53 protein-coding genes, 2 tRNA genes and 1 other annotated feature (1 of these 56 only partly in view) are annotated in these 56,381 nt (G+C 48.5%); of the genes, 21 read left to right on the top strand and 34 right to left on the bottom strand.

The genetic code is table 11. From position 1 onward, the window contains the following. Positions 1-106 precede the first annotated feature (106 nt). Entirely contained in the window at positions 107-1,546 is a 1,440-nt protein-coding gene (locus ACSEMK_RS20840; protein WP_183269053.1) for an EmmdR/YeeO family multidrug/toxin efflux MATE transporter, read from the bottom strand. Positions 1,547-1,641: 95 nt separating this feature from the next. Beyond that, complete coding sequence (locus ACSEMK_RS20835; protein ID WP_373431808.1) at positions 1,642-1,734, bottom strand: DUF5951 family protein; 93 nt, start codon at positions 1,732-1,734, stop codon at positions 1,642-1,644. A gap of 5 nt (positions 1,735-1,739) precedes the next feature. On the opposite strand from ACSEMK_RS20835, the gene ACSEMK_RS20830 reads away from it, so the two are divergent. From ACSEMK_RS20830 to ACSEMK_RS20820, 3 genes are all read left to right on the top strand, one after another. After that, positions 1,740-1,815: transfer RNA gene (locus ACSEMK_RS20830), tRNA-Asn, on the top strand. Positions 1,816-2,062: 247 nt separating this feature from the next. Then, positions 2,063-2,704 (top strand): hypothetical protein, encoded by a 642-nt coding sequence (locus ACSEMK_RS20825; RefSeq protein ID WP_213794509.1) that lies wholly within the window; start codon positions 2,063-2,065, stop codon positions 2,702-2,704. 274 nt (positions 2,705-2,978) lie between these two features. Next, positions 2,979-3,054: transfer RNA gene (locus ACSEMK_RS20820), tRNA-Asn, on the top strand. A 43-nt stretch (positions 3,055-3,097) separates the two neighbouring features. Here the strand turns inward: ACSEMK_RS20820 and ACSEMK_RS20815 are convergent. The 4 genes from ACSEMK_RS20815 to ACSEMK_RS20800 all read right to left on the bottom strand — a co-directional run bounded on the left by ACSEMK_RS20815 (position 3,098) and on the right by ACSEMK_RS20800 (position 7,943). Next, complete coding sequence (locus ACSEMK_RS20815; protein ID WP_430914560.1) at positions 3,098-4,453, bottom strand: right-handed parallel beta-helix repeat-containing protein; 1,356 nt, start codon at positions 4,451-4,453, stop codon at positions 3,098-3,100. 108 nt (positions 4,454-4,561) lie between these two features. Next, positions 4,562-5,995: a glycoside-pentoside-hexuronide (GPH):cation symporter gene (locus tag ACSEMK_RS20810; protein ID WP_271031471.1), complete on the bottom strand. Its 1,434-nt coding sequence runs from the start codon at positions 5,993-5,995 to the stop codon at positions 4,562-4,564. A 94-nt stretch (positions 5,996-6,089) separates the two neighbouring features. After that, positions 6,090-7,100, bottom strand: coding sequence for a LacI family DNA-binding transcriptional regulator (locus ACSEMK_RS20805; RefSeq protein WP_271031470.1), 1,011 nt, complete (start codon positions 7,098-7,100; stop codon positions 6,090-6,092). 270 nt (positions 7,101-7,370) lie between these two features. Beyond that, the gene (locus ACSEMK_RS20800; RefSeq protein ID WP_271031469.1) at positions 7,371-7,943 is read right to left on the bottom strand and encodes a hypothetical protein; all 573 of its coding nucleotides are present in this window, start codon (positions 7,941-7,943) and stop codon (positions 7,371-7,373) included. 131 nt (positions 7,944-8,074) lie between these two features. On the opposite strand from ACSEMK_RS20800, the gene ACSEMK_RS20795 reads away from it, so the two are divergent. After that, positions 8,075-8,965 (top strand): LysR substrate-binding domain-containing protein, encoded by an 891-nt coding sequence (locus ACSEMK_RS20795; RefSeq protein ID WP_271031468.1) that lies wholly within the window; start codon positions 8,075-8,077, stop codon positions 8,963-8,965. Positions 8,966-9,013: 48 nt separating this feature from the next. Here ACSEMK_RS20795 and ACSEMK_RS20790 read toward each other — a convergent pair whose 3' ends face one another. From ACSEMK_RS20790 to ACSEMK_RS20775, 4 genes are all read right to left on the bottom strand, one after another. Then, positions 9,014-9,352, bottom strand: a complete 339-nt coding sequence (locus ACSEMK_RS20790) for a DUF1869 domain-containing protein (protein WP_395226385.1) — start codon at positions 9,350-9,352, stop codon at positions 9,014-9,016. Positions 9,353-9,361: 9 nt separating this feature from the next. Beyond that, complete coding sequence (locus tag ACSEMK_RS20785) at positions 9,362-9,694, bottom strand: DUF1971 domain-containing protein (RefSeq protein ID WP_087860660.1); 333 nt, start codon at positions 9,692-9,694, stop codon at positions 9,362-9,364. 214 nt (positions 9,695-9,908) lie between these two features. Then, the gene (locus ACSEMK_RS20780; RefSeq protein WP_113373525.1) at positions 9,909-11,825 is read right to left on the bottom strand and encodes a putative bifunctional diguanylate cyclase/phosphodiesterase; all 1,917 of its coding nucleotides are present in this window, start codon (positions 11,823-11,825) and stop codon (positions 9,909-9,911) included. Positions 11,826-11,835: 10 nt separating this feature from the next. After that, positions 11,836-12,333 (bottom strand): molybdopterin-dependent oxidoreductase, encoded by a 498-nt coding sequence (locus ACSEMK_RS20775; protein ID WP_087860488.1) that lies wholly within the window; start codon positions 12,331-12,333, stop codon positions 11,836-11,838. A 287-nt stretch (positions 12,334-12,620) separates the two neighbouring features. Between ACSEMK_RS20775 and shiA the strand changes: the two genes are divergently transcribed. Continuing rightward, positions 12,621-13,940, top strand: a complete 1,320-nt coding sequence (gene shiA / locus ACSEMK_RS20770; RefSeq protein ID WP_430914563.1) for a shikimate transporter — start codon at positions 12,621-12,623, stop codon at positions 13,938-13,940. A 13-nt stretch (positions 13,941-13,953) separates the two neighbouring features. Then, positions 13,954-14,694, top strand: coding sequence for a lipoyl protein ligase domain-containing protein (locus ACSEMK_RS20765; RefSeq protein WP_316424187.1), 741 nt, complete (start codon positions 13,954-13,956; stop codon positions 14,692-14,694). A gap of 5 nt (positions 14,695-14,699) precedes the next feature. Here ACSEMK_RS20765 and ACSEMK_RS20760 read toward each other — a convergent pair whose 3' ends face one another. After that, positions 14,700-15,437 carry an HPP family protein gene (locus ACSEMK_RS20760; RefSeq protein ID WP_316424188.1) on the bottom strand — a complete coding sequence of 246 codons (738 nt, stop codon included), beginning with the start codon at positions 15,435-15,437 and terminating at the stop codon, positions 14,700-14,702. A 199-nt stretch (positions 15,438-15,636) separates the two neighbouring features. Here ACSEMK_RS20760 and ACSEMK_RS20755 point away from each other — a divergent pair, with 199 nt between their 5' ends. Further along, positions 15,637-16,746 carry an adenosylhomocysteinase gene (locus ACSEMK_RS20755; RefSeq protein WP_087860485.1) on the top strand — a complete coding sequence of 370 codons (1,110 nt, stop codon included), beginning with the start codon at positions 15,637-15,639 and terminating at the stop codon, positions 16,744-16,746. Between the two features lie 38 nt (positions 16,747-16,784). On the opposite strand, the gene cobT is transcribed toward ACSEMK_RS20755, so the two are convergent. The 7 genes from cobT to dacD all read right to left on the bottom strand — a co-directional run bounded on the left by cobT (position 16,785) and on the right by dacD (position 22,763). Beyond that, complete coding sequence (gene cobT / locus ACSEMK_RS20750; protein ID WP_316424189.1) at positions 16,785-17,843, bottom strand: nicotinate-nucleotide--dimethylbenzimidazole phosphoribosyltransferase; 1,059 nt, start codon at positions 17,841-17,843, stop codon at positions 16,785-16,787. A gap of 27 nt (positions 17,844-17,870) precedes the next feature. Further along, positions 17,871-18,611, bottom strand: a complete 741-nt coding sequence (cobS, locus tag ACSEMK_RS20745; protein ID WP_113373520.1) for an adenosylcobinamide-GDP ribazoletransferase — start codon at positions 18,609-18,611, stop codon at positions 17,871-17,873. Then, entirely contained in the window at positions 18,608-19,150 is a 543-nt protein-coding gene (cobU, locus tag ACSEMK_RS20740) for a bifunctional adenosylcobinamide kinase/adenosylcobinamide-phosphate guanylyltransferase (RefSeq protein WP_087860482.1), read from the bottom strand. Before cobU ends, cobS begins: the two co-directional genes overlap by 4 nt. Positions 19,151-19,322: 172 nt before the next feature. Continuing rightward, on the bottom strand, positions 19,323-19,646 hold the full coding sequence (locus ACSEMK_RS20735) for a DUF496 family protein (RefSeq protein ID WP_015365834.1): 324 nt from the start codon (positions 19,644-19,646) through the stop codon (positions 19,323-19,325). 168 nt (positions 19,647-19,814) lie between these two features. After that, positions 19,815-20,873, bottom strand: a complete 1,059-nt coding sequence (locus ACSEMK_RS20730) for an FUSC family protein (RefSeq protein ID WP_113373700.1) — start codon at positions 20,871-20,873, stop codon at positions 19,815-19,817. Positions 20,874-20,971: 98 nt separating this feature from the next. After that, positions 20,972-21,445 carry a DNA gyrase inhibitor SbmC gene (sbmC, locus tag ACSEMK_RS20725; RefSeq protein WP_113373519.1) on the bottom strand — a complete coding sequence of 158 codons (474 nt, stop codon included), beginning with the start codon at positions 21,443-21,445 and terminating at the stop codon, positions 20,972-20,974. Between the two features lie 151 nt (positions 21,446-21,596). Then, the gene (dacD, locus tag ACSEMK_RS20720) at positions 21,597-22,763 is read right to left on the bottom strand and encodes a serine-type D-Ala-D-Ala carboxypeptidase DacD (RefSeq protein WP_430914565.1); all 1,167 of its coding nucleotides are present in this window, start codon (positions 22,761-22,763) and stop codon (positions 21,597-21,599) included. Positions 22,764-23,169: 406 nt separating this feature from the next. On the opposite strand from dacD, the gene ACSEMK_RS20715 reads away from it, so the two are divergent. Both ACSEMK_RS20715 and sbcB read left to right on the top strand, forming a co-directional pair. Next, positions 23,170-24,318 carry an acyltransferase family protein gene (locus ACSEMK_RS20715; RefSeq protein ID WP_430914588.1) on the top strand — a complete coding sequence of 383 codons (1,149 nt, stop codon included), beginning with the start codon at positions 23,170-23,172 and terminating at the stop codon, positions 24,316-24,318. A gap of 155 nt (positions 24,319-24,473) precedes the next feature. Then, entirely contained in the window at positions 24,474-25,895 is a 1,422-nt protein-coding gene (gene sbcB, locus ACSEMK_RS20710) for an exodeoxyribonuclease I (protein WP_430914566.1), read from the top strand. A gap of 38 nt (positions 25,896-25,933) precedes the next feature. Here sbcB and fusA read toward each other — a convergent pair whose 3' ends face one another. Further along, a complete protein-coding gene (gene fusA / locus ACSEMK_RS20705; protein ID WP_430914567.1) occupies positions 25,934-28,036 on the bottom strand; it encodes an elongation factor G in 2,103 nt (700 codons plus the stop codon). Between the two features lie 238 nt (positions 28,037-28,274). On the opposite strand from fusA, the gene ACSEMK_RS20700 reads away from it, so the two are divergent. Next, entirely contained in the window at positions 28,275-28,586 is a 312-nt protein-coding gene (locus ACSEMK_RS20700) for an ArsR/SmtB family transcription factor (RefSeq protein WP_015365828.1), read from the top strand. Between the two features lie 113 nt (positions 28,587-28,699). On the opposite strand, the gene plaP is transcribed toward ACSEMK_RS20700, so the two are convergent. From plaP to ACSEMK_RS20680, 4 genes are all read right to left on the bottom strand, one after another. Beyond that, the gene (plaP, locus tag ACSEMK_RS20695; RefSeq protein WP_015365827.1) at positions 28,700-30,058 is read right to left on the bottom strand and encodes a putrescine/proton symporter PlaP; all 1,359 of its coding nucleotides are present in this window, start codon (positions 30,056-30,058) and stop codon (positions 28,700-28,702) included. Further along, on the bottom strand, positions 30,048-30,110 hold the full coding sequence (gene yoeI / locus ACSEMK_RS20690; protein WP_096335043.1) for a membrane protein YoeI: 63 nt from the start codon (positions 30,108-30,110) through the stop codon (positions 30,048-30,050). Before yoeI ends, plaP begins: the two co-directional genes overlap by 11 nt. A 236-nt stretch (positions 30,111-30,346) precedes the next feature. After that, entirely contained in the window at positions 30,347-31,228 is an 882-nt protein-coding gene (locus ACSEMK_RS20685; RefSeq protein ID WP_213794933.1) for a LysR family transcriptional regulator, read from the bottom strand. A 36-nt stretch (positions 31,229-31,264) separates the two neighbouring features. Continuing rightward, positions 31,265-32,089 (bottom strand): SDR family oxidoreductase, encoded by an 825-nt coding sequence (locus tag ACSEMK_RS20680; RefSeq protein WP_045379289.1) that lies wholly within the window; start codon positions 32,087-32,089, stop codon positions 31,265-31,267. A 176-nt stretch (positions 32,090-32,265) separates the two neighbouring features. Here ACSEMK_RS20680 and hisL point away from each other — a divergent pair, with 176 nt between their 5' ends. The 9 genes from hisL (at position 32,266) to hisIE (ending at position 39,502) form a co-directional block, all read left to right on the top strand. Further along, positions 32,266-32,316, top strand: coding sequence for a his operon leader peptide (hisL, locus tag ACSEMK_RS20675; RefSeq protein WP_009654477.1), 51 nt, complete (start codon positions 32,266-32,268; stop codon positions 32,314-32,316). Then, positions 32,292-32,414: a sequence feature (His leader region), on the top strand. Its footprint overlaps the gene before it by 25 nt. Positions 32,415-32,461: 47 nt before the next feature. Then, positions 32,462-33,361 (top strand): ATP phosphoribosyltransferase, encoded by a 900-nt coding sequence (hisG, locus tag ACSEMK_RS20670; protein ID WP_045379285.1) that lies wholly within the window; start codon positions 32,462-32,464, stop codon positions 33,359-33,361. Positions 33,362-33,400: 39 nt separating this feature from the next. Then, complete coding sequence (gene hisD, locus ACSEMK_RS20665) at positions 33,401-34,705, top strand: histidinol dehydrogenase (protein WP_430914568.1); 1,305 nt, start codon at positions 33,401-33,403, stop codon at positions 34,703-34,705. Continuing rightward, positions 34,702-35,763 (top strand): histidinol-phosphate transaminase, encoded by a 1,062-nt coding sequence (gene hisC, locus ACSEMK_RS20660; RefSeq protein WP_430914569.1) that lies wholly within the window; start codon positions 34,702-34,704, stop codon positions 35,761-35,763. Before hisD ends, hisC begins: the two co-directional genes overlap by 4 nt. Then, positions 35,760-36,827, top strand: coding sequence for a bifunctional histidinol-phosphatase/imidazoleglycerol-phosphate dehydratase HisB (gene hisB, locus ACSEMK_RS20655; protein WP_430914570.1), 1,068 nt, complete (start codon positions 35,760-35,762; stop codon positions 36,825-36,827). Before hisC ends, hisB begins: the two co-directional genes overlap by 4 nt. Beyond that, positions 36,827-37,417 carry an imidazole glycerol phosphate synthase subunit HisH gene (hisH, locus tag ACSEMK_RS20650; RefSeq protein WP_087860475.1) on the top strand — a complete coding sequence of 197 codons (591 nt, stop codon included), beginning with the start codon at positions 36,827-36,829 and terminating at the stop codon, positions 37,415-37,417. The genes hisB and hisH overlap by 1 nt, the downstream gene beginning before the upstream one ends. Beyond that, positions 37,417-38,154 carry a 1-(5-phosphoribosyl)-5-[(5-phosphoribosylamino)methylideneamino]imidazole-4-carboxamide isomerase gene (gene hisA, locus ACSEMK_RS20645; protein ID WP_213315679.1) on the top strand — a complete coding sequence of 246 codons (738 nt, stop codon included), beginning with the start codon at positions 37,417-37,419 and terminating at the stop codon, positions 38,152-38,154. The genes hisH and hisA overlap by 1 nt, the downstream gene beginning before the upstream one ends. Beyond that, complete coding sequence (gene hisF / locus ACSEMK_RS20640; protein ID WP_015365818.1) at positions 38,136-38,912, top strand: imidazole glycerol phosphate synthase subunit HisF; 777 nt, start codon at positions 38,136-38,138, stop codon at positions 38,910-38,912. The genes hisA and hisF overlap by 19 nt, the downstream gene beginning before the upstream one ends. Beyond that, positions 38,906-39,502 carry a bifunctional phosphoribosyl-AMP cyclohydrolase/phosphoribosyl-ATP diphosphatase HisIE gene (hisIE, locus tag ACSEMK_RS20635; RefSeq protein WP_316424196.1) on the top strand — a complete coding sequence of 199 codons (597 nt, stop codon included), beginning with the start codon at positions 38,906-38,908 and terminating at the stop codon, positions 39,500-39,502. Before hisF ends, hisIE begins: the two co-directional genes overlap by 7 nt. 78 nt (positions 39,503-39,580) lie before the next feature. On the opposite strand, the gene ACSEMK_RS20630 is transcribed toward hisIE, so the two are convergent. After that, on the bottom strand, positions 39,581-41,185 hold the full coding sequence (locus ACSEMK_RS20630) for a sulfatase-like hydrolase/transferase (RefSeq protein WP_435336638.1): 1,605 nt from the start codon (positions 41,183-41,185) through the stop codon (positions 39,581-39,583). A 295-nt stretch (positions 41,186-41,480) separates the two neighbouring features. Here ACSEMK_RS20630 and ACSEMK_RS20625 point away from each other — a divergent pair, with 295 nt between their 5' ends. Beyond that, positions 41,481-42,659: an acyltransferase family protein gene (locus ACSEMK_RS20625; protein ID WP_430914571.1), complete on the top strand. Its 1,179-nt coding sequence runs from the start codon at positions 41,481-41,483 to the stop codon at positions 42,657-42,659. A 49-nt stretch (positions 42,660-42,708) separates the two neighbouring features. Here ACSEMK_RS20625 and ACSEMK_RS20620 read toward each other — a convergent pair whose 3' ends face one another. The 8 genes from ACSEMK_RS20620 to ACSEMK_RS20585 all read right to left on the bottom strand — a co-directional run bounded on the left by ACSEMK_RS20620 (position 42,709) and on the right by ACSEMK_RS20585 (position 52,012). Continuing rightward, positions 42,709-44,193 carry a glycosyltransferase gene (locus tag ACSEMK_RS20620; RefSeq protein WP_271031461.1) on the bottom strand — a complete coding sequence of 495 codons (1,485 nt, stop codon included), beginning with the start codon at positions 44,191-44,193 and terminating at the stop codon, positions 42,709-42,711. A 4-nt stretch (positions 44,194-44,197) separates the two neighbouring features. Then, on the bottom strand, positions 44,198-45,367 hold the full coding sequence (locus tag ACSEMK_RS20615) for a glycosyltransferase family 2 protein (RefSeq protein WP_430914572.1): 1,170 nt from the start codon (positions 45,365-45,367) through the stop codon (positions 44,198-44,200). Positions 45,368-45,533: 166 nt separating this feature from the next. After that, positions 45,534-47,288, bottom strand: coding sequence for a glycosyltransferase family 2 protein (locus ACSEMK_RS20610; RefSeq protein ID WP_430914573.1), 1,755 nt, complete (start codon positions 47,286-47,288; stop codon positions 45,534-45,536). A gap of 23 nt (positions 47,289-47,311) precedes the next feature. Beyond that, positions 47,312-48,448 carry a glycosyltransferase family 4 protein gene (locus tag ACSEMK_RS20605; RefSeq protein ID WP_113373503.1) on the bottom strand — a complete coding sequence of 379 codons (1,137 nt, stop codon included), beginning with the start codon at positions 48,446-48,448 and terminating at the stop codon, positions 47,312-47,314. A 6-nt stretch (positions 48,449-48,454) separates the two neighbouring features. Then, a complete protein-coding gene (locus ACSEMK_RS20600; RefSeq protein WP_316424199.1) occupies positions 48,455-49,345 on the bottom strand; it encodes a glycosyltransferase in 891 nt (296 codons plus the stop codon). Further along, positions 49,342-50,493 (bottom strand): UDP-galactopyranose mutase, encoded by a 1,152-nt coding sequence (glf, locus tag ACSEMK_RS20595; RefSeq protein ID WP_113373501.1) that lies wholly within the window; start codon positions 50,491-50,493, stop codon positions 49,342-49,344. Before glf ends, ACSEMK_RS20600 begins: the two co-directional genes overlap by 4 nt. 11 nt (positions 50,494-50,504) lie before the next feature. After that, on the bottom strand, positions 50,505-51,245 hold the full coding sequence (locus tag ACSEMK_RS20590) for an ABC transporter ATP-binding protein (RefSeq protein WP_045391802.1): 741 nt from the start codon (positions 51,243-51,245) through the stop codon (positions 50,505-50,507). Continuing rightward, a complete protein-coding gene (locus ACSEMK_RS20585) occupies positions 51,245-52,012 on the bottom strand; it encodes an ABC transporter permease (protein ID WP_087860464.1) in 768 nt (255 codons plus the stop codon). Before ACSEMK_RS20585 ends, ACSEMK_RS20590 begins: the two co-directional genes overlap by 1 nt. 965 nt (positions 52,013-52,977) lie before the next feature. Between ACSEMK_RS20585 and ACSEMK_RS20580 the strand changes: the two genes are divergently transcribed. Then, positions 52,978-53,982: an NAD-dependent epimerase gene (locus tag ACSEMK_RS20580; protein ID WP_087860463.1), complete on the top strand. Its 1,005-nt coding sequence runs from the start codon at positions 52,978-52,980 to the stop codon at positions 53,980-53,982. A 258-nt stretch (positions 53,983-54,240) separates the two neighbouring features. On the opposite strand, the gene ugd is transcribed toward ACSEMK_RS20580, so the two are convergent. Both ugd and ACSEMK_RS20570 read right to left on the bottom strand, forming a co-directional pair. Further along, the gene (ugd, locus tag ACSEMK_RS20575) at positions 54,241-55,407 is read right to left on the bottom strand and encodes a UDP-glucose 6-dehydrogenase (RefSeq protein WP_113373500.1); all 1,167 of its coding nucleotides are present in this window, start codon (positions 55,405-55,407) and stop codon (positions 54,241-54,243) included. A gap of 223 nt (positions 55,408-55,630) precedes the next feature. Then, positions 55,631-56,381 carry the 3' portion of a TolC family outer membrane protein gene (locus ACSEMK_RS20570; RefSeq protein ID WP_228302325.1) on the bottom strand. The gene runs 602 nt beyond the window's last position, so only the last 751 of its 1,353 coding nucleotides appear in the window; the start codon falls outside the window, past its right edge; it ends in the stop codon at positions 55,631-55,633.

Genomic DNA, 56,381 nt, shown 5'->3' with positions numbered 1-56,381 from the left:
AATACTAACGGCCACGCTCAGCCATGTCAAAGATGTTTTTAATAATAACGACCGTTTGCCGATTTATTCCTCACTTCGACTAAAAAGTAACACTTTTTCAGGATATTCATGACTTTTCTTCCAGCCGCGCCTTTAATCGCGGGTACTTCCACAGCCAACGCCCGGTGATCATCCGGCGATAGAACAACAGGCCGCGCACCGCCCAGTCAAGCACCATACCCAGCCAGACGCCGATGACGCCCATGCCCAGCATGATCCCCAGCGTATAGCCAGCAACCACCCGGCAGCCCCACATACCCAGCATCGAAACCCACATGGTGTAACGCACGTCGCGTGCGCCTTTAAAGGCACAGGGCAAGGTCCAGGAAAGCGACCAAATTGGCATAAACAGGGCATTGAGCCACAATAGCTCTTTAACCACCACTTTTACGTCTTCTTCGCTGGTGTAGAACGAAGCGATCAGGCCTGCGAACGGTGCGGTGCCCCAGGCAATAAGCGTCAGGATAATAGTCGACAACCAGAACACGAACCAGGCCTGACGTTCCGCCTGGCCGACCTGCCCTTTCCCCAGTCGTTTTCCGGTAATAATAGTTGAGGCCGAACCCAACGCGTTACCCGGCAGGTTAATTAACGAAGCCACCGAGAAGGCAATAAAGTTCCCGGCGATGACGTTGGTCCCCATCCCGGCAACAAACATCTGCGTCAGCAGCTTGCCGCCATTAAACAGTACCGATTCGATGCTCGCCGGGATGCCAATGCCCATCACCTCCCAGATAATGGCAAAGTTAAACGGCTTAAAGTAGCTCTTCAGCGAAATGCGCAGCGCCGGGTTAAAGCCTGTCATCAGAACCCAGATGGTTGCCAATGCGCCAATATAGCGGGCAATAGTCAGCCCCAGCCCGGCGCCGACAAAGCCAAGCCCCGGCCAGGAGAAGAGGCCGTAAATCAGGATACTGCTGATAATAATATTGAGAATATTCATCCCACCGTTAATTAACAGCGGGATTTTGGTGGTCCCCGCGCCGCGAAGCGCGCCGCTACCAATTAAGGCAATCGCCGCCGCCGGATAGCTCAGCACTGTCAGCTCAAGATAGGTTAGGGCCAGTGCCTTAACCTGAACCGTGGCGTCGCCGGCAACGATATCGATAATCTGCTCACCAAAGGCGTGAATAATCGCCGCCAGCACGATCGAGAACAAGGTCATGATCGCCAGCGATTGACGCGCGGCCGCCCTCGCCCGCTTTCTATCGCGCTTACCGAGGCTGAAGGCCACCACCACGGTGGTGCCCAGGTCAATCGCGGCAAAAAACGACATAATGACCATATTAAAGCTATCGGCTAAGCCCACCCCGGCCATCGCTTCTTTACCGAGCCAGCTAACAAGGAAAGTACTCAGAACCCCCATCAACAACACGCAGGCATTTTCCAACAGGATCGGTACGGCAAGGGGACTAATTTCACGCCAGTAGAGCACCCGATAGCTCTTGCGTTTTTTAAACCAGGACGTGCGCGCTACGGCCTGGCGTACTGCTGAAGTGACGTTCAAGGGAGACCTTAGTGAGAAGAGTTGAAACAACATTTCAAATGATGATTGAGAACTGCTAATCCTGCAAAGTATTTTTCCTGGTAATTTGTTGGCAATTACGACAAATTGTCGATAGATGCAGCAAGCGGCTCGCCACAACTGAATTGATATTTGACAAAAATTTTTTCGCCGCTAAGATACCATTCCACACGATTCCTCTGTAGTTCAGTCGGTAGAACGGCGGACTGTTAATCCGTATGTCACTGGTTCGAGTCCAGTCAGAGGAGCCAATTTTAAGAAAAGCAGACGTTCAGCGACGTCTGCTTTTTTGCTTTCTACCCTCTTCTGTTCCACAGACATCAAACATAACGACAAAATCGGCTGAGCAAAGTCGAAATGAATATTGCCTGGTGCGTTTCCGCGCCAACAGGAATAGCAAGGTTTACTGTCTTCGTGGTAGCATAGAATCAAGTTAGTCTGAAATATTTAGATGCTTTGAGAAAACATTGTTAACACATACATACCAGGATTAAATACATGGATAGATCATTATTATTTTTTTATTGCCTGGCTGGATTTTTCCTGACTTATTTCTTATTCAAATTAGCAAAAGACAAATATAAATTACAAAGCTTAATGTTTATCGTTTCGCTCATAATAAGTTTAGTTATCGCATCTTCCTTTTCGGCTTTATCAACAGGACTATGGTTTTTAGTAGTAATAGCATCGACATTTACCATTTTATTTTTAACAGGACTCTTCACAGAACTACTAAAACAATTTGTAATGCATCGATACATTCTGCGTTGTGTTGATAACTTGAAACGTCTATCTCCTACCGAAATGGTTGAATCTTTAATTAAAGACCATAACAAAACACAGTGGTATGTTTTATATTACCCTGTAGACGGCGCCATGGAAATTGGCGTTAATTTATTCGACGAAAACCCTATTATTGGCAAAAGATTATACATTAGAACCATGACAAACCGCCAAATGTACTTTATTCCTGAAGATATCTCCAGCACTATAGATTTACAATCTAATATAGCTTGTACGTTATATGAATTTTATACCCTCACCCCGCAAACCAAGAGTTTAATTGAAGATTATTTGACCAGAATTAAAAATGGTCATTTGCAGCCCTGGCTGCTAAATGCAGAACCCGATGAAAAATAATCCATTCACTTCTAAAGTTACACCTGCGTTGTAAACAGGTGTAACCGGATGACGATTGTACATTCACCGTTCAAATGACTCTTTGCAGCAAGCACTGAAGGCAGAGTTTTTCGGATCTGCTAGTGCTCCCCTCACCTTTTTATTGCTTAAATTTTCGCTTCAGTGCTGAAAAAACCTCTACTACTGATGATTTTACCAGCGAACAATCGCAAATGGCGCAATCTCCTTTGACATCCCGTTACTCACTCGCTAACATGCGCCCCGTTCACACGATTCCTCTGTAGTTCAGTCGGTAGAACGGCGGACTGTTAATCCGTATGTCACTGGTTCGAGTCCAGTCAGAGGAGCCAGATTTAGAAAAGCCTGCTTACGAGCAGGCTTTTTGCTTTTCTATTATGACAAGCCGGGTACCGGCGTCGCTCTAAACGCATTGACCGCTTTATCAAGCACAACCTGAGCGTCGCTTCCGGAATCAAGTATGATATTACGTTGAGATGCTGCGTCGACCTGTACGGTCGTCACGTCGAGAACTTCCAACCCCTCTAATGCCAGCAGCGCTCTAACTTGTGCAGAGAAACAAGATTCTGCATGACCTTTTAACAATGATGTATCGGTGGTAGCAACAATATGATTGTCAGAAATATAGTTACTATCTCCTGATGCCAACCGTATTATGACAGGTGTCGCGCCAGCAGGAACGATATACTGTTTATCAATCGATTCAGAAATATGGTTAGCAATAATCGAATTATTCTCACCTTCTATATATAGCAACCCATACAAGTCATCTAAACCATTACTATACGACTGCATAGGTTCCCAAGGTTCATGTTCACGGAAAAAGTGGTTTGCCGTCACCAGGTTTTCTGAACAGCTATTCTCAAAAACCAGCATCCCTGGATAGAATGAATGAAATCTGTTGCTGCTAACTGCAGAACGGAGGACACCAGAAAAGTGAATACTGCTTTTACCGCGGGGAAAAATGTTGTTTGCTGTAACCAGAAGGCCACCAAAGTTCTCTGCATAAATGGAATATCCTCTATAACCGGCACCTATCAAATTATCGGTTATTTTTGAAGCCTGTCCCGACCCACGGAGTTCTATACAATTACCGCACTCAGCAATAAAGTTATTATGTATCGCCAATGCATCGGCATTATATATAGTGATGCCGTGTTCAAGATATACGAATCCCATTCCACTAATGCGGAATGAGTCCTGCGCACTGGCAATATAAATACCCGTTTTACCATTGAGATAGGTGTTTTCAGGATCGTTACTTCCCGAACCGTCATCCAAAAAATGTAACCCATCAATGCAAAAATCCGCGAACTCAACTGAGCTTATTCTTGGGTCACCGCTACGCTCAATATAAAAAGCCGCCCCTTCCGCTTCCGGAATCGTAGATGATGGTGTTATATCAACAAGTATACGACTACCGCCTGGCCACAATTCATGCAAGCTTGCCCAATCACTTTCCGGAGTATTAAAACGGATACTTGAAGAGGTAAACCCATGTCCGTCTCCTTTAACTTTCAAGTAACTGATGTCTATTACTACCTGAGTGAGCAAATGATAGTCTCCAGGCGGGATATAGATAACAGCCCCCGGTTTTCCACCATCATTGACATCTGTGTCTGTTTGCCGATTTTTAATATCGGCAATAATACTATTAATCACTAAACCGATATCTTCAAAAGGATTACCTTCACTCCACTCTGTTACATCATAATAATTTTCACTCGACATGCGTTATTTTCCTCTACATTATTAGGATAGGTAGATATTACGGTTCTATTGACCTCTGAATATTATAATAATTAATAATACCCCTAATTTCTTTCAGAGGAATTTTAACTAATGATTAACCACTGCGGTCCTATCTCGCTCGATGTCATGATGCGATGAAGAACCGTTATTGAGTTCACGCTTAGCGAGTTCCACTTTAATTTGTTCAAGAAAGTGGTTATTCAATTTAAAGTATCTAACTACGAATGCGCTAATAAAATAGGTAATCATTGGCAGTAAAGAAAACATAATAATGATACCTTCGATAGTCTCTGTGTTTTGTTGAGGTTTATTAGCGATGTAACCCGTCAATGATAATATCCACGCAACAATCGCACCAGCAACTGCCAAACCCATTTTTAACATAAACAAATTACCAGCAAATGAAATACCGGTAAGGCGTTTACCGTATTTCCAGTCTCCGTAGTCATCAACGTCGGACATCATGGCCCATAATATTGGCCCTGATTGAATCAAATGCAGGATGTTAATGATGATAAAAAGTGTAAGTAGTGGTAGCAAAGACCTGGGATCGACAAACCATAGAGCTAAAGAAAGGAAGCCAAGAACGATATTAATCGAACGGAACAGCTTAATTTTATCAAAACGATCGGTGAGTGGTTTCGCTATAACACTACCTAGCATGTTACATGCAACGCCAAGAGCCAAAAAAAACGTAGTAAATCCGACGGAGGCTTGCATAACATAGGTAGCATAATAAATAGTCACTGCACCACGAATAAATGCCGGAAAAACATTAAGGAAAGTAATAAAAATCATCAATAACCATTGATCGTTTTTGATGATATCTTTTAGATCATTTGTTAAAGAGTCATTAACTTTAATTGCAGTAACACGTTCTTTGATACTGGCAAAACAAAAGAAGAACATTAGTGTCGCAGCACCTCCCATGATTACCATAGTCAACTGAAAACCAGCCGCTCTGTTACCGTTACCTAACCAGTCTGTTAAGGGTAAAATTGAAGAAGAGACAATTAGCGTCGCCAATCCATTGAGGAAAAATCGCCATGACAAACAGCCTAAACGCTCTTTCTGATTTAGCGTGATCACACCGGCTACTGAGCAATATGGAATATTGATAGCAGTATAGATTAATGACATAACCAGATATGTCACCCAGGCATAAACAATTTTTCCATTCATGCTTAAATCGGGCGTTGTGAACATTAGTACTGCTCCCAAACCAAATGGCAATGCCATCCATAATAACCATGGTCGGAATTTACCCCATCGGCTACGAGTACGATCGCAAATCGCCCCCATAACCGGGTCGCTAAAGGCATCAAAAATACGAATGACCAGAAACAAGGTACCGACAACACCGGGAGCTAAACCATAAACATCCGTGTAGAACCATGTTAGATATAACGCCAGTACACTCCAAATCATACAAGAACCAGCATCTCCCATTCCATAACCAATTTTTTCTTTTAAACGCAGTTTGACGTAAACACCTTGCCTTTCGATTGAGTTTGCAGACATAGAAGACCTCTAGAGTATACAGTCATAAGTGTTCAACAGAGGTTAGTAAACCAATGTTAGTTTATATTTATAAGTTGATAACGGCGTATGTAGATTAAAGCAAAGTAATATTAATACTCACGCTACTCTCCCGTATAATTAACCGAGAGACAATTTCGTGCATTTCAATACTTTCTTGTTTTGTTTCGTTGTTAATCATTTGAAATGCCAGATGGGCGATTTCACTTATCGGTTGCGCCACACTAGTGATTTTTTTAGTTTGTGCCAGTAAAGTATTATCAAAACTAGCGATGGCAATATCTTTAGGCACAGATATTCCTTTTTCTTTCAAGCCATCAATAATATAACTAGCAGCCACATCGTTATAGACCCAGAGAGATGAACAATGATTTATTCTCTCGGCTAGCCTGACAATAATATCATCGAGTATACTAATATGCCCTGATGTTTTCTCACCCTCGCCTTTCGCTATCCAAAACTGATTCTCTTTATCTATAGTCAATCCCTGAGCGGTAATTCGTTTTGCCCATGAAAAAACCTTTCGGTTATCCGCGCCTTCCTGCGCTACAAATCCAAACGTGGTATGACCGGTCTGAATAAAATGCTCGGCTATAACTTCCGCCCCTTTACTTTGATCGATAGAAACAGAATTGAAAAATCGCGATACCAGCGTAACCACTGCAACGGGGATATTAGTCGCGATGAGCCATTCTGCAAGTTCGCTTTCGGTTTCTGTTGGCACCCATAGCAAACTGTCAATACCCATACTAATAAGCGTATATATTATTTGCTTATCTAGCTGCGGTTGATTCTGATGAGTTTTGACGATAACCGTTTTACCGATGTATCTTGCCTCTTCTTCAAATGTCGCCAGCAGTTCACAAAAATGTGGGTTGACAAGGTTTGGAAGAACAACTGCAATCAGCCCAGAACATTTCCCACTCAATTGAAACGCACTCTTGCTAGGCACATAGCATAAGAAATCCATTGCCTCACGAACTGCTTTGCGAGTTTCTGGCGCCACGCTGGGATGATTATTCAGCACGCGTGAGACCGTAGCGGTAGATACTCCAGCTTTTATTGCTACGTCTTTAATGGATGCCATAGTAAATAACTGCGACGACCAAGAATGACGTAACTATAAAGTGTGATGGAAGTCAAAAATGTAAGCCACTTCACATGTTGCCGCGTTACATAAAACCCCGCTTTTTCTCTCAATTCTGCTGTCACTAAAATAACTAAGCGTTCACGATAATATTTAATGGATTCACTGACAAACAGAGGATAACGGGCGCCACGCCAGAACCAAAGTCGTCGTGGTGTTACGCTTGCGTAGATGATAGGTAGGATTTGCTATGGTAAATAACGGGCCGATTTACGACATTTCCTGCTGTCTAATTTTCACCAGCACCGCTCCCAGCAATGCCAGATCTACCAGGACCGCCAGTGCGTAGACAAAACCTCCCTTTCCCGAATCCGCATAGTGATTGGTTAGCAGAGTCGCCAGGATAATAATAACGATACCTGCTGTCATCGGGATGTTCGCCATCATGCCCGACGAGTATCTTGCTGTAGCATTGTTTTTCCAGACAATACCCGCACCTAATCCACCAAAGGCGATCCCCGGAATTTGAGATAGCCAACCGTGTCCGCTATTCCACAGCACCAGTAACATTAACCAGCCCATAGCGGACAGCACAAAGGCGTAGCACGATACCCTAACGCTATAATGCGCTGGCCACGGCTGCCAACGCGCGATTGCATAGCCAACAGCAAAAGCTCCCGTCAGCGTCAGCAGCAACGCCAGAGTACCGATAGCGCCAATCATGGAGGAAACGCTCAATAGCAGCGCCCCCGCCGCGAATACGCCACTTAGCGCGATAGTTTGCGTGAGCGGGGCCTCGCAAGTGGTTGCCCCACCAGCTCGCTGATTACGGTAGATATTCATTATTCACTCCTGATAATCGCAAACACTGATGAATTTAATTCAGTGTCTATTTCACATATCAGTAGGCTATCCTCTGTATAATAAGTACGGCAAACGCATAAATTTCAGCAATAGATGAGAAAAACTCAGCCATGAGAAAAACCCGCCTCCCGCCGCTGGGCGCGCTACGCGCCTTTCATGCCGTTGCCCGCTGTCGCAGTTTTAAACGCGCCGCCGATATGCTTGGGGTGAGCGCTACCGCAGTAAGCCACCAGATAAAACTACTGGAATCTGTGCTGGAGTGCCGCGTCTGTGAACGCAATGCCCTGGGAGTCAGCCTTACCGACAGCGGTGAAATTCTCTATGCAGGGACTCAACGCGCCTTTAGCGCGCTGGAAGAAGCGACTACACAAATTGTTCGCTCACACCAGCCGCCGTCACTCACCGTCACCACCACCTCCAACTTTCTAACTCACTGGCTGGTACCACGGCTGGCAGCATTTAAAGCGGAATTCCCCGCTATTGACCTGCGGCTGCATACCAGCGTCGAGCGGGTGGATCTCAACCAGCGCAGCGTTGACGTCGCGATTCGCTATCGTGAAACACCGGAGCGCGAACTGCACTGTACCTTGCTACATGAAGACCGCTTTATCGTCGTCGCTAGCCCAACGCTGGGTATTACACGGCTGGAGGATTTGCATCACGCAACCCTGTTCCACGTTGAACATCGTCACGTTCCGGCTGATTCGCCGGGCTGGGAAAACTGGCAGCGTCGCTACGGGCCACCGCAGCTGAATATCGATGCTGGGTTAACCTTCAGCGATGAGACGCATGCGCTACAGGCGGCGGTAGCAGGACAAGGCGTAGTGATTGCCAGCGAACTGCTGGCGCGCGATCTGTTGCAACGCGGAGTATTAGCGGCGCCATTTGAAATGTTCTTACCGGGAGCAAACTATTATCTGGTGGCGACACAAGAGTTAGCCCAGCGCGCCGATATCAGCGCCTTGCGGGACTGGTTACTGCAGCAGATAGCGATGAGTTGAAACCGGAGAAAGAGGCAGATATCGGACGATATCTGCCTGACTGAATTCTTACCAACCGCAGACGTTAGTCTCTTCGTCAGACTCATAACCGCGCACAATATTGATGAGCTCTTTCACCGCGTCAGCGGCATGCAGTGGATCCTGAAGCGCCTCGATTGAGGCGAAATCTTTATCTACCGATACACCATTATTATTGTTAGTCACCATCAGGCTGAACCCTTTGCCCTGTGCGTTATCGGCAGAAAGATCCTGAAGCAATTCCGCTACTGCCTGAACCGCAATATCAGGGACATAAAGCGCCATCGGTTTCAGATAAATTTTCTCTTTTTTTTCATTATTGTTGTTATTGGCTATCGCTAATGAGTAACCTTTATTTTCACTGTTCATAGACTCAGCTTATCCCTCAATCAGAATTTTAGGGTCGACGTAAAAATCGACATTAAATACGGTATCGTCAGTTAATGCCTCAATGCAGTGCCATTTTTCCGCAGGGAAGACACCAAACTGCCCCGCTTCAATAGTCATCGTTTCAACAGGGTCTGGGCTCGTTTCATCGGCATAACCATAATAGCGTATTGCACCCTGCATCACCGATAAACGCGGATAGACGCCCTGTCGCGTACCGGCATCAAGATGGCGCTTCCAGATGGACGCGGGCGCGGTCTCCTTGGTCCACATGGGGGTGGAGCGGGTCTGAACATAATGGGTAGGTATAATGATTCGCTGCATGATTTGCCTCTCTTTCCGCGCCGTGAAATAGCGCCGCGAATGAAACGATATATTGCATATCATATACCCCTTTTAATTGCTAAGGGTATTATTTTTTTGATCCTATTTTATCTACCACTATTTATACCCATTACGGATTAGCTTTATTTAAAATATAAAAAAGCGCCTGTGATAGTTCACAGGCGAGACTTTAAAGACCGAAGATTATCTTTTTTCAGTTGTTATTTAAAAGCCCCGGCTTCCCGATTAAATATCCCTGAACGAGATCGCAACCTAATTGTTGCAGCGAAGTTAACTGTTCCTCAGTTTCAACACCTTCGGCGACAATGCGCATATGTAAACTTTTCCCCATACTGATGATCAGGCGCACGATATCGAGGTCATCTTTTTGCATAGGTATATTGACCACAAACGAGCGGTCAATTTTGATCTTATCAAAAGGGAAATAACTCAGCCGTGACAATGACGAATAGCCGGTACCAAAATCGTCAATTGAGATCTGAATCCCCTGCTCGCGCAACTGGCTGAGGATCTCCAGCGAGCGCGTATTCTCGTTAAATACATCAGATTCCGTAATCTCAAGATCAAGGCGCCGCGGGTCGAGACCGGTCTTCTTTAGCACCGCCGCCACCGTGTCTGTGAGTGAGGTATTGATAAGTTGAATCGGTGAGACGTTTACCGAAACCTTCAGCGGTTGCTCCCAGCGGGCCGCCTCCTCGCAGGCAGTCTTCAGCACCCACTCGCCAAGTGGGTTAATCAGGCCGGTTTTCTCCGCCACTGGGATAAATTCTGTAGGCGGCACCATACCGCGCAGTGGATGAAACCAGCGCACCAACGCTTCGTAACCGTAGATTTCACGCGATACCGTGTCGGCGATCGGCTGGTAGTAAACCTTGAACTGGTCGTTTTCCAGTGCATGTAGCAGATCGTCCTCAAAGGATTTGTTTTCCTGTAAACGTTGTAACATGCCGGGACGAAAAATCTCCACGTTGCCCGCGCCCGACTTTTTCGCTTCATACAGCGCCAGATCGGCACATTTGTATAAGTAATCGGTACGACTTTCACCATCGGAGATAACGATGCCGATGCAAGCGCCGATGTTAATCAATGAATCGTAGATATAGTAGGGCTGGCTGATTTTCTCGCGGATCACATCCGCCCGTTCCAGCGCCATTTCTTCGCTCAGGTCCTGCGATACCAGGGCAAACTCGTCGCCGCCAAGCCGGTACAGCGTCTCTGATGTTTTACGAAAGAACGACAGACGGCTGGCGAGCTCCTGAAGCAACTTATCGCCGGCATCATGTCCTAAGGTATCATTAACATCTTTAAAATTATCGAGGTCAAACAACATAACCACTGCGCAACCATTATAAGGTTTCACGTGATTAACCACTTCCTGTAGCCTCTGCCAGAAAGAGAGGCGATTAGGCATACCTGTTAACGAATCGTGATAAGCGTCATACTGCAAACGGCGGTTCTGTACCTGAAGTTTCTCTTTCGACAGCTGTAAATCATTAGCTAACAGCTTCATGCGCACATGCGCGCGACGCAAGTTGTTATTTTGTCGAAGCATCAATAGGCCAAGAGTGATACACATCGTAATCAGCAAGATTGAAATCACCGAATAGATGTAATAGAGATGCTGAATCTTATCATGCGTAAGATTAACGACATCAAAGTCCTGCGCCAGGGTCATGGAGGCCAGTGAGGTCATTGGGCCATCCAACTTACTCATCGTGTATAGCAGAGTCATCATCTGCTCAGGCGTCATGGAATCCAGTTGCCTGTCGAGTTGATCGAGGATCTGAATCAGACTGGTGACCGTCGCCTGCCGCTGCTCGCTTTTTCTGATGAACTGACCAAGATCGCCCTGCTGCAGCAATTCAATCTGGCTCATCATTATTTCCAGGCGCAGGCGTACCTCATCACGGTCGGTCCCCTTCACGTTCAGCGCCAGGGCGCTTAAACGAGCCTCCAGACGCATGTATTCAGAGACCATCTGGGACACAGACCACGAGTCGGTATAACGTGTTAATTTTTGCAGCTCACTCTGCCGCTCATGCACCAGATAGGTAATGTATCCGGTGACGATAAAAAGCGACAAAATAATGGCAGTGAGTATTCGATTCAAGATCAGAGCCTTACTCAATTATAATCTTTGAAACCTGCCATGCCGAGCGGGAATAATAGATTTGGTTCTGTAACTCCGCGCTACTATCGTAGGGATAAACAATAAAAAGGGGCCCTTTGTCACGAATGCGCATATATTCACCATTCATCTTCAGCGCGAGGATCACCGGGAATTTATGAAAATCATCCACCGGCACCTCGGTCGTATAATCGTTAAGGGCCATCACCTTCGCCGTCTTACCTTGCGCACCCACTAAGTCCATAAGTTTGCTAAGTGAAATACCATCAAAGCGCACTTTTCCTGAATACCAGGGAGTGGTTGTGATCACTGTCTCATTGCCCAACTTTTCTAACGCGGCGACGTCAAATACGGCAGTATCGCCTTCGTTTGTATTGGTAATCTTTCCTGAAATGGTTAAAACGGGTTTGCCCGTTGGCGCAGGCAGTTTTTCTGCGAAAGCATTAGGTAAAACTAAAACATAAAATAAAACTGCAAAAATTAGACGCATATCACCCACCATATCCAGCGTTGGAGATAGTAATTGTAAACCATTTACGTGAATTCTTAAAAGCCGTCCCAATGGGGCAACAAAAATAAAATAGCAGTAATGGTCAACAGTTAACCCACGCCAGTGGTGAAAATTAAATGTTCGATTTAGACATTTTTTACTTTATTGTCTTTCCGGCAGGTAAAAAACTTTTCAGTTGCGCTTATGCACGGTAATCTCCCTAACGGCGCGTAGATAAGAAAGCGTCTCATTCAAATAATAACAAGTTAGCAACAAACAGGACAGGCATGGACTCAACGCTTATTTCTCCCGACTCCGGCAACGGGGTTGCCTCTCTTCATCGCGCTCGTCGTGCGGCATGGGGCAGCTTTGCCGGCGCCGTCGTCGACTGGTACGATTTTCTGCTGTACGGCATTACCGCCGCACTGGTGTTCAACCGCGAATTTTTCCCACAAATTGGCCCGGCAATGGGCACGCTGGCAGCCTTCGCGACCTTCGGCGTCGGCTTCCTCTTCCGCCCGCTCGGCGGCGTGATCTTCGGCCATTTCGGCGACCGCTTAGGTCGTAAGCGCATGCTGATGATGACCGTGTGGATGATGGGGATCGCCACCGCCTGTATCGGGCTCCTGCCTTCCTTTAACCAGATTGGCTGGTGGGCGCCGGTTTTGCTGGTGATTTTGCGCGCATTACAGGGCTTCGCCGTCGGCGGCGAATGGGGCGGCGCGGCGTTGCTGTCGGTTGAAAGCGCGCCGAAAAACAAAAAAGCGTTCTATAGCAGCGGCGTGCAGGTGGGTTACGGCGTCGGGCTGCTGCTCTCTACTGGGCTGGTATCGCTTATCAGCAGTTTCACCACCGATGAGCAGTTCCTTAGTTGGGGCTGGCGCCTGCCGTTCCTGTTTAGCGTAGTGCTGGTACTGGCGGCATTGTGGATCCGCAACGGCATGGCCGAGTCGGCAGAGTTTGAGCAGCAGGTGCAGAAAACGCCCGCCGCGGTGAAAAAACGCCTGCCGGTACTGGAAGCGTTGGTACGCCATCCGGGTGCCTTCTTATTAATCATCGCCCTGCGCCTGTGTGAACTGTTAACGATGTATATCGTGACCGCATTCGCCCTCAACTACTCGACACAAAACCTCGGCCTGCCGCGTGAACTGTTCCTCAATATTGGGTTGCTGGTGGGCGGCATTAGCTGTTTTACCATTCCCTGCTTTGCTTGGCTGGCAGATAGGTTTGGCCGCCGACGTATCTATATTACCGGGGCGCTGATCGGAACATTAAGCGGCTTCCCCTTCTTTATGGCGCTGGAGCAGCACTCGCTGTTCTGGATCCTATTTTTTGCCCTGATGCTGGCCAACATCGCCCATGATATGGTGGTTTGCGTGCAGCAACCGATGTTTACCGAAATGTTTGGCGCCAGCTATCGCTACAGCGGCGCAGGCGTCGGATACCAGGTGGCCAGCGTGGTCGGCGGCGGTTTTACGCCATTTATCGCCGCCGCGCTGGTCACCTTCTCTGGCGGCTCGTGGCACAGCGTGGCGATTTATCTGACGGTCGGCTGCCTGATCTCTGCCGTCACGGCGATGTTGATGAAAAACCGGCATCCGACATAACAAGGGAGGCTTCGTGATAACACAACAGAACACAGACTGCTGGCCTGCCGGGTTCAACGCCGACGAATTACCGATTGTCCGCTGCGATGATCCCACGCTTGCCGAACTGCCTCTGTTCGAGCGCGCGCGCCGAGGTGAAGCCGTCGCTCAGCTCTGGCAGGCGCCGCAAGGGTTCGTGGTGCCCGGCAGTTACCGGAAATTCGCCAATCTGGCCGCCGTCAGTGAATCCTTTGCCGCCCGCGGCTGGCCGGTGTGGATGCGTCGCTCCGGCGGTGGGCTGGTGCCGCAGGGGCCGGGGATCCTCAACCTGAGTCTTGCCTGGCCGGTAACCCAGCCGTTAGGCGAAGCCGCCGAACCTATCTATCTGTTGTTGTGTGGAATATTGCAACGCACGCTGGCGACCCTTGGCGTCGAAAGCCATTTTCAGGCCGTCAGCGGTTCTTTCTGCGACGGGCGCTATAACCTCGCCTGCGGCGAGGGGGAAGACGCCCGCAAGATTGCCGGTACCGCTCAATACTGGCGGCCCATAGCCGAAAGCCAGGTGCACATCGTCCTGGCTCACGCCGTGATATTACTGGATGCCGATCTGCAGGCCGCACATCAGGTGGCCAATGATATTGAGGCGCTGCTCAGCAGCGGTAAGGTCTACCGCGCGGACAAAACGATTACGCTCGCCGAATTATTGCCTGGTGAACCCGACCTCATCGAGCGATTCAGGCTGGCGCTAGCTAAGGCATTGCAACGGGTGCCTTAATAGCATCACTGGCGCGCTTTTTGACCGGCGGCGAGACGCAGCCGGGCCTGCTGTTCAATATTCTCCAGTAGTTCCTGCACATCGTCCTCGCCGATATCAAGGAACTGCCCTTCCATCAGCGCGGCGTGAATATCTTCGCGAGTGACTGCAATCCCCATCGGCACTACATTCGGCTTCACCTCTTCCGCCGCCAGCGGATGCGGATAGCGGCGCCCGACCAGATTGTTGAAGACGATCGCCAGCAGCGCCAACATCATGGAGTTCAATAATACCGGCGTCAGCACAAACTGGTAGCCTTCACTGTGTACGCTGGCGCCGCCAAGAATGGCCGTGAGCGCCACCGCGCCGCCTGGTGGATGCAGACAACGCAAAAAGTACATCCCGGCAATCGCCAGAGCCGCCGCCAGGCCGCAGGCGATTGCCGTATCCGGCACCAGTAGTCCGACAGTGACGCCGATCAGCGCCGAAAGCACGTTGCCGCCAACGATAGACCAGGGCTGAGCAAGCGGGCTGCTGGGCACGCCGAATAGCAATACCGCCGAGGCCCCCATCGGCGCAATAAACCACAGATTCACCTCGCCCAGCAGCCAGTGGCTGAACATACTGGTCACCGCAAGTCCCGTTCCGGCGCCGATTGAGCCCAATAAAATATGCTTTTTAGCAACGGGTAAGGCATGAGGTTTTAAACGGCCGAGAAAAATACGCGCGCGGGAAAATAGCGGGCGCTGTAAAACGCGTAACATCGAACGAATCGCTCACATCATAGGAATAAATGATGTTTCATTGTCTTTATTTAACCATTCATTAACAACCATGTATTTATGATGCCTATTATTTGCAACTTTACCGGGCAGTGTGGGTTATGTGATTTATACACCCTGCGTTAGAATCATCTTCCCCACTGGGGTTAAACCCACTCTACGGATTAAAGGTCACAATACGGTGAATAATAAGACAAATTTAACGAAAGAAGTGGCATGGGCTAGCCAGAATATGCCGCGCACCCTGCGTCAGGTGGCGGCCCTTCCCGACCTCAGCGAAGTGCGCCTGGCCTGCTGTATGCATCTCGATATGAAAATGATCCCGCTGGTGCAGGGGCTCCTTGAGAAAGGGGCGAAAGTCTTTTTGACCACCTGTAATCCAACCACCGTACAGGATGAGGTTGTTTCCTGGCTGGTGGAGCGCGGCGCGGAAGCCTGCGCCTGGCGCAATATGAGTGACGCCGACTGGCAACAATCATGGGAAAAAGCCATCGCCTGGCAACCAACCCACCTGTGCGAGATGGGCGCGGATATTACCACCCTGCTCCACCAGCGCGGCGAGTTCGGCAATGTCGTCGCCGGCCTTGAAGCCACCGGCTCCGGCGTCAATCGCCTCGGTGATATTCGCCCCGGCTACCCTATCTTTAACTGGGATGATCTGCCGGTCAAAGAAGGGCTACATAACCGCCATATGGTCGGCCTGACGGCCTGGCACACTTTCTTCCAGACCACTCACCTTACCCTACATGAGAAAAAAGTACTGGTGATCGGCTACGGTCTGGTCGGGCAAGGCGTTGCCGCGGCGGCAAAAGCCTTCGGCGGCCAGGTTATGGTGGCGGAAATCGATCCGGCGCGCCGTTTACAGGCCGCTTATGACGGCTGGCATGTCGTAGATTTACAGGATGCAATCGCATCAGCCGATGTCGTCGCCACCGCCACCGGCGGCAAGAAAGTGGTCAACAGCCTGGCGCTGGATAGCGCTAAAGATGGCGTGTTTATTCTCAACGTCGGACACGTGGCGGAAGAGATTGATTGCGAACACCTGCGCCAGTTCCCGCATGAAGAGGTTATGCCCTATATCAATGCTTATCGGATGCCGGGGAAAACAATCTATCTGATGGCCGATGGCTCAATGCTCAACCTTACCGCCGGTTTTGGCGATAGCCTGAATGCGTTTGATGTCACCCTTGCGGTGATGGCCAGCGGCATTCGTCATATCGTTACCGACGGTATGCAGGCTAAAGCGGATGTTTATCTGCTGCCGCAAAGCGTGTGGCAGCAGGCGCTGTAAGCACTATTTCGGGGGGCCGGTCGGCGCCCCGAAGCCGGTTAACGGTTTTCCGGCAGCACGATATTGCTCTCAGCCAGCGTCCCCATGTCGTTGAACATCGCTCCTGCCGCCTCCACCAGATGCATGGCTAACGCCGCGCCGCTGCCCTCGCCTAAGCGCATGCCCATCTCCAGATAAGGTTGCAACTGCAGGTGCTCCAGCGCAATACGTGCCCCCTTCTCCGCCGACAGATGCGACGGAATCAGGTACGGATGCAACTGTGGCGCGATCCGGCAGGCCGCCAGTGCCGACGCGTACGATAAAAAGCCATCGAGTATTACCGGCAATCCGCAGGAAGCGGCGCCCAGCATGACCCCGGCCATCCCGAGCAAGTCAAAACCGCCCACTTTTGCCAGCACGTCGAGGCCATCTTCGGGTGAAGGCTGGTTGACCGCTATCGCCCGGCGTACCACTTCCGCCTTGTGCGCCAGCTGCGATATTGGAAGGTTCGCGCCGATGCCCACAACATCGCCGGCATCATGATCGGTCAGCACGCTGACTACTGCCGCAGCGGGGGTCGTGTTAGCCATTCCTAATTCGCCCACGCCGAACAGACGCACGCCCTGCTCCGCAAGCTGACGGGTGTAGCGCATGCTCGCCAGCAGCAGCGTTTCAGCCTGCTCGCGACTCATCGCCGCGGTACAGGCAATATTACCGCTGCCGCGCGCCACTTTCATATTTACCAGCCCAGGGATCGGTTCGGCGTCAATACCGATGTCAACTACCTGAACATCAGCCCCGGCCTGAGCTGCCAGCACGCAAACGCCGGTATTCTTACGGGTCATATTGACCGCCTGAATCGCGGTCACCGCCTGTGGCGAGACGGTAACACCTTCATGCCAGACGCCGTGGTCGGCGCACATGACCACGATAGTTTTGCGTGGAAAACGTAATGCGCCCTGTAGCCCCGGCATACCGGCCAGCTGAATCGCCAGCGATTCCAGACGCCCCAGGCTGCCGGGCGGTTTCAACAAGCCGTCAATATGCTGACGAGCCCGCGACATCGCGCTTTCGTCCGGCCGCGGGATGGCCGCTAACCATTCACTTATTGTATCCATATGCTTCCTGTCAGCGCGGTGTGTGCTCTATAGCAACGCCAGTAAAAAGATAACTTCGCCCAGTTCAATGGCCGCTCCCAGCGTATCGCCGGTTTGCCCGCCCAGCGTGCGCTTCAGCGCCTGACCAAGCGCCGACACCACCAGCAGCGTTATAACCGCAGCCAGCAGGCCCTGCACGCCCAGCAGCAGCGTTGCCAGCGCCAAGGATAGCGCCAGGGTAATGACGGTCTGCCGGAAAGTCACCTTGCCAATAAATACGTTACCAAGCCCCTGCTCCCGGGCATAACGCTGGCGGTACATTAGCAGCACCGACATCCCACGCGCCACAGCGCAGGCGGCAGCCAGCGCCGCTAGCATCGAGGTACCGCGCAGCGCCAGTTCGCTAATGACCAATACCTTTGCCACCAGCACAAAGATCAGCGCCAGCCCGCCGTGCGTCCCCAGCCGACTATCACGCATGATCTCCAGCATCCGCTCGCGGCGACGGGCTGAGAAGATCCCATCGCAGGTATCCGCCAGGCCATCAAGATGAAAACCGCCGGTCAGCAGCGCCAGCGCCAGTACGGCGAACAGCGCGGCCAACGGCAGGCCGCACCAGGCATGAAGCGCCAGCATCACCAGCCCGGCAATCGCGCCAAGTAGTAACCCCACCAGTGGGAAAGTCACGATCCCGCGCTCATATTGATCGATTTCCAGCCCCTGCGACCAGCGGGCCGGAACCGGTATGCGGCTCATAAAGGAAAGCGTGGCAAAGAACGATTTAATCATTTGATTTTGACTCCTATCCCTGAAACAACCAGCCACACCTCATCGGCAGCCGCGGCCAGCATCTGATTCACACGCCCGGCAATATCGCGAAAATGCCGGGCCAGCCGGTTGTCCGGCACGATTCCCAGCCCCACCTCATTGGTGACCAGCAGCACCGGCGACGGGCAGGCACGGCAGGCAGCAATCAGCTGAGTGATTTCTTGCGTGACTATCCTTTCCAACGCAGCGTAATCCCATTCATCAGGATCCGTTTCCCCACCTTCAGCGAACAGAATATTGGTGACCAGTGTAGTGACGCACTCAAGCAAAATGGCTTCATCGGGTGCGTTATCGGGGGTAATGAGTGGCGTCAGGTCACGGCTGCGCTCCGCTGTACGCCAGTGCGGCAGGCGGCTATTGCGGTGATGTTGAATGCGTGCGGCCATTTCATCGTCAATAACGGCTGAAGTGGCGATATAGAGCACCGACGTGCAGGATTGGAGTAAAGATTCGGCGTGACGGCTTTTGCCGCTACGCGCGCCGCCGGTAATCAGTATCATCGCGGCGGTACCTGAATCTGGGACAGCATGTGATAAACCCTTCCGGTATCAATAAGTTCACGGCGGCAGTATAACAAACTGTCGGCTTAAAGGGCGATGCTTATACGGAGGTTTAAGGCAGGAAGACGGAAAAGCCCGGCGGCCAGCAATGCCGCCGGAACTAATGAGTGGTTTATTCGCCGACTTTGGCTTCACCCATCACTTTGAGTTTTTTAGAGATGTCGCGACGCTCTTTCGACAGCTCGGCGTTTTTGATGATGTAATCGTCAACGCGGTCTTCATAATCGGTTTTCATGCTGGCGATGATACCCTGAATGGCTTCAACGCTCATACCCGGCTTGATGTAGTCGCTGAGGTTGTCCAGCAGCAGGACACGCTTCTGGTTATCACGGATCTTTTTCTCAACGTCCTGAATTTCACGCTGCAGCTTGTTCTTACGACGGAACAGACGAACAAACTCCAGAACGTCCTGGAAAGAAGGCTTAGTTGTTTCCATTTTTACACCCCTAATATTTGAGATTCGGATTCGCTAAAGCGACTGCCCTATAGGGCTAACATAACTGCTAGCAGTCGCTGATGACAATGTTTTTTCCTTTGCGTTTATCATAACCCTAAATGCTGCTGAATCGAAGCAACCTGTTCACTTCGCGCACGTATCTGTCTTTTATTTGCGCAGCGCGCGGCAAATAAGGTGCGACAGCAGCTCAAGCTGGCGCGCCAGCTCAATGGTCAGCCAAACATAGCCGTGAATCGGCGTTTCCGACAGATTATCGCCCTGATGCTCTTTGATAAGCTGTCGCAACTCGACCACAATCTCGTTGAGCTTCTCGGTGTTGGCGCGTACCGGCTGCGGGTTTCCCTCATACAGGGCATGGGCGATAGTCAGCAACGTTTGCTGGGTCATCCGTTGGGTTTCGCGCAATGTCTGGGCGTTGAGCATCACAAAATGGCCCTGACGAGAGGCCCAATAAGCGTTGATTTGCAGTTCCAGCATGCATACCAGATTACGGCTGACGGTCTGGATGGCTTCGAAGATTGCTTTCTGAATATGCGTTTCTTTGCTGGCCGGGGTTATCAACCCGCGCATTTTCACCACGTCATTGAGCGCTTTCTGAAGATGTTTTTCCAACCGCGGGCGCTCAACCAGATTCGGCGAAAAACCGGCCTGATACAGCCGATTAAACGTTGTGACGTAATTCGCCATCTGGATGCGCCAGTGCAAAAACGCCCGCTGCGGCCAGATACCGGTAAACAGCATCGCCAACAGTGAGCCGAAAATGACATCGCCGCTTCGCCACAGCGCGGTGTTCATATCACCCGGCGGCGCGCCGACCACCACCGCCAGCGTAATGCCAATCAGCAGCGCCTGGTAGGGCCGCTTGCCGAGCGCCAGCCAGCCGCAAAGGAACATCGCCACCGCGCACCACAGCACCATGATTGGCAGTGAGATAAGTTCGAGTTTGAGCGCCACCAGCCCCAGTACCGAACCGAGGATAGTGCCGCCAATACGTTCGAAGGCCCGCGGCACCACATTGCCCCAGAAAGAGATAGGCCCCATCACCACCACCAGGGTGATCAGAGGCCAGGTGCCCTCCGGCACGTTCAGCAGACGCACCAGCAGGAAGGTCAGGACAAAAGCCAGCGCGATGCGGATACCGTGCACAATTCGGTAATGACGATACAGACGGATCTCAAATGGCTTAAGTGATTTATCAGCGCGCACGGCCTGCTCCGGCAAACAGAAAAGGCCAATTGTAGCCGCTTTTTTCACGAGCGCACTGCGCTAATGTAAAAAACCTTGTCAAGATAAGGGATAACGACTTACGAGCCGATACGGTTCACCGCCACATACATCTCAATATCCCAGTGACCATCCTGGTTGCCATCGTTAAGATAAATTTCAAAACAGGGCTTATCCGCGATTTCGAACTCGCTGCTCTGCAGCAGGCTGTCAAAGAACTGCAGCCAGGGCGTGGAGAAATCATGGTTAATGACCCGCGCGCTGGCGCAGGCGTAGTCGCCACCGGCAATTGCGGTGAGGATCACCCCTTCGCTATTAGGCGGGATGACGTAATCATCGGCCACGGTAACAACGGTGTCACAACGCAGTTTTTCCGCCGGTACCTGCTGCGGATTATCGTAATAAACCGCGACCCACTCCTGCGCCGGCACCTGGTGGTGACTGACCCACGCCGCCAGTTGTTCAAACCCCTGTTTTACGGTCTGCTCCCAGGGGCCAACCATATGAAACCCGGCAATCTTGCGGGGAGAGAGAGATTGAATGCTGTAGTTCATAGCGCCTCCAGTGTTGATAAAATACTGTATAAATATACACTAAATTTAGCAGCCAGATGAACAACAGTATGTGCGCGGATTCACAGAGTCGCCACAAGCGCGAAATGAATGAAGCCCGCCGCGGAGTGCGGCGGGCCAGAGGGTAACGAGATTAAATGCCGTGATGCAGATAATCGCTCAGGCGGGAAAACATCCCGCCCTTGCCTACGCTTTCCAGGGTCACCAGCGGCCAATGCCCGACCACTTTGTCGCCATCGTAAAGCGAGATTTCGCCCACGCGTTGGTTAGCGGTGAGCGGCGCTTCCAGATCCTTAGTATCCAGTACATATTTTGCTTTGATACGCGGAACTTCTGATTTCGGGATCGCGAGCCAGAAGTCCCGATCGGTGCCGAGCTTGATCTGCTCTTTGTCGCCATACCAGATATGTTCGACGCCGACCTGCTTACCTTTTTGCAACACTTGCACGGTGTCAAAGTTCTGTTGACCCCAGTGCAACAGCTTAGCCGCCTGCTCTTCTCGCCCTTTTGGACTATCGGCTCCCATCACCACGGCAATCAAACGACGCTGCCCATCGACCGCCGAGGCAATAAGGTTGAAGCCCGCTCCGGAGGTATGGCCGGTTTTCAGACCATCGACATTCATGGTTTTGTCCCACAGCAAACCGTTACGGTTCTGCTGGGTAATGCCGTTCCACGTCAGGCTTTTTTCGCTATACATATGATAGACATCCGGCTCGCCGTGAATGATGGCCCGCGACAACACCGCTAAATCATAGGCGGAGCTATGCTGGCCTGGCGCGTCGAGTCCATGAACGGTTTCAAAATGGGTATCTTTCAAATGCAATTTTTCAACGTAGCTATTCATCAACGCGACAAATTGCGGTTGGCCGCCGGCAACATAGTCAGCGAGCGCGACGCAGGCGTCATTACCGGAGTCGACGATCAGACCGCGGCTAAGATCGCGAACGCTGACGCGATCGCCCGCTTTAAGGAACATCAGCGAAGAACCGTTAAACACCGGATTGCCCTTGGCCCAGGCATCCTTACCGACGGTGACCATATCATCAAAGGTAATGCGGTGGCTGTCTATGGCCCGGTCGACGACGTAACCGGTCATCAGTTTGGTTAGGCTGGCGGGGTTACGCTGTTGGTGTTCGTTACCGGCGGTCAGGATTTGACCGGTAGTGTAGTCCATCAGCACCCAGGAACCGGCCTGGATCGAGGGCGGCGTCACGGTGACGGGCAAATCAGCGGCAGCAAATGCGCAAGAAACGCTCGAAGCGAGCAAAGTTACAGCAAATAAAAAACGGCCTTTCAACGGCATATCCTCAAGATTTACAGATTCGCCGTCCTTTTTACGGAAGTTCGCCTGAGAGATCAGGGTTAAATTGCAAGAAAATATGACATGATCTTTTTATCTAATGTTATTCAAAGACGCCATGCACAGAAGCTAGTCTCTATTGTTGTTAATAGAGCAATAAAGCGCCAACAATCACCATGCAATCAATAAGGATAAATTATTGTCTTTTTATTGAATAAAAAGCTTTCATGAAAGAAATCGGAAAGAAGTACGAATGTATTACCTACTAAAATTTTGGATCACAACCATTACTCAGTGAACTCCTAAAATCATGTACAAGCCATACTGGCGTTAGACATTTGTTTCATATTATAGTAGGTATTGGAAGATCTTTTACATGTTATTACTCAATGATGGTGGAAAAATGCATCAAAATAAAAACTGGTCTCCTGAGCTTGATGGCTTGCGAGGCTATGCTTCCTTGTGGGTCCTGCTCGGTCACATTTGTATTTTGACACGATGCAACATCCCTATCCTGAGTAACCCGGATTTTGGTGTCGATCTTTTCATTTTGCTGTCCGGCTACCTGATGGCCAAGAATTACATAGAGAGGCAGCATGTCGAACCCTGGGCGTCCGTGAAAACGGTAACTTCATTTTGGACAAGGCGCTTTTTCCGAATCGCCCCGCTTTACTATGTCCTTCTAATTGTGGCATTTATTTTCGGTGAAACCTTTGGCCATTACCGGGATGCTATCGCGCTGGCATGGCCTGAAACGCAAACGGAGACCGCGAGATATACCGACTCTTCAATGGCGAACGTGTTAACGCACATCTCATTCACCTTTGGTTTCCTTCCTTATTATTCATTCAGGACAGTTCTTCCTGACTGGAGTATTGGGCTTGAAATGCAATACTATGCCCTGTTCCCGTTTATCATGATGCTGGTTTTGGGGATTGGTTTCATTAGGACTTGCCTGGCAGTGATTGTAATGTGCGTAATGGCAGCATTTATTTTTCCTGGATATTTCGCCGCATTCCCTATGCCCTCAATGATTTTATTCAAACTACCTTTATTTATATCAGGAATGTTGCTCTATAAAGCCGTAGCAGAGAACAGTAAGATTTATGTTATGGTTGCATTGCTTTCCCCACTCGCTGCATTTTTAATGGGTTACTTTACTTCACCTATCCGGATGTTCATTGAGATTATGATAATCCTTGGGATGTCGACTCTTCTGATGCCACATAGTGAGAAATCGCCTCTAAAAGGTATTGTCTTCCTGGGCAGGAAGCTACTTTCCGCCCGCTTCAGCCAGTTCCTCGGCGACGTATCTTATTCGGTATATCTGTTGCATTTAATGATTGTTATTCCGTTGATCGGATGGCTTGTTCAACATCAGACCTATGTCCAACTTCCTGCATTGATCCGTTTTGTTATTGCTGCAGTGATAATTTTACCAATAACTTATATCATTGCTATAAACCTATACAAATACATTGAAAAAAGAGGCATTGCATTGGGGCGTAAAATTATAAAACCTAATAGCATTAAGGTTAACGAAACGGCTTAAACAATACCTATAGCCAAAGAGAGTACGTGGCGATATTATTTTAAAATAATATCGCCACGACATTAAAATCCAATACAAACTTTAGTTGCGCCTTCAATGCTTATAGGTGAAAATTAGCCTATCAAATAGATTATCAAAGCGATTACATTTCAATTATGGCTGACGGCGAACAACAATCCTTCCTCTTCCACGACTACGAAACCTTCGGTACCAGCCCTTCGCTCGACCGGCCGGCGCAGTTCGCCGCCATCCGCACCGATAGCGATCTGAATGTCATTGGCGAACCGGAAGTCTTCTACTGCAAGCCTGCCGACGACTATCTGCCGCAACCGCAGGCGGTGATGATTACCGGTATTACGCCACAGGAAGCGCTGGCCAAAGGCGACAACGAGGCCGCTTTCGCCCGCCGCATCAACGATCTGTTCACGGTGCCGAAAACCTGTATCGTCGGCTACAACAATGTCCGCTTTGATGATGAAGTCAGCCGTAATATTTTTTACCGCAACTTCTACGATCCGTACGCCTGGAGCTGGCAGCATGATAATTCGCGCTGGGACCTGCTGGATGTGATGCGCGCCTGCTATGCCCTGCGCCCGGAAGGTATCAACTGGCCGGAAAATGAAGACGGTCTGCCAAGCTTCCGCCTTGAGCATCTGACCGTCGCGAATGGCATTGAGCATAGCAATGCCCACGATGCAATGGCCGATGTGTACGCCACTATCGCGATGGCGAAACTGGTGAAGGCCCATCAGCCGCGCCTGTTTGAATATCTGTACAGTCATCGTAATAAACGCAAGCTGGCGACGTTGATTGACGTGCCGCAGTTGAAACCACTGGTCCACGTTTCCGGGATGTTCGGCGCCGCCCGCGGCAACACTAGCCTGGTCGCGCCGCTGGCCTGGCATCCGGATAACCGCAATGCGGTGATAATGGTTGATCTGGCGGGGGATATGTCACCGCTACTGGAGCTTGAGGCTGATACTCTGCGCGAGCGTTTGTACACCCCGAAAGACGAACTCGGCGATTTACCGGCAGTGCCGATTAAGCTCGTTCATTTAAATAAATGCCCGGTGCTGGCGCAGGCCAATACGTTGCGTCCGCAGGATGCCGACCGTTTAGGTATCAATATTCAGCGCTGCCTGGAGAACGCCCAACTGCTGCGCGCAAATCCGCAGGTTCGTGAGAAAGTGGTGGCCCTGTATGCCGAAGCCGAGCCGTTCGTGCCATCGGATAATGTTGACGCCCAACTGTACAACGGATTCTTTAGCGATGCCGATCGCGCGGCGATGAAGATTGTGCTGGAAACCGAACCCCGTAATCTGCCGGCGCTGGATATTACCTTTGCTGATAAACGCATTGAACGCCTGCTGTTTAACTACCGCGCGCGTAACTTCCCCGGTACGCTTGATGAAAACGAACAGCAGCGCTGGTTAGAGCACCGCCGTAACGTCTTTACGCCGGAATTTTTGCAGGCCTATGCCGATGAACTGCAGGTGATGTATCAACAGTATGCTGACGATAGTGAAAAACAGGCCCTGTTGAAGGCGCTGTGGCAATATGCGCAGGAAATCGTTTAACCCGGGCCAGGCCGTCACCGTAGCCCGGGAGTACTGACTTAACTTTTCGCGCGGCTGGCGATGATGTCGTCGGCCACGTTACGCGGCGCTTCCGCGTAATGATGGAACTCCATGCTATAGGTCGCACGGCCCTGCGACATCGAGCGCAGCGTGGTGGAATAACCGAACATTTCGGCCAGCGGCACATCGGCACGAATAATCTGGCTACCGAAACGCTCCTCCATCCCCTGCACCATTCCGCGACGGGAAGAGAGATCGCCCATAATATTGCCGGCGTACTCTTCCGGCGTCTCCACTTCGACGTGCATCACCGGCTCCAGGATCACCGGGTCCGCTTTTCGCGCCCCTTCCTTAAAGCCGAAAATCGCCGCCATACGGAAAGCCATCTCGGACGAATCGACGTCATGATACGAACCAAACGTCAGGGTCGCTTTAACGTCGACAACCGGATAGCCCGCCAGCACGCCGGCGCCCATCGCTTCACGCAGCCCTTTTTCCACAGAAGGGATGTATTCACGCGGTACCACCCCGCCTTTGGTGGCATCTTCAAACACAAAGCCGCTACCCGCAGCCAGAGGCTCCAGGGTCAGCACGACGTGCCCATACTGCCCCTTACCGCCGGACTGCCGCACAAATTTCCCTTCCACATCCTTCACCGTTTTACGGATGGTTTCCCGATAGGTAACCTGCGGACGGCCAATATTTGCCTCAACGCCAAACTCGCGTTTCATACGGTCGACGATAATCTCCAGATGCAACTCCCCCATCCCGGAGATAATCGTCTGCCCGGACTCTTCATCGGTATGCAGGCGGAAGGACGGATCCTCGGAAGCCAACCGCTGTAGCGCAATGCCCATTTTCTCCTGGTCGGCCTTGGTCTTCGGTTCAATCGCCAGCGAAATAACCGGTTCCGGGAACTCCATACGCTCGAGAGTGATGACCGCATCCGGATCGCACAGCGTATCACCCGTCGTGACATCTTTTAAACCAACGCAGGCGGCAATATCACCGGCATGCAGCTCGTCGACTTCGTGGCGATCGTTGGCATGCATCAGCACGATGCGCCCGATACGCTCTTTCTTGCCCTTCACCGGGTTAAAGACCGCATCGCCTTTTTTCAACGTTCCGGAATAGACGCGAATAAAGGTCAACTGGCCGACGTAGGGATCGGTCATGAGTTTAAACGCCAGCGCCGACAGCGGCTCATCGTCGCTCGGGTGACGTTCCGCCGGTTGCCCCTTGTCATCAATGCCCTGAATCGCCGGAATATCCAGCGGCGACGGCATTAACTCAACGACCGCATCGAGCATCCGCTGCACGCCTTTATTTTTAAAGGCGCTGCCGCAGAGCACCGGCTGGATTTCGCCGTCGACCGTGCGTTTACGTAGCCCGGCCACAATTTCCGCTTCGCTCAGTTCGCCGCTTTCGAGATATTTATCCATCAGCTCATCACTGGCTTCCGCCGCGGCCGAAACCATTTTTTCCCGCCACTGCCGGGCCGTCGCCAGCAGGTCATCAGGCACAGGCGCATAGCTGAACGTCATCCCCTGCGTGGCATCATCCCACAGAATGGCCCGCATCTTTATCAGGTCAACGACGCCGGTGAAATGCTCTTCGGCGCCAATTGGGATCACAATCGGCACCGGGTTGGCCTTCAGGCGATCGATCATCATTTGCACCACACGGAAGAAATCGGCGCCCGGGCGGTCCATTTTGTTCACGAACGCCAGTCGCGGAACGTGATACTTGTTGGCCTGCCGCCAGACGGTCTCTGACTGCGGCTGTACGCCGCCGACCGAGTCATAGACCATCACCGCGCCGTCCAGCACGCGCATCGAGCGTTCTACTTCGATGGTAAAGTCCACGTGCCCCGGGGTATCAATGATATTGATACGATGGGGCTCAAAGCTGCGGTCCATCCCGGGCCAGAAGCAGCTTACCGCTGCGGAAGTAATGGTAATCCCACGCTCCTGCTCCTGCGCCATCCAGTCGGTAGTTGCCGCGCCATCGTGTACTTCACCCAGCTTATGGCTCATCCCGGTGTAAAACAGAATGCGCTCAGTGGTGGTGGTTTTGCCGGCATCGATATGCGCGGAGATACCGATGTTGCGATAACGTTCGAGGAGGATGGGTCGGGGCATGATGCGTCCTTAGTCATTTTGACTGTCAATGAGCGGCTAAATCTGCCGCGGTTAGGTTTACGGCATCTATAATAGTACAATTGTACGAGTATATTCGAACTATTTTCACTATCACTGCTATCGGACAGCTTGCGACGGCGCGCGTGGCGCAAGAAAAGGAGTTTGGGTATAGTAGCCGCCAGCCGCCGATACGGGTTGCTGTTCGCGTGAACAGCACAACCGCCGACACAGGAATATTATGATCGCCAATCACCCCGAACGTGAACAAATTCGCCTCGAAAATGTTCTTTTTGCCCTCGGCAACCCCTTGCGGCTGGAAATCATTCGCACGCTCTCCGACGGCAGCGAGCAGAGCTGTAACGCGCTGCGCAAAGAAGATATCGCTAAATCCACCATGACTCACCACTGGCGGGTGCTGCGCGACAGCGGCGTGATCTGGCAGCGGCCACAGGGGCGTGAAAATCTCATTTCGCTACGCCGCGACGATTTGGATGCCCGTTTTCCAGGACTGTTGGATACACTGCTTAATGTGATGCGACAGGAGAAGTAAGCCATCCCTGTCCCCCCGGTAAGGCGACCGCCGCCAGCGGGGGAAAAACCAGCGGACGCCAGAAACAAAAAAGCCGGAGGTCTCCCTCCGGCTTTTCTTATCATAAAGCGTAATTACGCAACGTCTTCGTACTGCGGTACCGGGTTGCGGAAGCTTTTGGTTACGCACGCCAGGTAAATCAGACCGATACCGGCCCAGATCAGACCCAGGATCATCGAGCTCTCTTCCAGGTTAACCCACAGCGCGCCAACGGTCAGAGCGCCGCACATCGGCAGGAACAGATACTGGAAGTGGTCCTTCAGCGTCTTGTTGCGTTTCTCGCGGATCCAGAACTGGGAGATAACCGACAGGTTAACGAAGGTAAACGCCACCAGCGCGCCAAAGTTAATCAGCGCAGTCGCCATCACCAGGTCAAAGTTAATCGCCAGCAGCGCGATCGCGCCAACCAGGATGATGTTCATCGCCGGGGTGCGCCAGGTCGGGTGAACGTAGCCGAAGAAGCTTTTCGGGAATACGCCATCACGGCCCATCACGTACATCAGACGCGCAACGCCAGCGTGCGCCGCCATACCGGAAGCCAGCACGGTGATGGTGGAGAAGATCAGCGCGCCTACCTGGAAGGCTTTACCTGCCACATACAGCATAATTTCAGGCTGTGAGGCATCCGGATCCTTAAAGCGCGAGATATCCGGGAAGTACAGCTGCAGGAAGTAGGTGGCAAAAATGAAGATCAGGCCGCCAATCAGCGCAGTCAGGAAGATAGCGCGCGGAATAACGCGTTCAGCATCCTTGGTCTCTTCAGACAGATTGCTGATGCCGTCAAAGCCGGTAAATGAGAAGCAGAGTATCGTCGCCCCGGTAATCATCGGGATAACGTGCGCATCGCCGGACCAAAACGGACGGCTGCTGGCCAGCGTACCGGCGCCCTCGCCTTCAAATACGCCATACACCACCATGCCGAGGATCACGGCAATCAGCACCACCTGCAACACCACGATAACGGTATTGAAGTTGGCGACGGACTTGATGCTGCGCAGGTTAAAGGCGGTCATGAACGCGACCAGCGCGATAACAAACACCCACGATGGAATCGAAGGCACCAGCGCTTCAAAGTAGATTTTCGCCAGCAGGATGTTGATCATCGGCGCGAACAGGTAGTCGAGCAGAGAGGACCAACCCACCATGAAGCCTACGGTCGGGCTAATGGATTTCTGGGCGTAGGTATACGCGGAACCCGCGGAAGGATAACGGCGTACCAGCTTCCCGTAGCTCAGCGCAGTAAAAAGAATAGCGATTAACGCAAAGGCGTAGGCCGTCGGCACGTGACCGTCGGTCATACCAGAGACGATACCAAACGTATCGAACAGCGTCATCGGCTGCATATAGGCCAGGCCCATCATTACAACCGGAACTAACGTAAGCGTTTTACGTAATTCCACGCGAGAGGTATTTGGAGTAGCGTTATGCGACATAGTTATCCCCTTTTACGGTGAAGGCCAGCGCGTAAGCAAAAAATTGCCCCATTTCTTTCTATTCCTCAGCGACAACGACTGTCGGTTTTTAGTAAATATCTATCCGGTACGAAGCCCGGCCTCTTGGTATTGAATGATGTGTCTTTCGACCAAAAAAATAACCGACACTTTAAAAAAAGCGTCGGCTAGTCTCTGGTTTTCAGGCTGCGTATTTTGCAACAACTTCTGGCTTAATGACAAGATGTTGTAGGGTTTATTAATAGGCTAAGAATTCTAACCGACTAATATTCATACTATTTTAGTATTGTAGATCTGACGAATAGCACTATTTGCTAATATCGCTTGTAACCACCATTGCGCGGCAAGGCCAAAAACGTCTTCATTCCAGCCAATCCATGCCCGATGCAACCGCGCGGGTGTGGTAATGCGTTTCTCGACCAATTTTCCCTTCTCAAGCCAGGGCTCAGCCAGATAACGCGGCAGGTAGGCCCAGCCCATGCCGGCGCATACCAGCTCCAACAGGCCGTTCATATCAAAAACCGTCACCGTCTCCTGCTTTTCGCCCGGCGGTAAAGCGGCAGCGCAAATAATCGTCCGGTATCGCTGTAACACTCGCAAACTCAACGGTTCCTTAGCCTGCGCCAACGGATGATTAACCTCGACTACAAAACACAGATCCAGTTCGCCAAGCAGACGAAAACCATAACCCACCAGCGTTGGCGGCTCGTTAAGCGCGCCCAGCACCATGTCGACCTCGCCTGCCGCCAGAGCATCCCAACCGCCAGCAGCGGTGAACTGCAAACGGGTCACGTTGTGCTGTTGATAAAACTGTTCCATCAAGGAAGATAAAAGAGAGAAAGGGAAAGTCATATCGACACTGATGGTCAGAGTATTTTCCCAGCCCTGATGTAGCCTGATGGCCTGCAGCTCAAGTTCGCGAGCGGTATGGAGTAGCTCACGCCCCTTCTCCAGCAGCATCTGCCCGGTGCAAGTAAAGCGCGCCCGATGACCGCTGCGATCCAGCAGTTGGATATTCAGATCGCTTTCTAATTTATGGATGGTATAGCTCAGCGCCGAAGGGGTTTTATAGAGCTTTGCCGAGGCCGCGGCAAAGCTCCCCTCTTTATCTAAGGCATCAAGAATAACGAGAACATCCAGCAGTGGTTTCATCGCCCCCCCTTACGGTACGCGATCGTCTGCTGGCGGTTACTCCATCGGCATCACCAGCGGATCGGGGTACTGGTATTCAAAGCCAAGCTCATAGCATATCCGGTTGCCATCAATGATTTTGCCTTTACCCCCCTCCGGGTTATCGGTAAATACCGGTAACGGCAGCCCAAGTTCACGGGCCATCTGCGGATAAAAGACGCCGCGCGCCGGATGCTGCGGCGCACATATATTATAGATGTGTCCGCCTTTCGGAGCCTGAAGCAATAACTCAATTGCGGCAATAACGTCCTGCAGATGCACCAGATTGACCCCGTGCTGGCCATCCGGGGCCGATTTACCGGCAAAGAAACGGCCCGGATGGCGCGATGGTCCAACCAGTCCGGCAAGACGCAGAATATCCACCGAGGTCCCCGGCAACGCATGCAGCCAGTCCTCCAGCTCTTTCAGAACCCTGCCGCTGGCGGTTTGTGGATTGCGTGGCGAATTTTCCTTCATCGTCCCTTCGGTATTGCCATAAACCGAAGTCGAACTGGTAAAAATAATGCGTGGAATATGCCGCGAGAGCGCGGTATCGACAATCTCCTGCACCGCCTGTAGATAAAAATCTTCCCCGGGCCCCGTGCGCCGCGCAGGTAACGTGATGACCAGCGCATCGACGTTCATCATCGCGTCCAGATCCTCTGCATCACAGATCAACTGGGGTTCAAGGCGCAGCGGATACCCTTCAATTCCGCACATCCGCGCCGCCTCTACGCCGTCCTGCGTCGTTTTACTGCCGGTGACATGCCAACCGCGCGCCCGCAATGACAACGCAAGCGGCATGCCCAGCCATCCTAACCCGACAATCGCGACCTTTTTCATACCCTGGCTCCTGACTCATTCGCTGTGCTGATACTAGGCTACGCTAGCCTGCGAGACCTGACAATTTGTTCGGCGAATATGAAATGAATTAATGATGGAAAAAAGGGCTTGCTTTATGCGCCGCAACTGGTTTAGGTTAAAAGACATCAAATGCATAGTCATTCAAAGAGAATTTTATGAACAGCGTTCAATTTAAAAACCACCACCATCACCATCATCCTGACTAGTCTTTCAGGCGATGTGTGCTGGAAGACGTTTGGATCTTCCAGTGGTGCATGAACGCAAAGAGAGCCCCCGGAAGATTCACTTCCGGGGGCTTTTTTTTGGACCGAATTCGGACAGATTCAGACAGGTATTCAGAGGAAAACAACAATGTTAGACAACACCCGTTTACGCATAGCTATTCAGAAATCCGGCCGTTTGAGTGAAGATTCACGCGAACTGCTCGGCCGCTGCGGCATTAAAGTCAACCTGCACACCCAGCGTCTGATCGCCCTTGCGGAAAACATGCCGATCGATATTCTGCGCGTTCGCGATGACGATATTCCGGGGCTGGTGATGGACGGCGTTGTCGACCTTGGCATTATCGGCGAGAACGTGCTGGAAGAAGAGCTACTGAGCCGCCGCGCGCAGGGCGAGGACCCGCGCTATTTCACCCTGCGCCGTCTCGATTTTGGCGGATGCCGCCTGTCGCTGGCGACACCGGTGGATGAAAACTGGAATGGCCCGGCGGCGCTGGACGGCAAGCGCATCGCCACCTCTTACCCGCACCTGTTAAAACGCTATCTCGATCAGAAAGGTATCTCCTTTAAATCCTGTCTGCTGAACGGTTCTGTCGAAGTCGCGCCGCGCGCTGGCCTTGCCGATGCCATCTGCGATCTCGTTTCTACCGGCGCAACCCTTGAAGCCAACGGTCTGCGCGAAGTTGAAGTTATTTATCGTTCCAAAGCCTGCCTGATCCAGCGCGACGGTGAGATGGACGATGCGAAACAGCAGCTGATCGACCGTCTGCTGACCCGTATTCAGGGGGTTATCCAGGCCCGCGAATCGAAATACATCATGATGCACGCGCCGACCGAACGGCTGGAAGAAGTGGTGGCACTGCTGCCGGGCGCCGAGCGGCCAACTATTCTGCCGCTGGCGGGCGACAAACAGCGGGTAGCGATGCACATGGTCAGCAGCGAAACCCTGTTTTGGGAAACCATGGAAAAACTGAAAGCGCTGGGCGCCAGCTCCATCCTGGTGCTGCCGATCGAGAAGATGATGGAGTAATCCAGCAATCCGCATACGGGACAAACAGGGGAAATGACCATGAGCTTCAATACCATTATCGACTGGAATAGCTGCAGCGCCGCACAACAGCAACAACTATTAATGCGCCCGGCGATTTCAGCTTCCGAGAGCATCAGCAAAACGGTAGCCGGGATCCTCGGCAACGTTAAAGAGAATGGCGATGCCGCTTTACGCGAATTTAGCGCCAAATTCGATAAAACCACCGTCACGGCGCTGAAAGTGTCTGACGAAGAAATTGCCGCTGCCGGCGCGCGTCTCAGCGACGAACTCAAACAAGCGATGGCGGTAGCGGTCAACAATATCGAGACCTTTCATAACGCCCAGCAGTTGCAGGTTGTCGATGTTGAAACCCAGCCCGGCGTACGCTGCCAGCAGCTTACCCGCCCTATCGCCTCCGTCGGCTTATATATTCCGGGCGGCTCGGCGCCGCTGTTTTCAACGGTGCTGATGCTGGCAACGCCAGCGCGCATTGCCGGCTGTCAGGAAGTGGTACTGTGTTCGCCGCCGCCGATTGCCGATGAAATCCTTTATGCGGCGCAGCTGTGCGGCGTGCGTAATATCTTTAACGTCGGCGGCGCGCAGGCTATCGCGGCAATGGCCTTCGGTACCGAATCGGTGGCAAAAGTCGCTAAAATCTTTGGCCCCGGCAACGCCTTCGTCACCGAGGCCAAACGCCAGGTCAGCCAGCGCCTCGACGGCGCGGCTATCGATATGCCTGCCGGCCCGTCGGAAGTTCTGGTGATCGCCGACGGCGGCGCGACGCCGGATTTCGTCGCCTCCGATTTACTCTCCCAGGCGGAACATGGCCCGGATTCCCAGGTTATCTTGCTGACCCCTGACGCCGACATGGGCTCCCGGGTCGCCGCAGCGGTTGAACGTCAGCTAGCTGCCCTGCCGCGTGCCGAAACCGCACGTGAAGCGCTTTCCGCCAGCCGTATCATTGTCGCCCGCGATCTCGCGCAATGTGTAGAGATCTCAAATCAGTACGGGCCGGAGCACCTGATTATCCAGACCCGCAACGCCCGTGAACTGGTTGACGGTATCACCAGCGCCGGTTCGGTATTCCTCGGCGACTGGTCGCCAGAATCGGCAGGTGATTACGCCTCCGGCACCAACCACGTGCTGCCAACTTATGGGTACACCGCGACCTGTTCCAGCCTCGGTCTGGCGGATTTCCAGAAACGAATGACCGTACAGGAACTGACGCGTGAAGGCTTTGCCGCCCTCGCCCCGACTATCGAGATCCTGGCTGCAGCCGAACTGCTGACCGCCCACAAAAACGCCGTGACGCTACGCGTGGCCGCCCTTAAGGAGCAAGCATGAGCATTGAAGACTTAGCCCGCGCCAATATTCGCGCGCTGACGCCGTATCAATCCGCCCGCCGTCTTGGGGGAAAAGGCGACGTGTGGCTGAACGCCAACGAATTCCCCACCGCTGTGGAATTCCAGTTGACCGAACAGACGTTAAACCGCTACCCGGAACCACAGCCGAAAGCGGTTATCGAAAACTACGCGCAATATGCTGGCGTAAAACCAGAGCAGGTACTGGTGAGCCGCGGTGCTGACGAAGGTATCGAGTTATTAATCCGAGCTTTTTGCGAACCCGGCGAAGACGCGGTCCTTTATTGCCCGCCTACCTACGGCATGTATAGCGTCAGCGCCGAAACCATCGGCGTTGAGTGCCGCACGGTGCCGACGCTCGCCGACTGGCAGCTCGATTTGTCTGGTATCGAAGCGAATCTCATCGGCGTGAAAGTGGTGTTTGTCTGCAGCCCAAATAATCCAACCGGGCAGATAATCAATCCACAAGATTTCCGCGCCCTGTTGGAAATGACGCGCGGTAAAGCGATCGTGGTAGCGGATGAAGCCTATATTGAGTTCTGTCCGCAGGCGTCGCTCGCCGGTTGGCTAAATGAATACCCGAACCTGGTTATCCTGCGCACCTTATCGAAGGCTTTTGCGCTGGCCGGACTGCGCTGCGGTTTTACGCTGGCGAATGCAGAGGTGATTAATGTCCTGCTGAAAGTCATCGCGCCTTATCCGCTTTCGACGCCGGTCGCCGATATCGCCGCCCAGGCGTTGAGCCCGGCAGGCATCGCCGCCATGCGCGCGCGCGTGGCGCAGATCCTTGATGAGCGCGCTTACCTGGTCAATGCGCTGCGTGGCATCGCCTGCATCGAGCAGGTGTTCGATTCCGAGACCAACTACCTGCTAGCGCGGATAACCGCCTCCAGCGCGGTGTTTAAATCTTTGTGGGATCAGGGCATTATCTTACGTGACCAAAATAAACAACCCTCATTAAGCGGCTGTTTGCGTATCACTATCGGTACCCGTGCAGAGAGCCAGCGCGTGATTGACGCTTTGACTGCGGAGAATGTATGACCCAGAAGTTTCTCTTTATTGACCGTGACGGTACGCTTATCTCCGAACCGCCGGTTGATTTTCAGGTAGACCGGTTTGAAAAACTGGCCTTCGAGCCGCAGGTGATCCCGGCGCTGCTTAAGCTGCAGCAGGAAGGCTACAAGCTGGTGATGATCACCAACCAGGACGGGCTTGGTACCGATAGCCTGCCGCAAAATGAGTTCGACGGCCCGCACAACCTGATGATGCAGGTCTTCTCCTCGCAGGGCGTTAACTTTGAATCCGTCCTGATCTGCCCGCACATGCCTGGCGATAACTGCGACTGCCGCAAGCCGAAGACCCAGCTGGTATTGCCGTGGCTGGAAGACGGCGTGATGGATAAAGCCCACAGTTACGTCATCGGCGATCGCGCCACTGATATAGAGTTAGCGGATAACATGGGCATCACCGGCCTGCGCTATAACAGTGAAACGCTAAACTGGCCGACCATCTGCGAACAGCTGACCCGTCGCGATCGCTACGCTCACGTTGAACGTATCACCAAAGAGACTCAGGTTGACGTTAAAGTCTGGCTGGACCGTGAAGGCGGCAGCAAGATCCACACCGGCGTTGGTTTCTTCGACCACATGCTCGATCAGATTGCCACCCACGGCGGCTTTCGCCTGGAGATTAACGTCGGCGGCGATCTTTACATCGACGATCACCACACCGTAGAAGATACCGGCCTGGCGTTAGGCGAAGCGCTGAAGCTGGCGCTGGGTGATAAGCGCGGCATTAACCGCTTTGGCTTTGTGCTGCCGATGGATGAGTGCCTGGCGCGCTGTGCGCTGGATATCTCTGGCCGTCCGCACCTCGAATATAAAGCTGACTTCACCTATCAGCGCGTCGGCGACCTGAGCACCGAGATGGTCGAACACTTCTTCCGCTCGCTCTCCTATACCATGGCGGTGACGCTGCACCTGAAAACCAAAGGTAAAAACGATCATCACCGCGTCGAGAGCCTGTTCAAAGCCTTCGGTCGTACACTGCGCCAGGCCATTCAGGTCCAGGGCGACACCTTGCCATCTTCAAAAGGGGTATTGTGATGAACGTGGTGATCCTCGATACCGGGTGCGCCAACCTCAACTCGGTGAAATCTGCGGTGAGCCGCCACGGCTATGAGCCAGTGGTCAGCCGCGAGCCGGATGTTGTTCTGCGCGCCGATAAACTTTTTCTGCCCGGCGTCGGCACAGCGCAGGCTGCGATGGATCAGCTGCGCGAACGCGAGCTCATTGACTTAATTAAAGCCTGTACCCAGCCGGTGCTGGGGATCTGTCTCGGCATGCAGTTACTCGGTGCGCGCAGCGAAGAGAATAACGGCGTTGAGTTACTGGGCATTATTGATGAAGACGTGCCGAAAATGACCGACCACGGATTGCCGCTGCCGCATATGGGATGGAACCGGGTGTATGCCAAAGCCGGCGATCGTCTGTTCCGCGGCATTGAAGAAGGCGCCTATTTCTATTTCGTCCATAGCTACGCCATGCCGGTCAATCCGTACACTATCGCCCAATGCAACTACGGCGAGGCCTTCACCGCGGCGGTACAGAAAGATAACTTCTTTGGCGTACAGTTCCACCCTGAGCGCTCAGGTAGCGCCGGTGCGCAGCTGCTGAAAAATTTCCTGGAGATGTAATGATCATTCCAGCTTTAGATTTAATTGACGGTACCGTGGTGCGCCTGCATCAGGGCGACTACGGCCAGCAGCGCGACTATGGCAACGATCCGTTACCACGCCTGCAATCCTATGCAGACCAGGGCGCGGAAGTATTGCACCTGGTTGATCTGACCGGGGCAAAAGACCCGGCAAAACGTCAGATTCCGCTGCTTAAGACCCTGGTCGCCGGCGTTACGGTACCGGTGCAGGTCGGCGGCGGCGTACGTACGGAAGAAGACGTTGCCGCACTGCTTGACGCCGGCGTGGCGCGCGTGGTGGTCGGTTCAACGGCGGTAAAATCGCCGGAGGTGGTCAAAACCTGGTTTAAACGCTTTGGCCCCGAGCATCTGGTACTGGCGCTGGACGTACGCATTGATGCCGATGGCAATAAACAGGTGGCGGTGAGCGGCTGGCAGGAAAACTCTGGCGTCACTCTGGAAGAGCTGGTGGAAAGCTATCTGCCGGTCGGCTTGCAACATGTGCTGTGTACCGATATCTCCCGCGATGGCACTCTCGCGGGTTCCAACGTCTCACTGTATGAAGAAGTCTGCGCGCGTTATCCGCAGGTGGCGTTCCAGTCTTCCGGCGGGATCGGCGGTCTCAACGATATTGCCGCGCTGCGCGGAACCGGCGTTCGCGGCGTGATCGTCGGCCGCGCGCTGCTGGAAGGTAAATTCAACGTAACGGAGGCTATCCAATGCTGGCAAAACGGATAATCCCCTGCCTCGACGTCCGCGACGGCCAGGTAGTGAAAGGCGTACAGTTCCGCAATCACGAAATTATCGGTGATATTGTGCCGCTGGCAAAACGCTATGCCGATGAAGGCGCGGATGAACTGGTGTTCTACGATATCACCGCCTCCAGCGATGGCCGGGTAGTCGATAAAAGTTGGGTTTCGCGCGTGGCGGAAGTCATTGATATTCCCTTCTGCGTCGCCGGCGGGATTAAGTCGCTGGAAGACGCGGCGCAGATCCTCTCCTTCGGCGCCGACAAAATTTCAATTAACTCGCCTGCGCTTGCGGATCCAACGTTAATCACCCGCCTCGCCGATCGCTTTGGCGTGCAGTGCATCGTGGTAGGTATCGATACCTGGTTTGATGAACAAACCGGTAAATATCACGTTAATCAGTACACCGGCGATGAGAGCCGAACTCGCGTCACCCAATGGGAGACGCTGGATTGGGTGCAGGAAGTACAAAAGCGCGGAGCAGGAGAAATCGTCCTCAACATGATGAACCAGGACGGCGTGCGCAACGGTTACGATCTGGATCAGCTCAGAAAGGTCCGTGAAGTATGTAACGTTCCGTTAATTGCCTCCGGCGGCGCCGGAACCATGGAGCACTTCCTTGAGGCCTTCCGCGACGCCAACGTCGATGGCGCCCTCGCCGCTTCCGTGTTCCATAAACAGATTATTAATATTGGCGAATTAAAAACGTTCCTGGCAGCCCAGGGCGTGGAGATCAGGGTATGTTGAGTGAACAGCTCGATTGGCAAAAAACCGACGGCATGATGCCGGCCATCATACAGCACGCTGAATCTGGCGAAGTGTTAATGCTGGGATATATGAATGAAGACGCGCTGGCGAAAACGCAAGAAAGCGGCAAAGTGACCTTCTACTCGCGCACCAAACAGCGCCTGTGGACAAAGGGTGAAACCTCCGGCAACTTTCTTAATGTGGTCAGCATTACCCCCGATTGCGATAACGATACCCTATTAGTGTTGGTCAACCCGATAGGCCCGACCTGCCACAAAGGGACTTCAAGCTGCTTTGGGGAAACCGGACACCGATGGCTGTTCCTCTATCAACTGGAACAACTGCTGGCCGAACGCAAACATGCTGACCCGGAGAGCTCATACACCGCGAAACTGTATGCCAGCGGCACCAAACGTATTGCGCAAAAAGTAGGTGAAGAAGGCGTGGAGACCGCGCTTGCAGCAACGGTGCATGATACGTTTGAGCTGAAGAATGAGGCTTCTGACCTGATGTATCACCTGCTGGTGCTGCTGCAGGATCAGGGACTGAATTTAGGGGAAGTGATCGATAATCTTAAGTCTCGACATTAGTAAAACATTACCTGCATAAAAGAGACTCTGGTTTAATATGATGACCATTTAAACCAGAGTCAATGTTTTAACCGTCTATTAAGGATGTTGCGGTAAGGGCACATCCCTTAATTCAGAGAAACGAATAGCGTCTTCTTTTTCATTCAGCACGAAATCAGAATTTTTCACCGCGTCTTTCATATGCTCATCAGAAACAGCATAGCCCATCATTTCTAACACCAGAAATTTGGTTAAATCAGATGAGAAGTAGTGGTTGTTGCTGCGCAATTTTTCAGCCTTCGCACACCAGGAGGTATCATTCATTAACAATGGAATTTTATACATCTCATTATCGCTGGATGGGAAACCATGCCCCTGACCAACAACTTCCCCATGGTCTGATACATAAACCAACTTGTAATCTTTAAGATAGGTATCAGCAAGGGTAAAAATACTCTTTAAGGTATCATCGACGCTATAAATAGACGCATCATAGTCATCAACCATTGGGTTGTCCTCTTCCCCCCTACGGTCAGAATAAGGCAAATGGTTACCCATCAAATGAATGACGTAAAAATTTCTCTCTTGCGATTGCTTAAAATAATGCTTGATTGCCGGTAATAACTTTTCATCCTGCCCCTCGTTAACTGGGAAACGGGTATTATTATCTTCCGGAGTTTGCAGTACTTCAGCATATTTTGCCAGATAACCGAAAGGCTTGTTCCACATGTTGTTTTGCATCTGAGAGTCAAACCAGTACGTGTGGTAGCCCTGCAATTGTGCCATCTCGATAAGATTCTTAAATTTAAACAAGTTGCCGCGCTGCAAGGGCGTTTCAAAAGAAACCAGCATCGGTACTGCAAGTCGTGTTTGCGCAGCCGGTGAGTGAACGTTATTAACGACACATATTTGTCCATCTCTATCCATCTGCGATAAGTTTGGCGTAGTATCTTTTCCATAGCCATAAATGCCATAGCGTCCAGGGTTCGATGATTCGCCGATGACATAAATAATGTTCTTGCTACCTTCCGTCTCTTTTTTAATATAAGCAGGATATTCTGTATGCTCTATCTTTTTGTATTTAACATCATCAACTATATTTTCAGCGATAATCGACACTGAGGAAACAAGAGGTCCAAAAAAAATCTTGTACTGATCGATGTATGGCTGAGAAATAAAAGTTGGTGAATATTCGAGATTGTTAATAAAGAATTTTGTACCCCAAAAACTAACACCATCGATCACGGGCTTTGAAAGAATAAGAATAAGACTAATAGTCAAAACAACGCGCTCTTTAACGGAGTAGCGTGCCTTCGGTATCTTAATCGATAACAGTGAGAGCGCAAAAAGTATGAAAAGGAAACCCACAAGGAATTTGAGACCAAACGTTTGCACTGTACCTAATGAAACGGATAGGCCTACCCCGAAGGTTGACATAACCATACTGGTAGATAGTCCACCATATTTTTGATAGATAAAATAAGTCAGAAATGTGATCAATGAAACAAAAACAACCAGACTATTTCTAATTATTTTATTACGAATACAAAAAATCAAACGCAAGAAAATAAAGACAGAGAAAAAAGTGGTAAAAAATATGTTTGTAGGTTCAAACCAACACAATACAAGGGACAGAAAAAACAGTATAAAATATAAAAAACGTCTGGTTTTTATATACTCTAAACATCTAAGAAAAGCGCTCATGCAAACTCCGAAATAAAGCAACTTATTATTGTGCATTGTAATGTTGCTATTTTAACACACTGAATCTCACTGACAAATATCACTCCATTGATCCTGGATAATGAAAGCGTTTAAAAATAATTTATTCGGCATGATGGGAGCTGCACTCCGGGCTTAATTTCACATACTTAAGCAAATTTAATGTTAAATCCACAATCGTGAAACCGATCACAACAACAAAAAAATAACTACCAGTTAACATCAGTGTGGTAATATAAACAAATACCGTCAGGTTCTCCTACTTGACGCGTTGATTATGGAACACAACAAAAATAAAGCCAAACAGGCTACGGGGTCTCACTTGCAACATTATAAACATCTCGACGGACTCCGCGGAGTCGCGTCGCTTGTCGTCGTGCTTTACCATATGGATGTATTTATGGGGGTGCTGGTATCGCCAAATGGATTATATTCGCAAAACTCAGTATGGTGGCAGATATATCGAAGAATATTGGATGGAAACTTCTCAGTTTGTCTATTTTTCGTGATGAGTGGCTATGTGTTGCTCATTGGCTTTTATAAGCGGCAAAACGACATTTCTTATCTTAAAGAAAGTTTTATAAAAAGATACTTTAGACTTACCCCACTGGTACTCGCTTCAGTCATTCTGGCTGTTGTTTTACAAAATACGATTGGCTTCCATAATGTCGACATGGCGGCCATCGTAGGTGGACACGAGTGGTTAAAATCTAACTATCAATCAGAACTCACACTAACTGGCGCTATATACAATGGTCTGTATTCTGCTTACATAGGTGATACATCCTATAATGGCCCCCTCTGGACGATTAAAATAGAGTTAATGGGATCACTCTTTTTGTATCTCTATGCCGCATTATTTTTTGTCAAAAAAAAAGGTGCCCACATCATTATATCAGCAATACTTATCTATCTGATTGAACCGACACTTGGCTGCTATTTGATACTATTTATCATTGGCGGTACTATTTTGGTATATAACATAAAGCTTGAACCTAAGTTTTTTCTTCCAGCCAGTATATTGACAATTATTCTTGCAACAGAAAATCCGTGGACAATTGAAATTAACTTCTTAAATGAACTCACTGGTTTTAGTAAAGAAGGTTTAGCCACATTCTGTCATTCAATCGCAGCAGTAGTTTTATTATTAATAGCAAATACATCATCAATACTTTCAAATTATCTGTCCAGACCTGTATTTACTTTTCTGGGTAAGATATCATTTTCCTTATATGTGTTTCATATCCCTATTATCATGAGTATTGGAACGGCATTATTTGTTTATTTACATGATGCAGGTATTACTAACCAATTTTCCAGTATAATAAGCACATTAGTCAGTTTATTATGTTGCGTGCTTATCTCATGGCTGGGCTATACATTTGTTGATAAACCTTCAACCAAAATCGCATCCTTAGTTGGCGACAAGTTGAATATGAGAGCCAGCGAATTGTAAAAAAAAACCGCGAAAGAAATCTTTCGCGGCTTTTAGTAAAACAGAAAAGTTAAAATGTTTTAGCTTTTAGTAGCTTTAAATAAAACATAAACCTTTCTCTTCCTTTATTTTTAGCTATTACCAGCATATCAAATTTTGACAGAATCTTTTTGGATACGAAAATTTGTGCCAGGACCTGTTTAAAATACTCATCCTTGAATTTGGCTTCAATCACACTCCACGCCCAGAAATGGACATCGAGTTCTAACTCAAATAATTTACGTTCTTCATCATAGTTGAACGTATCTGAGTTACGACTGTAGATCCAATCAAAAATAGGGAAATGAACATAAAGTCGGTCATCCCGCACAGAAATATCCTGACCTAAGCGCCCTTGACGATAATAGTAATAATCAAAAGGTATATTAGCAATAATCTTAGCGTTTAAAAAAGTCTCAAACTGGAAAGGTAAATCATCAAACCGGCGAATATGCTCAGGGAAAGAAATGCCTTTGTTTTTCAGCATGTCGGCAGAGTAAATACGACGCCACATCGTTGGGCGTTCGCGTAACAAATCCAGGCGAGTGAGATTGATGTCCAGTGGGAACTTGACTATTTCGCCAGTCTCGTAAGCTTCTTTATAGCCACACTGGGAAATATCAGCATTTTTCATCACCGCAGCACGGAACAAATCTTCATACATCTGAAGATCGCACCAATCATCACCGTCAACAAAACCAATATATTGACCTTTGGCCTGGCTAACGCCGGCATTTCGCGCTGTCGCGCAACCACCGTTTACTTTATGGATGACTTTCACTCTACCTGGGTATTTCGCCGCCCAGGCGTCAGCTTTCTCACCGGAATCATCCGGCGTACCATCATCGACGACTAAAATCTCAATATTCTCAATTGACTGATTCGCCAGTGACTCTATGCACTGGTCGATATAGGCGCTGATATTATATGCAGGTACGACGACTGAAACTTCATACTCATACTTCTGGCGGCTACCCGTAAGAGGTTGGTGTTGATCCTGGATACGCCAGTAAAAAGTATCCGCCGCACGCGCGCATTGGCGATAAACAATCAATGGATCAATATCATATTGGTTGAATTCACCACAAATATGGTCAAGTTTCCACTGCGCAGTGACATATTCCAAAGCTGCCCGACTAAAGGCCGGAAGAGAAATACGTACACTAACGTGCCGCTCTCCAATCAATTCATTAATTTCGGGGTTCGAGAAATTATCAAACAGGTAGACACGATCTTTCAGTTCAGGGTTTTTGTTTAATAGTTCCTGAATACGCTTAAATTTGCTTGCATTAGATTCAACAACAATAATCGCGCGCGGCTTGCTGTTATAAAATGCGACCAGAATTTCAAGACCAGTATAAGTCCCCACAAAAGCCAGAACATCACTTTCGCAAGAAAAGAAATCTACGCCAAAAAAACTGCGCTCGATAATATGCTTATGTTGTGCTAGCTCATCATGGCTAATTGCTGAAGGTAGTTTATTTAGATATGCATTCAATTGTGTTCTATTGATCATTTTGTTAACCCACTACCCGTTTTCCGAACTTGTTTTTTGCAAAACGCAAAGCTTTTTTGAAGATCAATTTATTGACATCAATGTTTGCAGTTGAAATAGCCTTCAACAATTTAAATTTTGTTGACAGCGTTTGCTTACCAGTACTGTACTCAGTGAGGAAATCCGTAGCACCATTGAAAAACGCCAACATGAGAATGAACTCTCTGTTACGTTCCGCAAAGCCTAAGGATGTTTTTAAACGCGAACGCACAACCGGATTCGATGCCGAAAATAGATCCACACCTTGCTGGAAGTAACGTCGTCTGTCGCTCAGAGTTGTATATCGTCCACACCAGAAAATCATTTTGAATATTAGCGACATCACACAATATTGCTGATAAGCATTGAGCCCCGTAACTTCAGGCTTTTGCAATAACTCTTTCGCTGTCTTAATGATATCAAATCGCTTTTCGCTTTTTTGATCTGTAATCTTCCCTTCGCGATTAACTCGGTAAAAATAGCCGACAGTATCTATCATGCCAATTTTTGTTGCGTTAACCAGACTTACAATATGCGGGGTAACATCTTCAAAATGAATACCCACTGGGAAGATAGTTATATACTTGTCAAAAAACTCTTTCTTAAGGATACGGTTGTTCGTATTTGGTTCAAGGCTGAGAATTTGCGGATATGCTGCAATATTAACAGTCTTCTTAAGTTCACCTCCTAAAATATAATCCCACGTCGCCGCATCATAGAATGGGTAGGAGTCTTTAGTTTGGTTGTCATACACGTATGAACGATATAATACCATATCAAGATCTTCGGACTCAGCAAACTTCAGCGAATCCAGAACGGCTTTTTCATTTAACCAATCATCGCTATCGCAGAAAGAAATATATTGGCCATTCGCATAGCGTAAGGCCGTGTTTCTGGCCTCTGATAGTCCTTTATTTTCCTGCGATATGAAAACTGCATTACCTTTATAGGTATCAAGCCACTGCTGAACAACTTCGACACTATTGTCAGTACTACCATCATTTACAATGATAATTTCTATTTGATCATTACCATTTTTATCAAATGAAGATAAAGTCTTCTCCACAAAACCAGAGGTATTATAGACTGGTACAATAATAGACAATTTTGGTATAACCTTCGATTGTCGAGTATCACAAACTATCATGTCGCTCATTACTGTCTCTTGTATGAATATATTTAACTTCAGGCTAGATTTTATAACCTAACCAAATCAAAATTTATATCTTTCGTATAAATACAACTCTGATTCTTACCCGTAAGAAGAAATAATTAACTGTAACAACATTATCATTAAGAATAAAGACCAAAGCAGTCAATATTTAAATAAAGTATTTCTTCCAAAAAGTCTCAGATGTAAAGTATGAAATCTTATTTCCATACTCTTCTGCAACAGCATTATAAGCAAAGTACCCTTTGCTAATGACCCATAGTGTTTTAATTATCAATCTAGCGCAGCGTAATTTATTTTGTTTCAGTACGATAAAACTACCGTCAGTAGTTTCATAGTAAACTTCAGTATTCAAAAAAACCTGTTTTGTCGGATGAATTTCTGTGTTCGGTATTCGTACACTATTTCCAGACGTGATAAAGTTAGGAACCAAATGACCATTGAGAAGAAACAGCCTGAGTATCTTAGCCCATTTAGGTTCAGGTCCATTACGGTCCGTTTTTTTCACGGCCTTGCCATCCGCTACTTCTCCAGCGCGTTCATCTTTCGACAACTCACTAATCCGTCTACGAGCTTTTTCAGCATCAGGATCGTCAATCCAAAAATCACCACCTTTCATCACATCTAAATAAGCTTCGATGATAGCCTCGGCCGAAGAATATCGGTAGGAAAAGCATAGTAAAAGCACTTTTGCTAATATCCAAAAAGCTATCTGTCTTCTTTTCTTTGGCGACGGGTATACAAACGCCGGAACCAGCAACCCTCTGACGCTTAAATATTCAACTAATGCACTATATTTTTGATTAAAATTCATCTGCCAAGATGCAATGCCATTGAGAGTCACGATCGGGTAGGCGTGCATTACCCCGAATAAAATGTCATCGCCACGGACAAAGAACGGAAAAGCATAGTGTTTTGCCGCTGATACTTTAAAAGCGCAGAACCACCATGCGGCATAATTGGCCTGTCCGTCCTCTTGATTAAACACATCAAGCCCGCCTGGTGTTGAAACATCAACACCGTTTTTTAAGGGCCGCATTCGTATCTGCTTGTAAGGATAAATAGCGCCGGCCTCATATACTGTCTGAGGTTTATCCTCATATAGCATACTGCCTGCAATCATCTGTTCATCGTTTTTTGAAAAACACATGAACCAATATGCTCTTTTGATACTTTCAATTTCACAGGATGCGTCATCATCCATAAAGATACAATAAGTTTCTTTATTGTTCTTTTTCACCTCAAATAAACCGCGGGTGAAACCACCGGCCCCCCCCATGTTTTTATTTTTTATATAGGTAACATTAGGTCCTGGCTCTAAATCTAAATTGCACCCATTATCTATAACATATACATGAAATTTTGACTGACCGACACTATCGGCAAATAAGTTCTCCTCAAATCTCGACAATGTCGATAATAATGCTGCCTGTCGATTATAAGTAGTGATGACAATCGCTAACTTACCAAAATCCTCTACTGCCCCATATGTAGTAAAAGAAAAACTCCTGATTTCACTATCATCAATTGACGACCAGTAAAAATAAAGTCTACCGTCAAGACATTCACTTAATTCTAGATTATCTATTGTGACTGCCCCTTCAACTTCGCGCTGAAAGACTTTCTTTAATACATCATGGTTTTTGAAGAAAATAGTGGCAATACCTCTACCAACAACATCAATTTTAAAACCAAGCTGATTAACCGTTGTGTATTTAGACCATTTTTGGAGATCAAATGAATTATAAAAAGTATCAAAACAAACTTCTTGATTTTTAAATACCCTAACGTACCCTGCATCATTAACACATGTAGATACATTATCAGATAAAAAATACAGAGCGCTAATTTCACGGTGGTGTATATCAGGGAATACTGATGACTGTAACGAAATACTATTATTCATAGACCTAACCGTATCTTTATTTTTCAGCGCTGGAACAGTTCTTCATATACTTGTAATGTTTTATCAATAACAATTTCTGATGTATAATGATTGACAATATTTTCCCTGGCATTGATACCCATTTTCTGTCTGTCATCATCTTCATTTATCAATGCTTTAATTCTCGCGGCCAGTTCTTTGACATTTTTGCGTTCAACTATATAACCATTATAGCCGTCTTTAATTAGTGAGTTACACCCACCATTATCATAGACAACACAAGCTCTACCCACGGCACCAGCCTCAAGCAGAATTCGTGGTACACCTTCGGGATATACAGAAGGAAGAGCAACAATATTTGCCCCAGCAATCAATTCTCTAATATCATCTCGAGTACCTAACCAGACAATATCTCCCGCTGCGTGCCATTTTTCTATTTGCCCCAAGGTAATTCCATCGTCGTCATTCTCAACGATAATACCTGCTACGTGGATGGTACAATCTATCCCTTCTAACTTTAGGATTCTTTTCGCCTTAATGAGGTCAAGTAATCCTTTACTGTGTAGCATGCGGCTGGCAAAAAGTATTGTTCCATGTGTCAATTTCGGCTCTTGCTGGTAAGAAAAATAACTGGTATTAACACCAGCGCCGTCAATGACCTTTGCCTTCTCCTCTTTGATTCCTAGCAGAGAAAGTATTTTTCTTTTATCTTCTCGGTGTTCAAATATGATTTTACAATCGACATTTGAGAACAAGTATCGATACAATCTAAGCACCAGCCAACGTAGTATTTTAAAAATGAGTTGCTCACTTTCAAATACCCGCCCTAAACCTACAAAACTATAAACAAGTTTAGTTTTATGATATTTTGCCCACAGGCAACTTATAATACCGGGTTTAATCGTAATACAATGAAGGATATCAGGATTAATCGTTTTCAATATCTTCGAGGCATTTAAAAAGCCTTTGATAAAAGCAAATGGATTGATGCTTTTCTCATTAATTTGACTATTGATACAGTGAAATCCTAATGCAGAAAGTCTATCTGAAATTGCATCATCTAAAAAATTAGCAATAACATAGACATCATATCCATTATCTAAAGCAGCAATTCCTCTTTCTAGCCAATGAAGCTCAAAATACCAGGCAGAGTTTACAAAATAGCATAACTTCTTCTTCATAGCGGATTATGCACCTCTACCTTTTGGCTTCCAGAAACCATCCTTGATTCCATTATAGACATTAATCATACATTCTTTCCGCTTGTCATGTTTCAATGCTGTGAATATATACTTCAATAATCTTAATGAAACATCAAACAAGGTGAAAGGCGAATCATCCTGGAATATTTTACGGGACAAGATAAGGTTTCTGCTTAAATAATATAATTTCCATGGCGCAATTAATTTATTCGTAGTATCAATATCATGGACAATACATAATTCAGGAAGGTATATAATAGGTGTATGCTGTAGAACCAGATGATGACCAAAGTAAACATCGTCATAATAGATAAAAAGCTCATCATATATAAACGATATAGATTTCTTTAGTGTTTCCTGACTAATCAACATCCCTACAAATGAAACACTCACCACGGTCTCTTGTTTATGGCCGTCAGGAATAAAACGTGCAGGATTAGTTCTGTAAGCTATATTACCCAAAATGCCATTAGGAATTTTCTTCCAGGGTATATTCATTTTACAGTAATTGCCTGAAGTATCCACCACCGTGCAGACATAAACATTTTCAATTGATAGGTCAAGGGTCTGAAACGCAACGCCAAAATTATGATTCGGATATGCATCGTCATCGTAAAACAGAACCCAATCAGTGTTCAAATTTTGCGTTATCCATTGCGCTCCGTATTTAAAACCGCCAGCCCCGCCATCATTCACCTCTCGATGTAAAACTTTAACTCGCTCATCGCAAACAGAATCAAGATAGGCTTGAGTATCATCGGTTGATGCATTGTTAACCACAACTATATACTGAAAAGGCAACGCCAGCGTTGCCTCAATTGTTGTTTTTAACTTTTCTAACCGATTATAAGTGACGATTAGAGCAGCTACATTCATCTGACTTTAACCGTAAATACAGGCATCACTGAATTCTGTTCTAATGACTTAAGATAAGTTCTCCCCGTTTCCAGAGCTTCAGCAATAGTTACGTCCATATCAAGATAGCGGTATGTCCCCAGACGACCAACAAAGGTAATATTTGCTTCTTTTTCAGCGCGATCGAGATAATTTTGCAGCATGGCCATCTCACCTACCTGTCGAATTGGGTAGTATGGAATATCCTCAGGCTCACATGCTCGACTAAATTCGCGGTAGCAGATTGATTTCTCGTGACTCTCCCATGGAGCAAAGTATTTATGCTCAGTAATACGGGTGTAAGGCACTTTTTGCTCACCATAATTCATTACCGCACATCCCTGATAATCACCTTCGGTTCGGAAAGCATCGAAATCCAGGGTACGATAGCCCAGGCGCCCCATATCGTATTTATAAAAACCATCCAGCGCGCCACTATAAAATACATGATCATATTCGCCACGAGTGGTCTCATCATACTGGGTGTTTAAAGCCACAGTAATATTTTTGTGATCTAATATCTTATCAACGATTACCGTATAGCCGTCTTTTGGCATTCCCTGATATTTATGATTAAAGTAGTTATCATCATAATTGAATCGTACAGGCAGACGCTTAAGAATTGAAGCCGGGAGCTCCGACGGAGACATTCCCCACTGTTTGATGGTGTAACCTTTAAAAAAGGCTTCATATAGTTCTTTGCCGACAAAACGCAGTGCCTGCTCTTCAAATGTTGCAGGTTCTTCTATCGTTTTATCACTCTTCTCATCAATTAATTTACGCGCTTCGGTTGGGGAGCACGTAGTATGGAAGAACTGATTAATTGTGTGTAAGTTGATTGGTAAGGAAAAGACTTGCCCATTGACCGTCGTCTTCACCCGGTTCACATACGGCATCATTTCCGTGTATTGGTTGATGTACTCCCAAACTTCAGCATTGTCAGTATGGAAAATATGAGGGCCATAAGTATGAACCATAACATTGGTTTCACTATCCCGCTCACTATAGCAGTTACCAGCAACATGCGGCCGGCTGTCAATAATCGTCACCTGATGACCAGCTTCAGCCAATAAGCGACCAATAACCGCGCCTGAAAATCCTGCGCCGACAATAAGTACATTCTTCTGCATTAGTTTTTCCATCAAGCCATTGAGGCTACATATTCATCAACAATTGAGCTTGCCTCACCGATCGCTTTCAACCGATGATTTTCAACCCACACAACTTTATCGCAAATCTGCATGACATCTTTCATGCTGTGGCTAACAAACAGGATTGTTACCCCACGTTTTCTGAACTCATTGATTGTTTCAATGCATTTGCGTTGGAATGCGATATCACCAACCGCAAGGACTTCGTCGATAATCAATACATCTGGATCAACCTGACTAATTACTGAAAAGCCCAGTTTCGCCAGCATTCCACTGGAGTATACGCGAATAGGCTCATCAATAAACTCGCCTAGCTCTGAGAACTCGATAATTTTATCAAGCCGCTTGTTTACTTCTGCTCTGCGTAACCCCAGTAAGGTGGCATTAAGTTTGATATTTTCGCGCCCGGTCAGTTCCGGATGAAAACCGCCTCCCAACTCCAGCATCGAAGCCACGCGTCCGACAACTTTAACCTCGCCCTTACTTGGCTTTAGCACACCAGCAACGAGACCAAGGGTAGTACTTTTGCCTGCGCCATTGCGTCCAATCAATGCAACTGATTCACCCTTATTAACGGTGAATGACACGTTTTCGATCGCCAGATATTTGCGACCTTTTAGCAAATTAAAGGCCCGACGCGGATGAAAAAACAGATCTTTAATGCCAGAGCCAATATGATGATATAGAGGATACTCTTTTGTTACATTGCAAAATTCAATAACAGCTGTCATCACAAAATCTCTGCAAATCGATATTTTAATTTATTAAAGACCCACACCCCTAGCAGCAATACAACCATGCCTGATGAGTATAGATAAGTGATATGCACATAATCCAGGTTGCCATTCATAAGCAGATCTCGCCAGGCCATAATCATGCTAGCCAGTGGATTATAATCAATGATCCAGGTAAATTGTTGCGGGATCATATCGGAATTATAGAGTATCGGGGTACAGTAGAACATCAACATGATACCTAAAGCGACAAATCGCTCCAGGTCACGGAAGAACAAATTTAGCGTTGAGAAAATTAGAGCAAATCCAAATGTAAAAATAATTTGACCGATCGCCAGTAGCGGAATGCCCCAGAACCAACTAAGCGATGGCGACATACCATAAATATAAAGAAATACTGCAATTACAGGAATTGTACACAAGAAATGTAACCCTTCCATCATTACATTGCTCAAAGGGATAACCGAGCGTGGAAATACTGTTTTCTTAATAATCTGCGCGTTGGAGATAAATGAATACAATGAATTGGTTGCTGAACTTGCAAACCATTGCCATGGGAACAATCCAGTGATTAGAAAAACGGTATAATTTGGAATTTGTACTCTCATTACCATTTTAAAAATAAAATAGTAAATCATCGCAAATAATAAAGGGTTTGCAATAGACCATAAATATCCAAAGATGCTACTTTTATAGCGAACTTTTAAATCTTTATTAGTTATCACAACAAGTAGATCAAATAAATATCCTAATTTAAACTTCATTATTTGCACTCATTTTTTTGAAATCGACCACGCAACCATACTCACCTTTATTACCTCGGAGAAAATAGTGCATAGCTATAATATCAACATAATTATTATATAGTCACCAAAAGCGGCCGTTGCCTTTTAACCCACTGTATGGATAAACCCTTCTCAGCAACCATACGCAGTTCCACATAATAGCGTACTATACACCATCATTTAGAGTATGTTACGGGGGGAACTATACGGCCACAAATGATTAGCTTTCTCATTTTGACCTGCTTCAGCCATCTACCTCACCAATCAGAGACACGCTACCGCCATTGGCTATCGCAACCAAAGCGCGCAGAACAAGTCTATAATTTTATAAATCTTCATAAACTTCAATGCATTGCAATCTAAATGCTACCGCAAGAGCCTATGATCTCGCTCTATCTCAAGCATCATTCTTGAGCTCAATCTGAGTGCGGTCACTCTCTCTGCTTTAGAGGCAACTTGCCATCAGGTTAGTCTCATTTCAGACAACGGACCTGGCAACGGAGATGCTTAACTTTAAGTGAGTTGCCCCATTCGGCAGCATCATTAATGTTAGTGGTATACTTGTCTATTATGGTAATAAAATCAGAAAGTTGCAATGTGAGCTTCTCAAGCGAATACCATATGAATGAAACAGCAGCATAGTATACTCCCGGCCTATAAGATTAAAAGCGAAAAAGCAGGATTGACTGGCAAAGAAGATTCATACACCAGGTAAGTACAATGCCATTTAAACGTTTGTTACAACTTAGAAAACTTGCTCACCAATGAGAATAATTTTCACTCTCATAATTGGACATGGCGTGCGCTTTACCGGGCGGTTTAGCTTTAAATGTTATTCTCCCCATCCTTTCCAAGCCAACCAGTAAACAAGATGATCGTTACCTCCCCCCTGTGTAAAATAGTCGCCTATAAGTAGTGGGACATCATGATCCTGGAGGATATAAATGAAATTTTTAGTCACTGGCGCTGCTGGCTTCATCGGCTTCCATGTATGTAAACGCCTGCTGGAAGCTGGTCATGAGGTTGTCGGGATCGACAACATGAATGACTACTACGATGTGAGCCTCAAACAAGCCCGCCTGGATCTTCTGAAAACGCCTTTGTTCAGTTTTCACAAAATTGATCTCGCCGATCGGGTTAACATGGAGCAGCTTTTTTCTAGAGAGAAATTTAATCGCGTAATCCACCTTGCCGCGCAAGCCGGCGTACGCTACTCACTGGAAAACCCGCACGCTTATGCTGACGCCAACCTGATGGGGTTCCTGAATATCCTTGAGGGGTGTCGCCATACTAAAATCGAGCATCTGGTCTACGCGTCATCCAGTTCCGTTTATGGTTTAAATCGTAAGATGCCGTTCTCAACCGATGATTCGGTAGATCACCCAGTATCGCTTTACGCGGCAACCAAAAAAGCTAATGAATTGATGGCGCATACTTATGCGCATCTCTATGGAATTCCAACAACCGGTCTGCGGTTTTTTACCGTCTATGGCCCATGGGGACGTCCGGATATGGCATTATTCAAGTTCACAAAAGCCATGCTCGAAGGTCAAAGCATCGACGTGTACAACTACGGAAAAATGAAAAGAGACTTCACCTATATTGACGATATAGTTGAAGCTGTTGTTCGTGTTCAGGATGTCATTCCGCAGCCAAATCCGGACTGGACGGTAGAAACCGGATCTCCGGCCACCAGTTCTGCCCCCTATCGGGTCTATAACATTGGCAATAGCTCGCCGGTTGAACTAATGGACTACATCACCGCGCTTGAAGAAGCTATGGGTATGGAAGCTAAGAAAAACATGATGCCGATGCAGCCAGGCGATGTTCTGGAAACAAGCGCTGAAACTCAACCGCTGTATGATCTGGTTGGTTTCAGGCCGCAAACTACGGTCAAGCAAGGCGTGAAAAACTTCGTGGAGTGGTATAAAGACTACTACGCAATTTGATAATTTCTTATCTTCTGTTTTTACCGCAATCCACCGATTGCGGTATATTAACAGCCCATAGTGTAATCAGAGTAGTAGTTTCCTCAACGTTATATACTTCTAATTCGACAGGGATATCTTTCGATGTAGAATACAGAGATAGTCTCGTAAATGCCACGGTAGCATTAGTATTTTATTTCAGCACATAATGATGCTGCGTTTTTCTCATCATAAAAATTAAGGCAGGTAATTTTGCAAACCACCTGCCGTTATTAGAATTTAATCGTTACCAAATAGGTCTCGCGTATACACTTTATCTTTCACATCCGCCAATTCTTCTGCCATGCGGTTAGAGATAATTACATCCGACTCCTGCTTAAAAACATCAAGGTCGCGAATAACACGCGAGTTAAAAAATTCATCTTCCTTCATCACTGGCTCGTAAATAATTACAGGTATACCTTTCGCTTTTATTCTTTTCATTATACCTTGAATAGAGGAAGCACGGAAATTATCAGAGCCGCTCTTCATAATTAACCGATACACACCAACAACCTTCGGATTTTTCGCCAGGATGGAGTCTGCAATAAAATCTTTCCGCGTGCGATTTGCATCAACAATTGCCGAAATAATATTATTGGGTACCGACTCATAATTCGCCAGCAACTGTTTGGTATCTTTCGGTAAGCAGTACCCACCATAGCCAAAAGAGGGATTGTTGTAATGATTACCAATTCGCGGATCCAGACATACACCCTCAATAATTTGTTTACTGTTTAGCCCCTGGCTTTCAGCGTAGCTGTCTAACTCATTAAAATAGGCAACACGTAGTGCTAAGTAAGTATTAGCAAAGAGCTTAATAGCTTCAGCTTCAGTTGAATCAGTAAAAAGGGTCGGAATGTCTTTCTTAATCGCACCTTCTTTCAATAGGTCTGCGAATCGCTCAGCACGAGCAGAACGCTCACCAATGACAATTCGCGATGGATATAAATTATCGTACAAAGCCCGTCCCTCGCGGAGAAACTCCGGCGAGAAAATGATATTTTCAATTCCAAGGCGCTCTTTTATGCCGCGAGTGAAACCAACTGGGACCGTTGATTTTATAACCATAACAGCTTTCGGATTGATAGCAGTCACATCACGGATGACAGCCTCAACAGAAGACGTATTGAAGTAATTTGTCTTGGGATCATAATCTGTCGGCGTAGCTATAATAACGTAATCAGCGTCATGATACGCATCGAGTTTGTCTGTTGTTGCACGAAAATTAAGCTTTTTTTCCGTTAAATATTGTTGGATCTCATTATCTGCTATAGGTGAAATTTTCTGGTTAAGCAAATCTACTTTGGCCTGAATGATATCCAAAGCGACCACTTCATGGTTCTGGGCAATCAGAACACCATTCGATAAACCAACATAGCCTGTACCGGAAATAGTAATTTTCATAGAGCAACACTTCTACAGTTAACGGGTGATGGCAAATCGCCACAGTAATGATGGATACTGCTGGCGTTTTACTCTTTGCGAATAGTGAAGTCAAGACGGGGACGGGTCTTAAAAGTCCCCTTCATGTGAGCATACAGATTGAAGCGTAGTATCGATACGGGTTTCGGAGATGCAAAAAACAAACTATTTTACACTCTTTCTGTTTCGAACTTCACAGTTTCACTCAAGAACGATGGAAGTACCCCGCAACTTGCATAATATCTTTTTCGCTCAGCGTACCTGAATCTCCAAGCAACGTAATCCAGGCCTTAATATAAGTGTATTTAGCTTCTGCTAAATCTCGCTGTGCAGCATAGAGTTGCTGCTCCGCATTAAGCACATCAACGTTCACCCTCTGCCCGGCGAGCACACTTTGCCGTGTAGCCTCTACCTGCGTCGTCGCAGATTTTACAGCCAATTCATAGGCCCTGAGCTTAGCCTGGCTACTAATACACTGATTAAACTGTTTACGAAGGTCGTTCATAATCGAACCGACCTGGGCGTCCAGTTCATACTTAGCCTGCCCATAACGCGCCGCAGCCTGCCTCGTCGAGGCTGCAACTCCCCCGCCAGAATAAATTGGCATTGATACCTGAACCCCAACACTGTCGGTTCGATATTTCTGATTTACCGTATTGTCGCTGCTTGAATCATTTTCCGAGTGTGATGCATATAGCTGAACTTGTGGCATAAAACCAGCCCGGTTACGTTCAACATCATAACGCGCGGCATCCACGCCATGTCGTGATGAAGCTAGTTGTGGATTTCGTTCCATGGCTAGCTTTTGCCAATCATCGAATGCTGTAAAACGTAGCGGTGAGACCTGGAATTTACCCTGCCGTAACGTCTGCAATGCATCTAACTGATCGAGAGGAATTCCGATGATGACTTCAAGCTCCCGCTGAGCTGAGTCTAAGACATCTCGAGCCTCGATG

The sequence above is a fragment of the Klebsiella sp. K-3 genome, from assembly GCF_051207495.1.
GTDB classification, from domain to species: Bacteria; Pseudomonadota; Gammaproteobacteria; order Enterobacterales; family Enterobacteriaceae; genus Klebsiella; species Klebsiella aerogenes.
This window is presented reverse-complemented; position numbering and strand designations above follow the sequence as displayed.

What these genes read in the sequence shown, in the direction of transcription:
- ACSEMK_RS20715 (WP_430914588.1), top strand. Translation starts at nt 23,170, where the DNA reads ATGCATCAAAATAAAAACTGGTCTCCTGAGCTTGATGGCTTGCGAGGC.
- ACSEMK_RS20620 (WP_271031461.1), bottom strand. Translation starts at nt 44,193, where the DNA reads ATGATCAATAGAACACAATTGAATGCATATCTAAATAAACTACCTTCA.
- sbmC (WP_113373519.1), bottom strand. Translation starts at nt 21,445, where the DNA reads ATGAACTACAGCATTCAATCTCTCTCTCCCCGCAAGATTGCCGGGTTT.
- ACSEMK_RS20735 (WP_015365834.1), bottom strand. Translation starts at nt 19,646, where the DNA reads ATGGAAACAACTAAGCCTTCTTTCCAGGACGTTCTGGAGTTTGTTCGT.
- fusA (WP_430914567.1), bottom strand. Translation starts at nt 28,036, where the DNA reads ATGCCCCGACCCATCCTCCTCGAACGTTATCGCAACATCGGTATCTCC.
- hisF (WP_015365818.1), top strand. Translation starts at nt 38,136, where the DNA reads ATGCTGGCAAAACGGATAATCCCCTGCCTCGACGTCCGCGACGGCCAG.
- ACSEMK_RS20790 (WP_395226385.1), bottom strand. Translation starts at nt 9,352, where the DNA reads ATGAACAGTGAAAATAAAGGTTACTCATTAGCGATAGCCAATAACAAC.
- plaP (WP_015365827.1), bottom strand. Translation starts at nt 30,058, where the DNA reads ATGTCGCATAACGCTACTCCAAATACCTCTCGCGTGGAATTACGTAAA.
- cobT (WP_316424189.1), bottom strand. Translation starts at nt 17,843, where the DNA reads ATGGATACAATAAGTGAATGGTTAGCGGCCATCCCGCGGCCGGACGAA.
- ACSEMK_RS20685 (WP_213794933.1), bottom strand. Translation starts at nt 31,228, where the DNA reads ATGAAACCACTGCTGGATGTTCTCGTTATTCTTGATGCCTTAGATAAA.
- ACSEMK_RS20775 (WP_087860488.1), bottom strand. Translation starts at nt 12,333, where the DNA reads ATGCGTCTAATTTTTGCAGTTTTATTTTATGTTTTAGTTTTACCTAAT.
- hisH (WP_087860475.1), top strand. Translation starts at nt 36,827, where the DNA reads ATGAACGTGGTGATCCTCGATACCGGGTGCGCCAACCTCAACTCGGTG.
- hisD (WP_430914568.1), top strand. Translation starts at nt 33,401, where the DNA reads ATGAGCTTCAATACCATTATCGACTGGAATAGCTGCAGCGCCGCACAA.
- ACSEMK_RS20600 (WP_316424199.1), bottom strand. Translation starts at nt 49,345, where the DNA reads ATGAATGTAGCTGCTCTAATCGTCACTTATAATCGGTTAGAAAAGTTA.
- ACSEMK_RS20815 (WP_430914560.1), bottom strand. Translation starts at nt 4,453, where the DNA reads ATGTCGAGTGAAAATTATTATGATGTAACAGAGTGGAGTGAAGGTAAT.
- ACSEMK_RS20805 (WP_271031470.1), bottom strand. Translation starts at nt 7,100, where the DNA reads ATGGCATCCATTAAAGACGTAGCAATAAAAGCTGGAGTATCTACCGCT.
- cobU (WP_087860482.1), bottom strand. Translation starts at nt 19,150, where the DNA reads ATGATACTGATTACCGGCGGCGCGCGTAGCGGCAAAAGCCGTCACGCC.
- ACSEMK_RS20580 (WP_087860463.1), top strand. Translation starts at nt 52,978, where the DNA reads ATGAAATTTTTAGTCACTGGCGCTGCTGGCTTCATCGGCTTCCATGTA.
- ACSEMK_RS20680 (WP_045379289.1), bottom strand. Translation starts at nt 32,089, where the DNA reads ATGAAAAAGGTCGCGATTGTCGGGTTAGGATGGCTGGGCATGCCGCTT.
- ACSEMK_RS20590 (WP_045391802.1), bottom strand. Translation starts at nt 51,245, where the DNA reads ATGACAGCTGTTATTGAATTTTGCAATGTAACAAAAGAGTATCCTCTA.
- cobS (WP_113373520.1), bottom strand. Translation starts at nt 18,611, where the DNA reads ATGATTAAATCGTTCTTTGCCACGCTTTCCTTTATGAGCCGCATACCG.
- ACSEMK_RS20700 (WP_015365828.1), top strand. Translation starts at nt 28,275, where the DNA reads ATGATCGCCAATCACCCCGAACGTGAACAAATTCGCCTCGAAAATGTT.
- ACSEMK_RS20585 (WP_087860464.1), bottom strand. Translation starts at nt 52,012, where the DNA reads ATGAAGTTTAAATTAGGATATTTATTTGATCTACTTGTTGTGATAACT.
- ugd (WP_113373500.1), bottom strand. Translation starts at nt 55,407, where the DNA reads ATGAAAATTACTATTTCCGGTACAGGCTATGTTGGTTTATCGAATGGT.
- ACSEMK_RS20615 (WP_430914572.1), bottom strand. Translation starts at nt 45,367, where the DNA reads ATGAGCGACATGATAGTTTGTGATACTCGACAATCGAAGGTTATACCA.
- ACSEMK_RS20610 (WP_430914573.1), bottom strand. Translation starts at nt 47,288, where the DNA reads ATGAATAATAGTATTTCGTTACAGTCATCAGTATTCCCTGATATACAC.
- hisB (WP_430914570.1), top strand. Translation starts at nt 35,760, where the DNA reads ATGACCCAGAAGTTTCTCTTTATTGACCGTGACGGTACGCTTATCTCC.
- ACSEMK_RS20605 (WP_113373503.1), bottom strand. Translation starts at nt 48,448, where the DNA reads ATGAAGAAGAAGTTATGCTATTTTGTAAACTCTGCCTGGTATTTTGAG.
- shiA (WP_430914563.1), top strand. Translation starts at nt 12,621, where the DNA reads ATGGACTCAACGCTTATTTCTCCCGACTCCGGCAACGGGGTTGCCTCT.
- ACSEMK_RS20630 (WP_435336638.1), bottom strand. Translation starts at nt 41,185, where the DNA reads ATGAGCGCTTTTCTTAGATGTTTAGAGTATATAAAAACCAGACGTTTT.
- hisG (WP_045379285.1), top strand. Translation starts at nt 32,462, where the DNA reads ATGTTAGACAACACCCGTTTACGCATAGCTATTCAGAAATCCGGCCGT.
- hisA (WP_213315679.1), top strand. Translation starts at nt 37,417, where the DNA reads ATGATCATTCCAGCTTTAGATTTAATTGACGGTACCGTGGTGCGCCTG.
- hisIE (WP_316424196.1), top strand. Translation starts at nt 38,906, where the DNA reads ATGTTGAGTGAACAGCTCGATTGGCAAAAAACCGACGGCATGATGCCG.
- ACSEMK_RS20825 (WP_213794509.1), top strand. Translation starts at nt 2,063, where the DNA reads ATGGATAGATCATTATTATTTTTTTATTGCCTGGCTGGATTTTTCCTG.
- ACSEMK_RS20625 (WP_430914571.1), top strand. Translation starts at nt 41,481, where the DNA reads ATGGAACACAACAAAAATAAAGCCAAACAGGCTACGGGGTCTCACTTG.
- ACSEMK_RS20810 (WP_271031471.1), bottom strand. Translation starts at nt 5,995, where the DNA reads ATGTCTGCAAACTCAATCGAAAGGCAAGGTGTTTACGTCAAACTGCGT.
- ACSEMK_RS20795 (WP_271031468.1), top strand. Translation starts at nt 8,075, where the DNA reads ATGAGAAAAACCCGCCTCCCGCCGCTGGGCGCGCTACGCGCCTTTCAT.
- ACSEMK_RS20800 (WP_271031469.1), bottom strand. Translation starts at nt 7,943, where the DNA reads ATGAATATCTACCGTAATCAGCGAGCTGGTGGGGCAACCACTTGCGAG.
- glf (WP_113373501.1), bottom strand. Translation starts at nt 50,493, where the DNA reads ATGCAGAAGAATGTACTTATTGTCGGCGCAGGATTTTCAGGCGCGGTT.
- ACSEMK_RS20785 (WP_087860660.1), bottom strand. Translation starts at nt 9,694, where the DNA reads ATGCAGCGAATCATTATACCTACCCATTATGTTCAGACCCGCTCCACC.
- sbcB (WP_430914566.1), top strand. Translation starts at nt 24,474, where the DNA reads ATGGCTGACGGCGAACAACAATCCTTCCTCTTCCACGACTACGAAACC.
- hisC (WP_430914569.1), top strand. Translation starts at nt 34,702, where the DNA reads ATGAGCATTGAAGACTTAGCCCGCGCCAATATTCGCGCGCTGACGCCG.
- ACSEMK_RS20760 (WP_316424188.1), bottom strand. Translation starts at nt 15,437, where the DNA reads ATGTTACGCGTTTTACAGCGCCCGCTATTTTCCCGCGCGCGTATTTTT.